48 protein-coding genes (2 of these 48 running past the window's edge) are annotated in these 57,671 nt (G+C 66.5%); 30 read left to right on the forward strand and 18 right to left on the reverse strand.

What is annotated here, in order from left to right:
* Positions 1–70: the final stretch of a response regulator transcription factor gene (locus ACQY78_RS23505; RefSeq protein WP_428679449.1), read on the forward strand. The gene continues 584 nt to the left of window position 1, outside the view; only the last 70 of its 654 coding nucleotides appear in the window; the start codon falls outside the window, past its left edge; it ends in the stop codon at positions 68–70.
* Between the two features lie 73 nt (positions 71–143).
* On the forward strand, positions 144–545 hold the full coding sequence (locus ACQY78_RS23510) for a response regulator transcription factor (RefSeq protein WP_428679451.1): 402 nt from the start codon (positions 144–146) through the stop codon (positions 543–545).
* A 53-nt stretch (positions 546–598) separates the two neighbouring features.
* Here the strand turns inward: ACQY78_RS23510 and ACQY78_RS23515 are convergent, their stop codons facing one another.
* Genes ACQY78_RS23515 through ACQY78_RS23530 form a run of 4 tightly spaced genes read right to left on the reverse strand, consistent with a single transcriptional unit; the run spans position 599 to position 4,074 of the window.
* On the reverse strand, positions 599–1,111 hold the full coding sequence (locus tag ACQY78_RS23515; RefSeq protein ID WP_422016564.1) for a Dps family protein: 513 nt from the start codon (positions 1,109–1,111) through the stop codon (positions 599–601).
* Positions 1,112–1,116: 5 nt separating this feature from the next.
* Positions 1,117–1,263 (reverse strand): hypothetical protein, encoded by a 147-nt coding sequence (locus tag ACQY78_RS23520; protein ID WP_428679454.1) that lies wholly within the window; start codon positions 1,261–1,263, stop codon positions 1,117–1,119.
* Positions 1,264–1,270: 7 nt separating this feature from the next.
* Positions 1,271–2,851: a DHA2 family efflux MFS transporter permease subunit gene (locus ACQY78_RS23525; RefSeq protein ID WP_428679456.1), complete on the reverse strand. Its 1,581-nt coding sequence runs from the start codon at positions 2,849–2,851 to the stop codon at positions 1,271–1,273.
* Positions 2,848–4,074 carry an HlyD family secretion protein gene (locus ACQY78_RS23530; protein WP_428679459.1) on the reverse strand — a complete coding sequence of 409 codons (1,227 nt, stop codon included), beginning with the start codon at positions 4,072–4,074 and terminating at the stop codon, positions 2,848–2,850. Before ACQY78_RS23530 ends, ACQY78_RS23525 begins: the two co-directional genes overlap by 4 nt.
* 176 nt (positions 4,075–4,250) lie before the next feature.
* Here ACQY78_RS23530 and ACQY78_RS23535 point away from each other — a divergent pair, with 176 nt between their 5' ends.
* From ACQY78_RS23535 to ACQY78_RS23590, 12 genes are all read left to right on the forward strand, one after another.
* Positions 4,251–6,545: an FdhF/YdeP family oxidoreductase gene (locus ACQY78_RS23535; protein WP_428679461.1), complete on the forward strand. Its 2,295-nt coding sequence runs from the start codon at positions 4,251–4,253 to the stop codon at positions 6,543–6,545.
* 15 nt (positions 6,546–6,560) lie between these two features.
* Positions 6,561–8,174, forward strand: coding sequence for a Na+/H+ antiporter (locus tag ACQY78_RS23540; protein WP_428679463.1), 1,614 nt, complete (start codon positions 6,561–6,563; stop codon positions 8,172–8,174).
* Between the two features lie 126 nt (positions 8,175–8,300).
* Positions 8,301–9,311: a catalase family peroxidase gene (locus ACQY78_RS23545; protein ID WP_428679465.1), complete on the forward strand. Its 1,011-nt coding sequence runs from the start codon at positions 8,301–8,303 to the stop codon at positions 9,309–9,311.
* Positions 9,308–9,889, forward strand: coding sequence for a cytochrome b (locus ACQY78_RS23550; protein WP_428679467.1), 582 nt, complete (start codon positions 9,308–9,310; stop codon positions 9,887–9,889). Before ACQY78_RS23545 ends, ACQY78_RS23550 begins: the two co-directional genes overlap by 4 nt.
* 277 nt (positions 9,890–10,166) lie before the next feature.
* On the forward strand, positions 10,167–10,610 hold the full coding sequence (locus tag ACQY78_RS23555) for a hypothetical protein (protein WP_428679469.1): 444 nt from the start codon (positions 10,167–10,169) through the stop codon (positions 10,608–10,610).
* Positions 10,610–11,386 (forward strand): ParA family protein, encoded by a 777-nt coding sequence (locus ACQY78_RS23560; RefSeq protein WP_428679472.1) that lies wholly within the window; start codon positions 10,610–10,612, stop codon positions 11,384–11,386. The genes ACQY78_RS23555 and ACQY78_RS23560 overlap by 1 nt, the downstream gene beginning before the upstream one ends.
* The gene (gene bcsA, locus ACQY78_RS23565; protein ID WP_428679474.1) at positions 11,383–13,548 is read left to right on the forward strand and encodes a UDP-forming cellulose synthase catalytic subunit; all 2,166 of its coding nucleotides are present in this window, start codon (positions 11,383–11,385) and stop codon (positions 13,546–13,548) included. The genes ACQY78_RS23560 and bcsA overlap by 4 nt, the downstream gene beginning before the upstream one ends.
* Positions 13,549–13,715: 167 nt before the next feature.
* The gene (locus ACQY78_RS23570) at positions 13,716–16,337 is read left to right on the forward strand and encodes a cellulose biosynthesis cyclic di-GMP-binding regulatory protein BcsB (protein ID WP_428679476.1); all 2,622 of its coding nucleotides are present in this window, start codon (positions 13,716–13,718) and stop codon (positions 16,335–16,337) included.
* Positions 16,324–20,394, forward strand: coding sequence for a cellulose synthase subunit BcsC-related outer membrane protein (locus ACQY78_RS23575; RefSeq protein ID WP_428679479.1), 4,071 nt, complete (start codon positions 16,324–16,326; stop codon positions 20,392–20,394). Before ACQY78_RS23570 ends, ACQY78_RS23575 begins: the two co-directional genes overlap by 14 nt.
* Before the next feature lie 23 nt (positions 20,395–20,417).
* Positions 20,418–20,906: a cellulose biosynthesis protein BcsD gene (gene bcsD / locus ACQY78_RS23580; RefSeq protein ID WP_428679482.1), complete on the forward strand. Its 489-nt coding sequence runs from the start codon at positions 20,418–20,420 to the stop codon at positions 20,904–20,906.
* A gap of 17 nt (positions 20,907–20,923) precedes the next feature.
* The gene (locus ACQY78_RS23585) at positions 20,924–21,970 is read left to right on the forward strand and encodes a glycosyl hydrolase family 8 (RefSeq protein ID WP_428679485.1); all 1,047 of its coding nucleotides are present in this window, start codon (positions 20,924–20,926) and stop codon (positions 21,968–21,970) included.
* Positions 21,971–22,104: 134 nt separating this feature from the next.
* Entirely contained in the window at positions 22,105–23,286 is a 1,182-nt protein-coding gene (locus ACQY78_RS23590) for an EAL domain-containing protein (protein ID WP_428679488.1), read from the forward strand.
* A gap of 44 nt (positions 23,287–23,330) precedes the next feature.
* Here the strand turns inward: ACQY78_RS23590 and ACQY78_RS23595 are convergent, their stop codons facing one another.
* Positions 23,331–24,497, reverse strand: coding sequence for a GGDEF domain-containing protein (locus tag ACQY78_RS23595; RefSeq protein ID WP_428679490.1), 1,167 nt, complete (start codon positions 24,495–24,497; stop codon positions 23,331–23,333).
* Between the two features lie 24 nt (positions 24,498–24,521).
* The gene (locus ACQY78_RS23600; protein WP_428686476.1) at positions 24,522–26,432 is read right to left on the reverse strand and encodes a diguanylate cyclase domain-containing protein; all 1,911 of its coding nucleotides are present in this window, start codon (positions 26,430–26,432) and stop codon (positions 24,522–24,524) included.
* Positions 26,433–26,854: 422 nt separating this feature from the next.
* Here ACQY78_RS23600 and ACQY78_RS23605 point away from each other — a divergent pair, with 422 nt between their 5' ends.
* Positions 26,855–27,193 carry an SET domain-containing protein gene (locus tag ACQY78_RS23605; RefSeq protein ID WP_428679493.1) on the forward strand — a complete coding sequence of 113 codons (339 nt, stop codon included), beginning with the start codon at positions 26,855–26,857 and terminating at the stop codon, positions 27,191–27,193.
* Between the two features lie 9 nt (positions 27,194–27,202).
* Here ACQY78_RS23605 and ACQY78_RS23610 read toward each other — a convergent pair whose 3' ends face one another.
* From ACQY78_RS23610 to ACQY78_RS23625, 4 genes are all read right to left on the reverse strand, one after another.
* Positions 27,203–28,174 carry a Gfo/Idh/MocA family protein gene (locus ACQY78_RS23610; protein ID WP_428679496.1) on the reverse strand — a complete coding sequence of 324 codons (972 nt, stop codon included), beginning with the start codon at positions 28,172–28,174 and terminating at the stop codon, positions 27,203–27,205.
* Positions 28,175–28,562: 388 nt separating this feature from the next.
* Complete coding sequence (locus ACQY78_RS23615; RefSeq protein ID WP_428679498.1) at positions 28,563–29,228, reverse strand: amino acid ABC transporter permease; 666 nt, start codon at positions 29,226–29,228, stop codon at positions 28,563–28,565.
* The gene (locus ACQY78_RS23620) at positions 29,225–29,890 is read right to left on the reverse strand and encodes an amino acid ABC transporter permease (RefSeq protein ID WP_428679501.1); all 666 of its coding nucleotides are present in this window, start codon (positions 29,888–29,890) and stop codon (positions 29,225–29,227) included. Before ACQY78_RS23620 ends, ACQY78_RS23615 begins: the two co-directional genes overlap by 4 nt.
* Positions 29,890–30,708 (reverse strand): transporter substrate-binding domain-containing protein, encoded by an 819-nt coding sequence (locus ACQY78_RS23625; RefSeq protein ID WP_428679504.1) that lies wholly within the window; start codon positions 30,706–30,708, stop codon positions 29,890–29,892. Before ACQY78_RS23625 ends, ACQY78_RS23620 begins: the two co-directional genes overlap by 1 nt.
* 213 nt (positions 30,709–30,921) lie before the next feature.
* Here ACQY78_RS23625 and ACQY78_RS23630 point away from each other — a divergent pair, with 213 nt between their 5' ends.
* Both ACQY78_RS23630 and ACQY78_RS23635 read left to right on the forward strand, forming a co-directional pair.
* A complete protein-coding gene (locus tag ACQY78_RS23630) occupies positions 30,922–31,644 on the forward strand; it encodes a glycoside hydrolase family 25 protein (protein WP_428679507.1) in 723 nt (240 codons plus the stop codon).
* A 106-nt stretch (positions 31,645–31,750) separates the two neighbouring features.
* Entirely contained in the window at positions 31,751–33,343 is a 1,593-nt protein-coding gene (locus tag ACQY78_RS23635) for an ABC transporter substrate-binding protein (protein WP_428679510.1), read from the forward strand.
* Positions 33,344–33,350: 7 nt separating this feature from the next.
* Here ACQY78_RS23635 and ACQY78_RS23640 read toward each other — a convergent pair whose 3' ends face one another.
* The 3 genes from ACQY78_RS23640 to ACQY78_RS23650 all read right to left on the reverse strand — a co-directional run bounded on the left by ACQY78_RS23640 (position 33,351) and on the right by ACQY78_RS23650 (position 36,929).
* Positions 33,351–34,718, reverse strand: coding sequence for an LLM class flavin-dependent oxidoreductase (locus ACQY78_RS23640; RefSeq protein WP_428679512.1), 1,368 nt, complete (start codon positions 34,716–34,718; stop codon positions 33,351–33,353).
* Positions 34,676–36,040, reverse strand: coding sequence for an LLM class flavin-dependent oxidoreductase (locus tag ACQY78_RS23645; protein WP_428679514.1), 1,365 nt, complete (start codon positions 36,038–36,040; stop codon positions 34,676–34,678). The genes ACQY78_RS23640 and ACQY78_RS23645 overlap by 43 nt, the downstream gene beginning before the upstream one ends.
* A gap of 100 nt (positions 36,041–36,140) precedes the next feature.
* Positions 36,141–36,929, reverse strand: coding sequence for a YggS family pyridoxal phosphate-dependent enzyme (locus ACQY78_RS23650; protein ID WP_428679517.1), 789 nt, complete (start codon positions 36,927–36,929; stop codon positions 36,141–36,143).
* Between the two features lie 306 nt (positions 36,930–37,235).
* On the opposite strand from ACQY78_RS23650, the gene ACQY78_RS23655 reads away from it, so the two are divergent.
* Genes ACQY78_RS23655 through ACQY78_RS23670 form a run of 4 tightly spaced genes read left to right on the forward strand, consistent with a single transcriptional unit; the run spans position 37,236 to position 43,350 of the window.
* A complete protein-coding gene (locus tag ACQY78_RS23655; RefSeq protein ID WP_428679520.1) occupies positions 37,236–39,326 on the forward strand; it encodes an adenylate/guanylate cyclase domain-containing protein in 2,091 nt (696 codons plus the stop codon).
* A gap of 55 nt (positions 39,327–39,381) precedes the next feature.
* Positions 39,382–41,622 carry a VTT domain-containing protein gene (locus ACQY78_RS23660; protein ID WP_428679522.1) on the forward strand — a complete coding sequence of 747 codons (2,241 nt, stop codon included), beginning with the start codon at positions 39,382–39,384 and terminating at the stop codon, positions 41,620–41,622.
* Positions 41,619–42,308 (forward strand): endonuclease/exonuclease/phosphatase family protein, encoded by a 690-nt coding sequence (locus ACQY78_RS23665; RefSeq protein ID WP_428679524.1) that lies wholly within the window; start codon positions 41,619–41,621, stop codon positions 42,306–42,308. The genes ACQY78_RS23660 and ACQY78_RS23665 overlap by 4 nt, the downstream gene beginning before the upstream one ends.
* 25 nt (positions 42,309–42,333) lie before the next feature.
* Entirely contained in the window at positions 42,334–43,350 is a 1,017-nt protein-coding gene (locus ACQY78_RS23670) for an ATP-dependent DNA ligase (protein WP_428686478.1), read from the forward strand.
* Between the two features lie 10 nt (positions 43,351–43,360).
* On the opposite strand, the gene ACQY78_RS23675 is transcribed toward ACQY78_RS23670, so the two are convergent.
* Complete coding sequence (locus ACQY78_RS23675; protein ID WP_428679526.1) at positions 43,361–43,627, reverse strand: DUF6496 domain-containing protein; 267 nt, start codon at positions 43,625–43,627, stop codon at positions 43,361–43,363.
* Between the two features lie 315 nt (positions 43,628–43,942).
* Here ACQY78_RS23675 and ACQY78_RS23680 point away from each other — a divergent pair, with 315 nt between their 5' ends.
* Positions 43,943–44,461: a hypothetical protein gene (locus ACQY78_RS23680; protein WP_428679529.1), complete on the forward strand. Its 519-nt coding sequence runs from the start codon at positions 43,943–43,945 to the stop codon at positions 44,459–44,461.
* Positions 44,462–44,472: 11 nt separating this feature from the next.
* On the forward strand, positions 44,473–44,649 hold the full coding sequence (locus ACQY78_RS23685) for a BON domain-containing protein (RefSeq protein WP_428679531.1): 177 nt from the start codon (positions 44,473–44,475) through the stop codon (positions 44,647–44,649).
* Between the two features lie 61 nt (positions 44,650–44,710).
* Here the strand turns inward: ACQY78_RS23685 and ACQY78_RS23690 are convergent, their stop codons facing one another.
* The gene (locus tag ACQY78_RS23690) at positions 44,711–45,481 is read right to left on the reverse strand and encodes a hypothetical protein (protein WP_428679533.1); all 771 of its coding nucleotides are present in this window, start codon (positions 45,479–45,481) and stop codon (positions 44,711–44,713) included.
* A gap of 138 nt (positions 45,482–45,619) precedes the next feature.
* On the opposite strand from ACQY78_RS23690, the gene ACQY78_RS23695 reads away from it, so the two are divergent.
* The 3 genes from ACQY78_RS23695 to ACQY78_RS23705 all read left to right on the forward strand — a co-directional run bounded on the left by ACQY78_RS23695 (position 45,620) and on the right by ACQY78_RS23705 (position 48,246).
* Positions 45,620–46,759, forward strand: a complete 1,140-nt coding sequence (locus ACQY78_RS23695; protein ID WP_428679536.1) for an aromatic ring-hydroxylating oxygenase subunit alpha — start codon at positions 45,620–45,622, stop codon at positions 46,757–46,759.
* A gap of 78 nt (positions 46,760–46,837) precedes the next feature.
* On the forward strand, positions 46,838–47,356 hold the full coding sequence (locus ACQY78_RS23700) for a DUF1993 domain-containing protein (protein ID WP_428679538.1): 519 nt from the start codon (positions 46,838–46,840) through the stop codon (positions 47,354–47,356).
* Positions 47,357–47,442: 86 nt separating this feature from the next.
* Positions 47,443–48,246 carry an SDR family NAD(P)-dependent oxidoreductase gene (locus tag ACQY78_RS23705; protein WP_428679540.1) on the forward strand — a complete coding sequence of 268 codons (804 nt, stop codon included), beginning with the start codon at positions 47,443–47,445 and terminating at the stop codon, positions 48,244–48,246.
* A gap of 263 nt (positions 48,247–48,509) precedes the next feature.
* On the opposite strand, the gene ACQY78_RS23710 is transcribed toward ACQY78_RS23705, so the two are convergent.
* Positions 48,510–49,784: an MFS transporter gene (locus tag ACQY78_RS23710; protein WP_428679543.1), complete on the reverse strand. Its 1,275-nt coding sequence runs from the start codon at positions 49,782–49,784 to the stop codon at positions 48,510–48,512.
* A gap of 198 nt (positions 49,785–49,982) precedes the next feature.
* Here ACQY78_RS23710 and ACQY78_RS23715 point away from each other — a divergent pair, with 198 nt between their 5' ends.
* Positions 49,983–51,428 (forward strand): MFS transporter, encoded by a 1,446-nt coding sequence (locus ACQY78_RS23715; RefSeq protein ID WP_428679545.1) that lies wholly within the window; start codon positions 49,983–49,985, stop codon positions 51,426–51,428.
* Positions 51,429–51,444: 16 nt separating this feature from the next.
* On the opposite strand, the gene ACQY78_RS23720 is transcribed toward ACQY78_RS23715, so the two are convergent.
* Both ACQY78_RS23720 and ACQY78_RS23725 read right to left on the reverse strand, forming a co-directional pair.
* Entirely contained in the window at positions 51,445–52,416 is a 972-nt protein-coding gene (locus ACQY78_RS23720) for a hypothetical protein (RefSeq protein WP_428679547.1), read from the reverse strand.
* Entirely contained in the window at positions 52,395–52,907 is a 513-nt protein-coding gene (locus tag ACQY78_RS23725) for a hypothetical protein (protein ID WP_428679549.1), read from the reverse strand. The genes ACQY78_RS23720 and ACQY78_RS23725 overlap by 22 nt, the downstream gene beginning before the upstream one ends.
* A 224-nt stretch (positions 52,908–53,131) precedes the next feature.
* Here ACQY78_RS23725 and ACQY78_RS23730 point away from each other — a divergent pair, with 224 nt between their 5' ends.
* The 3 genes in view from ACQY78_RS23730 to ACQY78_RS23740 are tightly spaced (at most 59 nt apart) and all read left to right on the forward strand, a layout consistent with a single transcriptional unit that may run on beyond the window.
* Positions 53,132–54,301, forward strand: a complete 1,170-nt coding sequence (locus ACQY78_RS23730) for an efflux RND transporter periplasmic adaptor subunit (protein ID WP_428679551.1) — start codon at positions 53,132–53,134, stop codon at positions 54,299–54,301.
* A 5-nt stretch (positions 54,302–54,306) separates the two neighbouring features.
* The gene (locus ACQY78_RS23735; RefSeq protein WP_428679554.1) at positions 54,307–57,465 is read left to right on the forward strand and encodes an efflux RND transporter permease subunit; all 3,159 of its coding nucleotides are present in this window, start codon (positions 54,307–54,309) and stop codon (positions 57,463–57,465) included.
* A 59-nt stretch (positions 57,466–57,524) separates the two neighbouring features.
* Positions 57,525–57,671 carry the 5' portion of an RNA polymerase sigma factor gene (locus tag ACQY78_RS23740; RefSeq protein WP_428679556.1) on the forward strand. The gene runs 360 nt beyond the window's last position, so 147 of the gene's 507 nt are visible here — the first part of the coding sequence; its start codon is at positions 57,525–57,527; the stop codon falls past the right edge of the window.

The raw sequence follows: 57,671 nt of genomic DNA on the forward strand, positions 1-57,671 counted from the left end.
GGGCGCCGACACGCTCGCCGACCTCGTGCGCATGGCCGAGCATCTGGCCCTGCATGCCGGTCGCGACTAACACGCGCTCTGCAATTTCATAAACGTACGTATGGCTACCGGCGTCGCCGCACCTGCCGCAAGGTGGCGATGCCATGTCGTCCCCGTCAGACCGCTCGAACCCCAACTCGTCCCCGTGCATCGCCGTCGTCGATGACGACGAATCGGTGCGCGAGGGGCTGCGCAACCTGCTGCGCTCGGTGGGTTACGAGGTGCGGGCCTTCTGCTCGGCAGAGGATTTCCTCGAGCGGCCAGAGGGCGAGGCCTTTTCCTGCCTGGTGAGCGACATCCAGATGCCCGGCATGGGCGGCCTCGAACTGCAGAAGCGCATCGTGGCGTCAGGCATGCCGTTGCCGGTCATCCTGATGACCGCCTTTCCGCGCGATCACGTGCAACGGCAGGCCGAGGAGCAGGGCGCGGCGGGCTTCCTCACCAAACCATTCGACGGCAGCCGCATGATCGAGTGCGTCGAGCGCGCCCTGCGGCCGCCCGCGTAAGGCCCCGTCGTCTCGCCCTTGCCGGGCATCGGTCGAGACGACGGGTCTCCCGATCACCCGTGGGCGCGGGCGCTTTCGAACAGGAACCAGGTCCGGCGCTCGGTCTCGTCGATCCAGACCTCGACCAGGCTGGCCGTGGCGACGTCGCCATGCTCGTCGCACAGCGCATGGACCTCGCGCAGGATGGACGTGAGCTGGCGGTTGTCGTCGCGCAGCTCGGCCAGCATCGTGCCCGGCGGGACGAAATCGGCATCGTTGTCGAGCAGGCGCTGCTGCCGGGCGATCTGGCCGATCGAGCGCAGCGTCGTGCCGCCGATCTTGCGGGCGCGCTCGGCGATCGGGTCGGTCATGGCGAAGATCTGGTCGGCCTGTTCGTCGAGCATCAGGTGATGGTCGCGGAAGTGCGGCCCCGACATGTGCCAGTGGAAGTTCTTGGTCTTCAGGTAGAGCGCGAAGCAGTCGGCCAGCAACGCCGTGAGCGATGCCGCCAGATCCTTGACGGCATTCTCGGAGAAGGTGCTGGGCGTCTGCAGGGCGGCGGTCCTGCGATCCTGGACGGTGGTCATTGGCTTTACTCCTTCGTGGGTGGGAACGGGTGGAGGCGATGCACCTGGTGGGTTTCTCCCGGCGTGGCGAAGGCCACGACGACAGTCAGCGTCATCGCGATGCAGACGAGGACGAAAGCGAGGGCGAGATCGACTTTCAGCAGCTTGCGCATGATTGCCTCAGTGCGCCGCTGGCGCGTGGCCGCCGAGCTTGACCTTGCGCAGGGTGAGCGCGAGCGCCGCGGCGGAGAGCGAGATCGCCATGAGTGTCCAGAAGACGTCGATGAAGGCCAGGAACGAGGCCTGCGTCGTGACCTGCTGACCGATCCAGGCGATGGCCTGCTTCTGGGCCTCCAGTGCGGAGCTGCCATGGCTCGCGAAGTAGTCGGTCGTCTGGCGCAGCGTCTGCTGGTAGGCGGCGTTGGACGGGACGGCGTGCTCTACGAGACGGCTCTGATGGAATTGCTCGCGATGGGCCAGCACGTTGGACGACAGGGCGATGCCGAGCGAGCCGCCGATGTTGCGCGCGACGTTGACCAGCGCCGACGCCTGATCGACCTTGTCCGCCGCAATGCCTTCGTAGGAAGCGGCCGTAATGGACAGAAAGATCAGCGGCAGGCCGACACCCAGCAGCATGCGCGAGTGGGCGAGATACCAGAAGCCGACATCGCCATAGATCGAGGTCAGATTGTACATCGAGAGCGCGATGATCGAGCCGCCGGCGACGATCAGGTATTTCGGCTGGATCTTCGTGAGCAGGCGGCCGGTGATGAACATCATCGCCATGGTCACCAGGCCGCCGGGTGACAGGACGAGGCCGGCCCATGTCGCCGTGTAGCCGAGATCCTGCTGAACGAGCTGCGGCAGGAACTGCGTGGTCGCGAGCAGGATCGCACCGGTCGCCAGCATCACCAGGAAGCAGGCGCCGAACTGTCGCGTCGCCACCATGCGGATGTCGACGGCCGGATTGCGGCGCGTCATTTCCCACGGAATCATGAGGAGGAAGGCGAGGGCGCAGACGGAAGCCACGGCGACGATGAAGCCGGAGCCGAACCAGTCGTCCTCCAGGCCGCGGTCGCACACGATCTCGAGCGCGCCCAGGAAGGTGGCGACGAGCGCGAAGCCCACGAGGTCGAAGCCGCCGTCGGTCCGCCGCAGCCGTTGCCGGTCCTCCACCTGGGCCCGCGTCTCGCGCAACAACAGGGCGATCGACACGATCGTCAGCAGGCCTACCGGTCCGTTGATCAGGAAGCACCAGTGCCAAGAGGCGTTGTCGGAAAGCCATCCGCCGAGCGTCGGTCCGACCACGGGGGCCACCACGACGGCGACTCCGAACAGGGCGAAGGCCTGTCCGCGCTTGGCCGGCGGGAACGTATCGACGAGGATCGACTGCGAGACCGGCACCATGCCGCCGCCGGCGATGCCCTGCAGGACGCGGAACAGCAGCAAGGCCTGCAGGTTCCAGGCGAAGGCACAGAGCACGGAGCTCACGGTGAACAGGGCGAGGCAGGCGATGAAGAAGCGCCGCCGGCCGATCCGGCGGACCAGGAAGCTGCTGGCGGTGAGGCTGATGGCGTTGGAGACGAGATAGGTAGTCACCACCCACGAGGCTTCGTCCTCGCTGACGCCGAGGCCGCCCGCGATATAGGGCAGGGCCACGTTGGCGATCGTGGTGTCGAGCACTTCCATGAAGGTGGCGATCGCCACCACCACGGCGATCAGCCACGGATTCGGTGCCCGGGTCGCCGCCACGGTGCTCACAGCCAGCTCCGCAGCCGCTCGTAGAGAGACGGCGACAGGTCGGTTCGCACCGTGGGAACCACCGACATGCCGGGTCCCAGCGCGACGTCGGTCGGCGCCTGGTCGATGACGACCTTGACCGGCACGCGCTGGACGATCTTCACGTAGTTGCCGGTCGCATTTTCGGCCGGCAGCAGCGAGAAGGCGGTGCCCGATCCCGGCTGCACGCTGGCGACGTGGCCGTGGATCTCGCGGCCCGGATAGGCGTCGATCCCGAAGCTCACCGGCTGGCCCGGACGCATCGCGTCGAGCTGCGTCTCCTTGAAGTTCGCAACGACCCAGATCTCGTCGGGGACGAACATCGACAGCGCCGTACCGGCCTGGGCGAACTGGCCGACCGCGGCGCCGAGCTGGACGATCCGCCCCGGCTGGGCCGCCGTCACCGTCGTATAGGACAGGTTGAGTTGCGCTTGATCACGTCGCGCCTGCTCCTGCTGCAAGCTGGCGACGGCCGAGTTGCGTTGCGCCTTGAGCGATACCAGTTGGCGATTTGCGACGGTGACGTTGGCGCGCGCATTCGCGAGCGCGGCTTGCTGCTGGTGGAGCTCCGATATCGCGAGTTCGCCGGTTTGCCGGCTCGACCAGCCCTCCTTGGCCAACTCGCCGTAGCGCTCCGATTGCTGCTGTGCGTAGACGAGGCGGGCCTCGCTGAGCTTCACCTGCGTCTCGCTGGCGGTGATCTGCGCCTGCTGGACCTGGATCTGCGCATCGATATTGGCAATGCCGGCCTGTGCAGCCGCGACGGCCGCCTCCGCCTGGGCAAGCGCAACCCGGTAGTCGCGCTCGTCGATATGGGCGATCACCTCGCCCGTGCCGACATGCTGGTTATCGGTGACCGGAACCGACGTCAGATAGCCCGGCACCTTGGGCGCGACCGCGAACTGTCGCGCGGCGATGAAGGCGTCATCGGTGGTCGCGAAGTGAGCGCCATAGTCGACATAGAGGCCCGCTACCGAGACCGCGGCGATCATGGCCAGCAGGCCGACGCCGCCGAGCAGCGCGCGGCGCCCGGTGAAGCCTCCACGCGGCGCCTTCTTCGAAGGTGCCTCGTCCTTCGTCGCCGGTTCTTCGAGAAGCAGCTTCTCCGGCGGCGGCGCCTCGCCCACGACCGGCGCAGGCGGCGGGGGGCTGCTCTCCGTCGGGCGACGCAGCGGGATCAGGGTGGCGGGGCGGCTGGGCGACATGGCGGGATCTCCTATCGCGGGCCACGCACCAATTGCGGGGCTGATCGAGAGGATAGAGATCGGGGAAAAACGGCCAATTCAGATGGACGTCTGATGCGGGCAAACTTTGGTATAGGCAGTCAGCGACCGCTTTTTCGCCCAAGATCGGCCCACCTCATCGGACCGGGAGCAGGATCATGGCCGCGAACAAGCGCATACGACCCTACAAGCAGCCCGCCGGTGGATGGGGCGCCCTGAAGGCGCTGGGCGAGCATCTCGTCGAGCAGGGCATCGCGATCAAGGGATCGCGGACGCTTCTGCGCATGAACCAGCCCACGGGCTTCGACTGCCCGGGCTGCGCCTGGCCCGATCCCAAGCATACGTCCTCGTTCGAGTTCTGCGAGAATGGCGGCAAGGCGGTGGCCTGGGAATCGACTGCGGAACGCTGCTCGCCAGCGTTCTTCGCCGAGCACACCGTCTCCGAGCTGGAAGGCTGGGGCGACTACGAGCTCGAGATGGCGGGACGGCTCACGCACCCGATGGCCTACGACGCGGCAAGCGATCGCTATCTGCCGGTGAGCTGGGACGAGGCCTTCGCGACCATCGGCCGGCACCTCGCGGCGCTGCCCGATCCGAACATGGCCGAGTTCTATACCTCGGGCCGCACGTCCAACGAGGCGGCGTTCCTCTACCAGCTGTTCGTGCGCGAATTCGGCACCAACAATTTTCCCGACTGCTCGAACATGTGCCACGAGGCCACCAGCGTCGGCCTGCCGTTGTCGATTGGTGTCGGCAAGGGAACGGTCCTGCTGGAGGATTTCGACAAGACCGACTGCATCTTCATCTTCGGTCAGAATCCCGGCACCAACAGTCCGCGCATGATGACCAGCCTGCGCAACGCCTCGCGCCGCGGCGCCACAATCATGTCCTTCAACCCGTTCCGCGAGCGCGCGCTCGAACGCTTCCAGGCGCCGCAGGACCCTGTCGAGATGGTGACGCTGAGCGCGACGCCGATCAGCTCGCGCCTCTACCAGGTGCGGGTCGGCGGCGACGTCGCGGTGATCAAGGGCCTGATGAAGGTCCTGGTCGAGGCTGACGAAGGCGCGCGCGCTACGGGCGGCGCCGCCGTGCTCGACTGGGATTTCATCCGCGAGCACACGGTGGGCATCGACGCGCTGATCGCCGACCTGAAGGCGGCGGACTGGGTCTCGCTCGAGCGCCAGTCCGGCCTCGTCCGCTCGGAGATCGAGGAGGCGGCGCAGGCTTACATGAAGGCCAGGCGCGCCATCGTCGTGTACGGCATGGGCATCACGCAGCATCGTCACGGCGCGCAGGCGGTACAGCAGCTCGCCAACCTCTGCCTGCTGCGCGGCAATCTCGGCCGCGAGGGCGCGGGCATCTGCCCGGTGCGCGGTCATTCGAACGTGCAGGGCGATCGCACGGTCGGCATCACCGAGATCCCGGCGGCCGATTTCCTCGCGCGCCTGGGCAAGCGGTTCGGCTTCACGCCGCCGGCGGCGCCGGGCCACAACGTCGTCACCGCGCTGCAGGCGATGGCGCGCGGCGAGGCTCGGGTCTTCTTCGGCATGGGCGGCAACATCGTGGCGGCGATGCCCGACTGGCAGGTGACGCGCGACGCCTTCCGCCGGCTCGACCTCAGCGTCCACGTCTCGACCAAGCTCAACCGCAGTCACCTGGTGCGCGGCCGTGAAGCCCTGATCCTGCCCTGTCTCGGCCGCACCGAGCTCGACGTCCAGGCGACCGGCCCGCAATCGATCACCGTCGAGGATTCGATGTCGATGGTCCATGCGTCGCTGGGCCTGAACAAGCCCGCCTCGGACGATCTGAAGAGCGAACCCGCCATCGTGGCCGGCATCGCCCGGGCGACGCTCGGGAAGCGCTCGGTCGTGCCGTGGGAGGAGCTGGTCGCCGACTACGACCTGATCCGCGACGCCATCGAGGCCGTGATCCCGATCTTCCAGGACTACAATGCCCGCATCCGCGTGCCCGGCGGCTTCCATCTCGTCTCCACGGCGCGCGAGCGCATCTGGAAGACCAGCTCGGGCAAGGCGAATTTCCTGATCTACGACGGCATCCGCGAAGACCCGTTGCAGAAGGACGATGACGTGCTCTGGCTGACGAGTGTGCGGAGCCACGACCAGTATAATACGACGCTCTACTCGATGTCCGACCGCTATCGCGGCGTCTACGGCCAGCGCGACGTCGTCTTCCTCAGCGCGACCGAGATCGAGAAGCGCGGGTTCGAGCCTGGCGACCGCGTCGACATCGTCGCGGTGAACGAGGACGGCATCGAGCGGCGCGTGAGCGGCTACCAGCTCGTGGCCTACTCGTTTCCGGAGGGGAGCTGTGCTGCCTACTATCCGGAGACCAATCCGCTGGTCGCGCTGGAGGCTCACGATCCGATGAGCTTCACGCCTTCCTACAAGGGCATTCCCGTGCGGCTGGTCCGCGCCGCGGCGAGCAACGCCTGACGGGAGGGCCCGGTCATGGCACCCTTCGAGATCGTCCTGATCCTGCTCTCGGCTGTGGTGGTGAGCGGTGCCTGTGCCCGTATGCTGCCGCTGCCCGTGCCGGTGCCCCTCGTCCAGATCGGGCTCGGTGTGTTCGTTGCCGCCGTTGCCAATCTCGGCGTGCGCCTCGATCCCCAGCTCTTCTTCGTGCTGTTTCTGCCGCCTTTGCTGTTCTTCGACGGATGGCGGCTGCCCAAAGCCAGCCTGCTGCGGGACAAGGGGATGATCCTGGCCCTCGCACTGGGTCTCGTCGTCTTCACCGTGCTTGGCCTCGGACTGCTGATCCATTGGATGATCCCGGCCATGCCATTGGCGGTGGCCTTCGCGCTCGCGGCCGTCATCTCGCCGACCGATCCGGTCGCGGTGAAGGCCATCGCCGCGCGTGTGCCAGTGCCGAAGCGGCTGATGCGCCTCCTGGAAGGCGAGGCTTTGCTCAACGACGCATCCGGTCTGGTCTGCCTGCGCTTCGCGGTCGCCGCTACGCTGACCGGCACGTTTTCACTGACCGATGCCGTCGGCAGCTTCGTCTGGGTGTCGGCCGGCGGATTGGCAGCCGGCTTCGCCGTGACCACCGTGGCCGCGCAGGCGAAGAACTGGGTGTCGCGCCGCTACGGCGAGGATGTCGGTGCGCAGATTCTGATCAGCCTGCTGATCCCCTTCGGTGCCTACTTCCTGGCCGACCTGGTCGGCGCCTCGGGCATCCTGGCCGCCGTCGCGGCGGGCATCACCATGAGCTACGTCGAACAGGGGGGCGGGGCGCTTGCCGAGACCCGCGTCCGGCGCAGCGCCGTGTGGGAGACAATCCAGTTCGGCGCGAGCGGCGTCATCTTCATCCTGCTCGGCGAGCAGCTTCCCCGCATCGCCAGCGGCGCCGCCAGCGTGGTGCGCGAGACGGGCCATGCCGAGACCGGCTGGCTGCTCTTCTACGTCGCGGCGATCGCGTTCGGCGTGGCCGCGCTGCGTTTTGCCTGGGTGTGGGTGCTGGTGCGCGTGGCGCTGTCGCGGGCAGCCAGTTGGCGTCTGGTCGCGGCCCTCACCGTCGCGGGCGTGCGCGGCACAGTCACCTTGGCGGGCGTGCTGTCGCTGCCGTTCGTGCTGGCCGACGGCAGTTTTTTTCCGGCGCGCGACCTGGCGGTGTTCCTGGCGGCGGGCGTGATCATCACCTCCCTGATCGCGGCGACCGTGTTGTTGCCTGGCCTGCTGCGACACCTCGACTTCGCTGCCGAGCCGGGCGAGGAGGCGGCGGAAGATAGCGCGCGTGTCGCGGCCGGAGAGGCGGCGCTGGCGGCCATCGCCCGTGCCCAGGGTGGGCTCGTGACCCGCCCCGGCGACGCGGATCTCGGGGCGGAAGCGGCAACGCGCGCCATGGCACCTTACCGCCAGCGTATCGAAGCGCTCTCGCGGTCGGGCGCCGAGGGCGATCTCGCCCGCCGCATCGAAGAGATCGAGCGCGAGCTGGAACTGATCGGCGCGCGGGCCGAGCGCGAACGCCTGCTCGAGCTTGCCCGCAGTGGCCGCTTGTCGGATGAGGTGGCGCGCAAGCTCGTGCGTGAGGTCGATCTGGTGGAAGCGCGCATCGCGGGCGCCTGATGCTCACGCGTTCTTGACAGGGCGGCAGTCACTGCCGCAGCCATACTCTGCACGCCGACCAGCCAGGAGTTTCCCATTTCACGATCATCCCCCGGACCTTCCCGCAGCCCCCTCGCATCCCTGGCCATGATCGCGCTGATCGTGGCGGGCAGCGCGGGCGCCTTCGCCTACACGGCGGGCTGGTTGTCGCCGGAGCGCCTGACGCCCACCAAACTCGTTGCCGCACTGGCGCCGCCCGTTGGCCCAGCGCTCGGTCACCGGCGCAACCATGCCAAGGGGGTGTGCTTCACCGGCGAATTCCAGTCGAACGGCAATGGCGCCTCCCTGTCGAGGGCGCAGGTCTTCACATCCGGCACCTGGCCGGTGCTCGGCCGTTTCAACCTGGCCACGCCCAATCCCAACGCCGCAGACGCTACGGTGCGGGTCCGTGGCATGGGCCTGCAGATCACGACGCCGAACGGCGATGTCTGGCGCAGCGCGATGATCGACGCGCCGGTCTTCGCCGTGTCGACGCCGGAGGTTTTCTACGAACTGCTCCAGACGGCGCCGAAGGGTGGGGAGGCGATGAAGGCGTTCATCGGCCGGCATCCGGAGTTCCTGACCTTCGCCGGCTGGGCCGGGACGGCGCCCTGGACCTCGAGCTATGCGGAGGACCCGTTCAACAGCCTCAATTCGTTCCTGTTCACCGACGTCGGCGGTACGTCGCGCGCGGTCCGCTGGTCGCTGCGGCCGGCGGCGACGCCGGTGCCGATCGCGCCCGATGAACTCGCCAAGAAGGGGCCGAACTATCTCGAACGGGAGATCGCGAGCCGGGTCGCCACCGCGCCGCAACGCTGGACGATGGTCGTGACCGTCGCCGAGTCCGGTGACGATACGGCCGATCCCAGCAAGGCCTGGCCGGCCGGCCGGCGCACGGTCGAGGTCGGCACGCTGGTGGTGAAGCGCGTCGAGGCGGAGCCCGACGGCCCGTGCCGCGACATCAACTTCGATCCGACGGTCCTGCCACGCGGCATGAGCGTTTCAGACGACCCGTTCCCCGCCGCCCGATCCTCGGCCTATGCGCGGTCGTATGACCTGCGCACCTCCGAGGCGAAGGACTATCCCCGCACGACCGCCACCGGGAGCGCCAAGCCATGAGCCGCCCGATGACCGTCGTGGCGAACCACACTCGCTTCTCCGGCGCCCAGCGCCTCCTGCACTGGACGATGGCGGCCGGCATCGTGGCGATGCTGTTCATCGGCGTCGGCATGCTCTCGACCGTCGCGCCGTCCTACGTGCCGCTGGTCGCCACCCACAAGACCCTGGGTATCGCGCTGTTCGCGCTGGTGCTCGTGCGCCTCGTCCTGCGCCTGGTTCTGGGTGCGCCGCCGCTGCCGGCCAGCCTGCCGCCCCTGATGCGGCTCGGCGCGGTCCTCTCGCACTGGGGCCTCTACGGGCTGATGATCGTCCTGCCGCTGCTGGGCTGGGCGATGCTGTCCGCGGCCGATTATCCGGTCGTGCTGTTCGGCAACTTCCGGCTGCCGCCGATCCTGCCACAAAGCGACTTGCTGCATACGCTGTTGTGGGCCGCGCACCGTTGGCTGGCCTTCGCCTTCTTCGGGCTGATCCTCCTCCATGTCGCGGCGGCTTTGTTCCATGCCCTGGTCCGCCGCGACGGTGTCTTTGAGGCCATGTCGCCGCTGCCGGTCCGGACGTCCGATCAATCGGACGGGTGACTCCGGTCCAGATCCTTTTTCGTTTGTTTGGAATCGCACGCTGGCATTTGTGCGACTCCGCATTGGGAGGTGTGACTGAATGTTGAGAGGCTTTTTTCGCCTCACACATCAACTGTTCGCACTTTCTATAGCCGTTACAGAAGCTTGGTGTTTTTTGCTAATTTAATGTGTGAAAACTACGTGCTTATGCAATATTCCGAATAGCTTATATTGAGTATGTCTGAGGTGACGCACTACGACTGATAGTGTATCTGAATCGCTCGGTGGAGTTACAGACATGCCGATCAAGAACAATGACGATGTTGCCCATCTTCTCGACGCAATGGGCCGGACCGGATCGACCTATCGGGAATTCGAAACGTCATCGGATCAGATGTCGGCCCCCCTCATTGACGCGATCTTCGGCAAGGAGCCGCCGCTGCCCGTCCGGGAGGACGCGCCCCTTGCGCTGGGGGCCACCTCCGGCAACGACCTGCTGGCCGACGTCTTCGATCGGTCGCCGGCCCTAGCGCAGGGCAGACCGGCCGATACGGGCATGCGGCATCCAGAATCCCCGCGGCAGTCCCCGCTTGCTGGCATCCGTACGCCCGTGGCGGGACCGGGTGCGGCGATGAGAACCCTGAACGATATTCGCCGCATCATTACCCAGCCTGTCGAGCAGTCGGCGGCGGCGCCATCGATTGGCAGTCTCAACGGACTCTTCGACCGACTGGCGCGTTGATGTCCGTCGTCTGTTTTTGCTCGCCCAAGGGCGGTGTCGGAAAGACCTCTCTCAGCATCAATGTTGCCGGCGTCCTGGCGCGCTCCGGCTTGCGCGTGCTCGTCGTCGACCTCGACGTCCAGAATTCGCTCCGCCTGCATGCCGGTATCCAGCTCGCCGACGACCGCGGCTGGGCACACTGCCTCGTCTACGGGCGCTCGATCCGCGAGGGTGTGCTGCCGGGCGGCGGCAATCTTCTCGTCCTGCCGTTCGGGCAGGTCACCGGCGCCCAGCTTCATGCCGTGTCCGATCATCTGGCGCGCAACGAGAACTGGCTCGCCAGTACCCTCGCGCCGTTCGTCGAGCGCGGCTTCGTGGTGGTCATCGATACGCCGCCGGGTCCGTCGGTCTTCCTCGACCAGACACGGCCGATCTCCACGCTCGATATCGTGGTTCTGCAGGCCGACGCCACATCCGTGTCCTTGCTGTCGACGGTGGAATCGCAGAGTTTCCTGGGCCCTGTGCCCGAGGGCAACCAACGCCAGGTACGGTACGTGTTCAATCTCGTCGACATGCGTCGCAAGCTGACGCGCGATGTCACCGCGCTGCTGCGGCGCCGGCTGGGCCAGGCGATGCTCGGCACCGTGAACTACGACGACAGTTTCGGCGAAGCCGTGGCGCATCAGCAGCTCGTGATCGATCGAGCGCCGACGAGCAAGGCGGCGGCCGACGTGCGGGGCCTGGCCGCTTCGGTGCAGGGACTGCTACTCGACGGCATGGACCCCGGGCGGCGATGACTTCGATCAGTACCGAAGAGCTCAATCCCAACCGGCGGGTCTCGATCCTCACGAGACTTTTCTACCTGTTCATTGCGATCGTCGCCCTCGGGCCGGCCGCCTTCGTCATCATCACACCCTTCGATCTGCAGACGCAGGCGATTTTCGCCGTCTTCACGGCCGCCATCTTCCTGCTGGTGAACCGCTTCAAGAATCGCACCGCGACCCTGATCATCGTCGTGTTGTCGGCTCTCGTGTCGACCCGTTACCTGTGGTGGCGCACGACCGAGACGCTGGGCTTCGTCGATCCGTTCGACATGATGTTCGGCTACGGGCTCTATGCCGCCGAGGTCTATGCCTGGATCGTGCTGATGATCGGCTACTTCCAGGTGATGTGGCCGCTCGAACGGCAGCCGGTGCCTTTGCCGGCCGATGTCCAGGAATGGCCGACGGTCGACGTCTATATCCCGACCTACAACGAAACCCTCGATGTCGTTAAGCCGACCGTGCTGGCGGCGATGGTGATGGATTACCCCGCCGACAAGTTCAAGGTGTACATCCTGGACGACGGACGACGGCCGGAATTCAAGCGTTTCGCCGAGGAGGCGGGGTGCGGCTACCTGATCCGGCCGACCAACGAGCACGCCAAGGCGGGCAACATCAACCACGCCCTGACCATCACCAAGGGCAAGCTGATCGCCATCTTCGATTGCGACCACATCCCGACGCGGGCGTTCCTGCAGATGACCGTCGGATGGTTCCTGCGCGACCGCAAGATGGGCATGCTGCAGACGCCGCATCATTTCTATTCGCCCGATCCGTTCGAGCGCAATCTCGGGACTTACGGAAGGGTGCCGAACGAAGGCCAGCTCTTCTACGGACTGATCCAGCCGGGCAACGATTTCTGGAATGCGACCTTCTTCTGCGGCTCGTGCGCGGTGCTGAGTCGCGAGGCGCTCGACGAGGTGGGCGGCATCGCCGTCGAGACGGTCACCGAAGACGCCCACACCTCGCTGCGCATGCATCGCAAGGGCTGGAACACCGCCTACCTGCGCTGGCCGCTGGCGTCCGGCCTGGCGACCGAGCGGCTGTCGATCCATATCGGCCAGCGTATGCGCTGGGCGCGCGGAATGATCCAGATCTTCCGGACCGACAATCCGCTGCTGGGGCGGGGGCTGAGCTTCGGGCAGCGCATCTGTTACCTAAATGCGATGATGTACTTCCTGTTCCCGGTGCCGCGCCTGGTGTTCCTGACGGCGCCGGTGGCTTATCTGATCACGTCGCAGAACATCATCGTGGCGAGCGCGTTGATGGTTCTGGCCTATGCCGGGCCGCACTTGTTCCACACGCTGAGCACGCAGTCGCGACTGGACGGACGCTACCGCTATTCCTTCTGGGGCGAGATCTACGACAACGTGCTGTTGTTCCACATCATCGGACCGACGCTGCTGGCGCTGATCAATCCCAAGGCCGGCAGCTTCAACGTCACGAGCAAGGGCGGCATCCTTGAGAAGGAGCTCTACGACACGCCCATCATGCGACCGTTGATGATCCTGGCGGTGGTGCTGATGGCGGCCATCGGGGTCGGGTTCTACCGCCTTCTCTTCACCGAGCTGTTCCCGGGCGACGCGCCGGTGCTCTGGATGAATCTCTTCTGGTGTTTCTACAGCGCCTTCACCGTGTTCGCCGCGCTCGCGGTCGGGCGCGAGAGACGACAGGTACGAGCCCAGCCGCGCGTGCGCGTCCGGCAGCCGATCGCGCTCTACTTCGACGGAAGGCGCTCGCTGATGGGACGGACCGAGGATCTCTCCCTCGGCGGCGGCCTGCTCCGGATGGACGACGTCGCGACCGACGTGAAGGTGAACGAAGAGGTCGTCGTCAACTTCGAGCAGATCGAGGACATTTCCGCCGTGCCGGCCCGCGTCGTCGCCGTCAACGGCCGTGAAGTCCGTCTCGAGTTCATGCCGACGAACCTGGAAGAAGAGCGGACGATCGTCAGTGCCGTGTTCGGACGCGCCGATGCCTGGCTCAACTGGGACGACCGTCCCCCCGATACTGTCGGCAAGTCGCTGATCGATCTCTCGGGCGCCATTCGCGGCCTCGCCGGCATGGCTTCCCGGAACATCCGCCGGCCCCGGCCCTCGACACAGCAACCGCTGCCGGCGCCGTCGAGGCCGACGTGAGGTTTATAAGAGTCCGTCGCGCAGCGGTGGCCTTTGTTTTCGCTCTGATTGCTCCTGCGGCCGCACAACAGGACACCGGCTCGCAGCCGAAGCCGTTCTTCCCGCCGGAGGTGAATCCGCCGTCTCTCCAGCAGGGGCCCTCCACGCAACTCCCGCCGAGGTTCGAGTTGCCGTCCACCCTGCCGTCCGTTCCATCGGGCGTGGCGATCATTCCGTCGCCCGATGCGCAGGGCCAGCGGCAGCAGACTCCGTTGCCGACCACCACGCCGATGCCCCCGGCGAACGTGGCGACGCCCATCGTGCCGCCGACGATATCGCCGAACCCCAATCCTCCCGTGCCGGCCGGCTCCCAGCGCTCGACGGCTCCCCAGGTGCTTCCGCCGGCCGCTCCGCAGTCGCTTCCCCCGGCCGCGCCGGCGACGCCGCCGCAGGCGACGGCCCCTGTTCCCACGCAGGGACCTGTCCCATTGCCGGCTCCCGTGCCCGCGGCGCCCGCTCCGGCGGCTCCGGCCGTCACGACAACGCCTGTGACTCCGCCAGGGCCCAACCGGCCCGACATATTGCCGATCCCCTCACAGATCCCGACGGCGAACTATCCGATGTTCACCGGAATGGTGGAGGGTCGCAGCCAGCTCATCCGTCTGCGCGATCTGCGGAGCAAGGCCCTTCATCTCGAGGGAGCCTCGGCCGAAACCGGGATTGCCTTCACGACCCGCCAGGACGATGCCTTCGTCGCCGCCCGCATCAGCCTCGTGTTCAGCTATTCGAATGCCGTCGCCCGCGATGACGGTGTGCTCCAGGTGTTTCTCAACAACGAGCCGATCGGCTCGGTCACGCTGGGAAAGTCGAGCGGACCGAAAGCGCGCGCCGATTTCACCTTCACGCCCGCCCTGTTGTCGACCGACAACCGCCTGCAGTTTCGCTTCGCGCTCAAGGGGCAGGGCGCGAAAGCCTGCACGCTCGATCGAGACAAGGCGATCTGGGTGAATATCGAGCCGGCGACGTTCATCTATCTCAGCACGACGCGGTTGCCGATTGCCGATGACCTGGCGTCGCTGCCACGCCCGTTTGCCGATCCCAAGGATCCGTTGCCGCTCAACCTGCCCTTCGTGCTGCCGGCGGGTCCCGAGCCCGGCGTCCTGCAGGCGGCCGGTATGGTGGCAGGCTATTTCGGGCTGATCGCCGGCAACAAGGGCGCGTCCTTCCCGGTGCAGTACACGGGCCTGCCGGCCAGCAACGCCGTGGTCCTGGTTGCGGGCGACCACTATCCGCCGGGCGTCGCCGCCATTCCGGGCGAGGGACCGCGGGTCGCGGTGGTCGCCAACCCTTCGCAGGTCGACAGCAAGCTCCTGCTGGTCATCGGCGACGATGCCGAGGAGTTGCGGGCTGCCGCGGGCACCCTGGCGACCTCCGCGTCGCGATTGAGCGGCGGCTGGTCGGCTGCCAGCGAGCCGTTGCCACCGCCGCGGCAGGCCTATGACGCACCGAAATGGATTCCGACCAATCGGCCGGTGCGGCTCGGCGAGCTTCCCGACGGAGGGGTCATCAACGGCCGCCGGCTTCTCGATTCCCCCAAAGTGTCCTTCCGCACCGCGCCCGACCTGTTCTTCGGCGCCCTGTCGGGCGGCAAGATGTACGTCCACATCCGCCGTGCCGACGACAGCTGGGTCGATCCCGGCAATTCGCGCGTCTTCATCGACCTCAACCAGCGCACCGTCGGCGAGATTCCGCTGGAGCCCAAGCTGAAGGTGTTGTCGCGCCTGAAGGAATGGATGTTCCCGGGCGACGCCGGGGATCGGGTGAGCCAGGTGCTGCTGCCGGGCTTCCAGCTGCACAGCCAGAACCAGCTCGATTTCCTGTTCGAGCTGCGGGCGAAGGCGGATGCCGATTGCGAAATGCTCGACTGGAGCGACCGCACCGGTATCGATCCAGACTCGACGATCGATCTGAGCCGAGTGGCCCATTTCGCCGCTTTCCCAAACCTCGCGCTGTTCGCCAATGCCGGCTTCCCGTTCACCCGCTATGCCGACCTCTCGACCACGGCGTTCGTGATGCCGGAAACCTCGTCATCGGAAGAGGTACAGTCGCTCCTGAACCTGCTGGCGATGATGGCCGATGCCACGGGCGTTCCCCCGACCCGTTTCGAGGTGGTCGAGCCCGCGAAGGTCGAGACGATGGCCGACCGGGACCTCATCGTCATCGGGCTCAACTCGAACCAGCCTCTGCTCAAGCAGTGGGAGTCCCACAACTCGGTCCACATCACGTCGGCCAGCGTCACGGCGGTGCCCGGCCTCAGCTTCCTGCGGCGCCAGTTCCAGCCGACCGATCCCCGCGCGCCGTACTATCGCGGCGCCGCCCCGGAACTCGCGAAGGCCAATCTCGGCAAGCCCTTCGCCTACCTGTCCAGTTTCTGGTCGCCGCTGAATGGCGACCGGCTCGTGGTCATGGTCGGCGGCACCCAGCCGGCCTCCCTCGTCGATATGAGCAGCCATCTCAACGATCCCGAGGTGGCGGCAAACATTCAGGGCGATTTCTATTATCTGACAGGTGCTAAGGGCGAGTTCTACACGTCAGGTGTCAGGAGATTTGTCGGTGGATTGCCGATCTGGTGGCGAATTCAATGGCTTGCCGGGTCATTTGAACTTGCTGCATTCATTTGCCTGGTTTGTGTTATATTGATTTTTGCAGTCGCTATTGAACGATTCTCGGCACACAGGGCTAACCGGCTTCTCTCCCGGACGTTCGCGGACGGAAGTCGATTGAGTTTGGGGTCTCATGAGAAGGTCTGAGCGTTCGCAGCGTAGCGGGGGAATTGCCAGCGTTCTTGCCAGCGCGGTCGTTGCCCTGTCGGCTTCGGCCGAGGCCCTTGCAGCGCCGCCGACGACGTCGGAATCGTCCTCCTCGTCGATCTACGGCCTGCTGTTCGAGCAGGCGTCGATGTGGCGGGAGCGCAATCGCCCCGACCTCGCCGCCCAATCGCTGCGCAAGATACTGGAAAGCCAGCCCGACAATACCGAGGCCCTGTTTCAGCTCGGCTCGATCGAGCTGCAGAATCAGCGCTTCGAACAGGTGCGCGCCACGATCGCGCGCCTGCGCCAGATCGATCCGAACGACGCGCGTGCCGCGGAACTCGAACGCGCGATGGCGCTGGGCCAGACCGACGAGGTGGCCCTGGCCGAGGCCCGCCGGCTCGCCGCGGCCGGCGCCTACGATCGCGCGGTCTCACTCTATCAACGGGCCTTTCGCGGCGGCCCGCCGCCCTTCGACCTTGCCGTCGAGTATTACGAAACGCTCGCGGGAACGGGGGCGGGCTGGGATGAGGCGCGGCTCCGGCTCAAGGCTTTGGCGGAGCGCAGCTATGCGACCCCGCGCATCAAGTTCGCCTATGCCCGGATCCTCACCTACAACGAGCAGACACGCCGCGAAGGCATTGTCCTGCTGGCCGAACTGGCCAGCGACCCTGCTGTCGGGCAGGCCTCGTTCGAGGCGATGCGCCAGGCCATGCTGTGGCTCACGCTCGGGCCTCAGGACAAGCCGTTCTTCGAATCCTATCTCCAGCGCTTCCCCGGGGACACGCTCGTGCGCGACAAGCTCACGGACGCGCAGCGGCCCGTCCGGCAGGATCCGGTGGGTGCTGCCCTTGCCGAAGCCTACCGGCTTTCCGACCAGGGCCTGAACGACCTGGCCGTTGCGCGCTTCGAAGGCGTCCTGCAGGCCGATCCCAGCAATGCGGACGCGGTTGCAGGCATCGGCATCGTGCGCTTGCGCCAGGAGCGCTTCGCGGACGCGCGCGACCAGCTCGACAAGGCCATCAAGATGGCGCCCAGCCGGGCGGCGGACTGGGCTCAGGCCCTCGAATCGGCAAACTTCTGGCTGTCCTACCGCGAGGCCGCGGCGTTGCGGGATCGTGGCGACTTCAGCCAGGCCGAGAAGATCGCCCGGCCCCTGGCCGACCGTACCGGTGCGCCCAAGGAACGTGGCATCGCGCAGGCCCTGATGGGCGATCTCCTGCGTCGCCAGGGCAAGCAGCGCGAGGCCGAAGGCTACTATCGCGATGCCCTCAGCCGCGATCCGGGCAACAAGGAAGCGCAGGCGGGTCTCTACCAAGTGCTCACGGCCCAGGGACGTGACACGCGCAGCGATCCGCTGCTCGCCAATCTCGATCCGTCGGTCCGAACCCGCATCCAGTCGGACGGGGCGCAGGAGGCGGCGCAGCGCCTGCGCGTGCAGGCGAGCGGCCTCGAACGTTCGCAGCCCGAGCGGGCCGAGCAGCTCTATCGCGAAGCCATGCGCATGGATCCGTCCAGCCCTTGGATCCGCTACGACCTCGCGAAGTTCCTCGCCAAGAGGGGCAAGGTCGCCGAAGCGCAGCCGTTGATCGACGAGCTGGTCGCCAGCGGGCGTCCCGAAAGCCTCTACGCGGCGGCGGTCTACTATTCCGAGCAGTCGCGTACCGGTGAGGCCGTCGCTCTGCTCGACCGGATCCCGGTCAACCAGCGGTCGGCGCGCATGAACACCCTGCGCAACGACCTGCGCAATGCCGGCGACACCGACCAGCTGATCGCCGCGGCGAAGGCGGGCGATGCCGGCGCGCGGGCCACTCTGGCGTCACGCGCCAACGCGCCGAACGCGACGCCGTCGCAGCAGGCCAATGCGGCTCTGGCGCTAGCCAAGGTCGGCGATCGCGCGCAGGCCATGGCGGTGGTCCGCCGCCTCTCGGCCCGCAACGACCTCAGCGCCGATACGCTGCGCACCATGTTCTACGCGGCGTCGGAGGCGGGTCAGGACGCCGAGGCCAGTACGCTGCTGGCGCGCATATCCAAGAACACCGGCGGCCGCGACGTCGCCAACCTCCAGGAATCGCTCGCCATTCAGCAGTCCGACCGGCTGCGCGCGCAGAAGAACGTGACGGCCGCCTACGACGTGCTGCTGCCCTATGTCTCCGGGCCGTCGCCCAGCGTTGGCGTGCGGCTGGCACTGGCGCGGGTCTACAAGGATTCGAACTTCGGCGAACAGGCGATCCAGGTCCTCGACGGCATCATGGTGTCGTCGCCGGCCGATGCCGATACGCTGCAGCAGGCGGTGAACATCGCCATCGATCTCAGGCGTTACGAACGGGCCGACGTCTGGCTCGCCGAGGCGCTGCGGCTGCAGCCGCAGAACCCGCGCCTCTTTATGGTCCAGGCGCGCCTGTTGCGGGCACAGGGCGACAATACCGGCGCCAAGCGGGCGCTCGAAACGGCGCAGCAGCTCAACCGCGGCCTGGGGCAGACCGAGCTCGTGCCGGCGCCGTCACCTGCGCCGGGTCGCGAAGCGCCCGTTCAACGCGCCGCTGTCGACTCGCGGGAGGGTGCGAACGCGCCCGTGGCGTCGCTTCGACCCGATGGCAACGGCGACGATGCCCAGTTCATGGCCGAGTTCGAACGGCGCGTCGCCGCGAAGAAGGCTTCGCTCACCAGCACCCACGGCGCGCCCGGTCGGGCCGACGTTATGTCGCTGGACCGGCCGTCGCAGGCGACGCCGGCCGTGCTGACCGCCCAGGCGGGACCGGCGCAAGCCCCGCCGCCCGTTTACGTGGCGCAGAATCCGCTGGTGCCGCTGCGCCGTCCGGGCGGCGAGAGCAGTGCGAGCCCCTCGGTGACCGCGATGACGCCGCCGCCCTTGCCGGGAACGCCGGGTGCGCCCTCGGGGTCGATGAGCGACAACGATCCGCTCAGCCGCGAGATCGAGCGCGAGCTCACGACCCTGAAGAAGTCCACGGCGATCATCGTGGATGGCGGCATCGGCTTCCGCGGCCGGTCGGGTGAATCGGGTCTCGGCCGCATCAACGAGATCAACGTGCCGATCAAGGCGCGCATTCCCATCGGCAACGCTGCCCTCGTGCCGACGATTATGCCCGTGACGATCAACGCCGGCACGATCGGGGGCGATCCCGCGACCCTGCAGCGCTATGGCGCGAATGCGATCGCCGGACTGGCGGGTGGCCTGCAGCCGAACAATGTGCAGTCCACGGGCATCGCCTTCGGCATGGGCCTCGAATGGGGGCGTCTCACCTTCGACGTCGGCAGCACGCCGCTCGGCTTCCCGCTCACCACCATCGTGGGTGGCATCGCCTGGAATCAGCCCCTGGGCGAAAATATGAACATAAAGCTCGAGGCGTCGCGCCGGTCGGTGACCGACTCCGTGTTGTCCTACGCGGGCGTCACCGATCCGATCACCGGACTGACCTGGGGCGGGGTGACACGCAATGGCGGCGAAGCGATCATAAGCTACGACGATACAACGCTGGGTATCTATTCTAAGTTTGCCTACGGCTACTACATGGGCACGAACGTCGCGGACAATCAGTCCTATGAGTTCACGGCAGGCGCCTATTTCCGGCCCATCAAGGACGAGACCCAGGAACTCAAGGTCGGCATCTCGGCAACCTACCTGAGCTACAACCAGAATCTCAGCTACTTCACCTATGGCCAGGGCGGTTATTTCAGCCCGCAGAGCTTCTACAGCCTGACGTTTCCCGTCGACTGGTCGGAGACTGCAGGCAAGTTCAAGTACAGTGCGGGGGCCACGCTCGGCGTGCAGAGCATCCAGCAGAGTTCGTCGCTGTTCTTCCCGACAAACTACTACTTCCAGAACGCCGCGAACATCCTGGCCACGACCGGAGCAGCGGCGTTCGCGCCGCTCTTCCCGGCGCAGAGCAATACGGGCATTGCCTTTGGCCTGCGTCTCGGTTTCGAATATGCAGCGACCGAGCGGACTTCGATTGGCGCCAAGGCCAATTTCGACAACGCTTATCAGTACGACCAGGGCACAATTCTGCTATTCCTCAGAAGCTCCTTCAACTGAACCTGCCCACCAACGGACCTTCGATGACTGTCCGCGCCGCAAGCAATTCCTTCGATGCGATGACCCTAGCCGTCGCCGCGCGGCATTCATGCCCGCCGCAATGGCGGATCTTCATGGAGGCGCTGGCGACTTCCCTCTCGCAGGTCGCCGGAGACGAGCAGGCGCTGCGTGTCCTGGCCGGAGTCGGCTCGGCCATCGCCAGGGAACAATCCATTCCGGCGTCCAATTCCCTCGCCGAACTCAAGGCGGCGATGAACGCAGGGTTGCAAACCCTCGACTGGGGGCAGGTCGATATCTACGAGGCCGAGAAGGCGCTCGAGTTCGTCGTCATCGGCTATCCCTGCTTCGAGGGCGTCGAGGCGCAGACCGCCTTCGCCGCCATTCTGGAAGCGCTTCTGGAAGGCTGGCTGACCCAGCAGGCGGCGCGACCGGGCCTCGCGATGCGCCTGGCCGAACGCGGCGGCGGCTCCTATCCGCCGCTGGTCTTCCGCTACGAACGGACCGGGCCTTAGCGGTGGACCAGGGTGGGGTGCCCGCCGGGTCGCGCCGACGACTCCTGAAAGCGGGCATCGGCCTCGCGGGACTTTCGCTCTGGTCGCCCTCCGCCCTGGCGGATCAGAATTGGCAGACCTTCAAGCGTCGATTCGTCGTCGACGACAGGCGTGTCATCGACAGCGGCAACAACAACGTCAGCCATTCCGAGAGCCAGGGTTGGGGGCTTCTCTTCGCGCAGAGCTACGACGACAAGGAGACCTTCGCGAAGATCTGGGAGTGGACGTCGAAGTCGCTGCAACGGGGAGACGGCCTCTTCTCTTGGCGCTGGTCGCCAAACACGGCCGATCCGGTGCCTGACAAGAACAATGCGGCCGACGGGGACATCTTGATCGCCTGGGCGCTCGCGCGGGCTGCCGCAAAATGGAACGAGCCGCGCTGGCTGGCACCGTCCAGGCGTATCCAGTCCGCCATCCTCGACCGGCTGGCGGTCGATTTCCAGGGGCGACTGATCCTGCTGCCGGGAGCCCAGGGATTTGCCCGTGGCAACCGGTATGTGGTCAACCTTTCCTACTATGTCTGGCCGGCGATCCACGACTTTGCCGAGCGGGCAGGGGATCAGGGCCGCTGGCGCCGCCTCGAAGCCGACGGACTCTGGCTGCTCGACAATGCCGCCTTCGGCGATTACCGGCTTCCGCCGGACTGGCTGCTGTTTGGGCCGCAAGCCTTCAGGGTCGCCGACGACTGGAAGCCGTACTTCGGTTTCGACGCCATACGCGTCCCGCTCTACCTGGCGTGGCACAACCAGGCGTCCCGGCTCGGCCGCTTCGTGACGGCCTGGAAGACACCGAGGTTCGGGGGACGTCCGCCGGCCTGGATCAACCTGGACGACGGGTCGGTGGCGCCCTATCCGTCCAGCGGCGGCTACGCTGCCGTGGCAGCGGTCACGGAGTTCATGGCCGACGGGGGCAAGAATGCGGCCCCGGTTGCCGAGATTACCGGCGATGACGACTACTATTCGGCGAGCCTGAAGCTGCTGTCGAACCTCGCAGGCCAGGAAGGGCCTCATGCGAAGCGGACCTAGGCGGCGGCGGAGGCGCGATTTTCATGACTCGACGTCCGCAATGGATCATGACAGAGCCAAGACGGTCCGATACTTTGACGGAGTGGCCTTGAGTATCGCTAGGCTAATATGATCGGGCCGATGTGATGCCGCAGATGTTCCGCGCCCTGGTGGTAAGCGGTGATGACGATTTCAGGTCGGAATTGGCCGAATGGTCGATTGGTCTCGATTTTACCGTCCGGAGCATCCGTTCAGCCGATGAGTTGCCGGGTTTCCTTCAGGGGCGTCATTTCGATTGGCTGTTCCTCGATGTCGAGATCGGGCACACGCAATGCCTGCAGATCATAGAGACGCTCAGCGCCCGGTTGCGGCCGAGAACTGTCCTGGTCGGCGCAATCGATGAGGAAGCCCGCAAGAGCATCCGGCGGAATGCCGGTCTCGCGGGCATGGATGTCGTCGGCATTCTGGCGAAGCCTCTTTCTCTGTCTTCCCTGGCTCCCCAGCTGATCGCGCTTCAGGGTGCTGGGAAGCACAGTCCCAATGCCGACCTCGCCGCGCGCGGCCTCGATGCGATCCCCAGCGGCGAGATCGAATTGCACTATCAGCCGATCGTTTCGATGTCGGACAGGGTGGTCCGCCGTACCGAAGCCTTGGTGCGCTGGCAGCATCCGGAGTACGGCCTCATGCCTCCGGACGAATTCATCAGCCTGGCCGAGCGTTCGGGCGCCATCGTCCCCCTGACATGGGACGTGCTGGCGAGGGCCATCGATCAGCATGTGGCGTGGACCAAGGAAGGCCTGCAGCTTTCGGTGTCGGTCAACATGTCGACACTGGTTCTCACGTCGCCGGAGATCGCCGCAAACATACTCTCGCTGCTGAAGGAAAAGGGTGCCGCTCCACGCAGCCTCATCCTCGAGATCACGGAAACGGAACGGGCGCCCGATCCCGCCATAGCCCGAGGGCTGCTGGCGCGGTTGCGCGAGGCGGGCGTCGGGATATCGATGGACGACTATGGCGTCGGCTATTCCGATTTCGGAAGACTGCGATACTACCCGTTCACCGACCTGAAGATGGACCGCAGCCTGGTGGCGAGGCTGCCCGGCGAGCAGGAGAGCAAGGACATCGTTTCGGCGCTGGTTTCGCTGACGGTCGGCGAAGGCATCGGCCTGACGGGCGAAGGCGTAGAGACGCAGGCGCAGTGGGATGCGCTGGAAGCGCTCGGCTGCAATTTTGCCCAGGGATTCCTGATCGCGCGGCCGATGCCCGCCGATCAGGTGCCCGACTGGATCGCCCGAATGGCGGAGGCCGGCCGGTATTGGCCCACCAAGGCCGGTTGAAGGGTGTTGCGCCGTCCGGCGAAACGGCCTGACCGCTTGCTGCCCTAGCGTACGGCGCTCGAGGTTGCGTCGTCCGCGCTGCGCACCTGGTTACGGCCCAAGGCCTTGGCGCGGTAGAGCGCGACGTCCGCCCTGTGCATCGCTGCTCCCAGATCCCCGTCCAGCTGCGCCACGCCGATGCTGGTGGTGATGCGAAGGACCCGGCCGTCGACGCCGATCGAGAGCTCGGTCACCGCCGCGCGCAATCGCTCTGCAACCTGTAGGGCTTCCGCCTCATCGGTGTCGCGAAGCACCGCGCAGAATTCCTCTCCTCCATAACGGGCGATCAGATCTGTCGGGCGAAGCTGCTGGCGCGCCAGCACGGCGAAGGCGATCAGCGCCTGGTCGCCACCGGCATGGCCGAAAGTCCTGTTGACCTCTGAAAAATGATCGAGGTCGATCATCAGCACACAGGCACGCCCACCCGGGCGTGCGCCCTGAGCGAGGAGAAACCGGCGATTGGGCAGGTTTGTCAGCTGGTCGGTGCTGGCCAGCTTCTCGTAATGATGCCTCAGGCGTTCGTTGGCCATCATCAGGAAGCCGAGCGTCATCGCGACGACGCAGATCGTGTTGACGAGGAGCGATATGCCCAGCGTCGGATCGTAGAAGGGCGTGGTCTCTCCGACCGGCGGATCCTCGACCAGGGAGAAGATCGTGCGAACGACCATGGCTAGCGCCATCAGCAGAAGGGCAAGTGCCGTCGGGATGCGGCTCTTCAGCGGCTCCCCGATCCTCCCTCGGAAAACCTCACGGCCGGCGAGCAGGGACAGGATGGCGAGCACCAGCGAACAGATTGCGACCCGCACATTGACGTCGGTCCCGGCCGCGAGAGCTACGCCGTAGATAACGACGAAGACGGCCGTGGGAACCACGGCATGGCGGACGCCCCGTTCACCGCTGTTGAACCGCCGCACACTCATCCAGACGCTGGCGTAACCGGCGACGACCAGCGAGTTGGCCATGAGGACCAGCAGGAGCGGAGAGCTGGTGGTGCGCAGGCTGAGTTCGAGGGAGCCCAGAGATCCTAGCAACAGCGCCGCGCTCCAGCCGCGCAGCCCAAGGATATCGCGCTGGTGAATCCACGAGAAAAAACAGATTCCCGCCATCACCAGGCCGACTAGGAAATTCAGCAGATAGAGGGTCAGGATGTCGACCGACATCGACAATTTCACGCTGCCTCGTTGTGCACGTGTGAGCTAGGCGCTTTCCGCGCCACGCCAGGCGACGACCTGGCCCGACATGACGAAGCGGTCCCGGCCGGCATGCTTGGCGGCATAGAGTGCGCGGTCTGCGGTTGCGACCAGCATTGCATGGTTGTTCGCAGTCTCCGCATTCGGCCAGCTCGTGGCGCCGCCGGCGCTCAACGTAACCCGCTTGCTGGGCAGGTTCTGGGCATGCGGTATGTCCAGCGCGTTCAAGGACTCATGAAGCCGTGCGGCGACGCTGGCGCAGCCAAGCTCGTCCGTGTTCGGCAGCAGCAACACGAATTCTTCGCCGCCGTAGCGGGCCGCGAGATCGGCTGGACGCCGGGCTTCGGCCGCGATCAGCTTGCCAACCGCCCGGAGGCAGGCGTCCCCGGCCTGATGGCCATACTGGTCATTGTATTTCTTGAAATTGTCGACATCCACCATCAACAGGGAAAGCGGATTTCCCTCGCGCTCGGCACGCCGCCACTCCTGCTGCAGCTTCTCATCGAAGTGGCGGCGGTTGGCCAGACCGGTCAGGCCGTCCTGGCGTGCCAGGATAGCCAGCTTTTCCTCGAAGTCCTTCTGCTCCGTCACGTCCCGCGAGATCGCCACCACGCCATCGACTTTGTGAGTGTCCGGATCGTGGGTCGCGCGCAAGGCCGTCTCCAGCCAGATCTCGCCACCCTCCCGATGCCGGGTCCGGTAGACGAACCTCGTTTCCTCGATCTCACCGCGCTTGATGGACTGGACGGTCTCGCGCACGAGCGGAAGGTCCTCGGGGTTGATCCCTGTCAGCGCGGGCGTGCCTCTCAATTGCTCGGCGCTCCAGCCCAGAATTCGATTACACGCAGGCGACACGTAACGGATGCGCTCGTCAAAATCGATGCGCATCACCATGTCGCTCGACTTCTCGGCGAGAAGGCGGAAGTCCGCCTCCTTGGCGGACAGCGCTCCCGCCATGCGCTGACGTTCCAGCAACTGGCGCACCAGGTACACGCCCGTGCTGGCGATCAGCGCCATCAGCACAAGGCCGAGCGGGATACGGAAGGTTGCATCTCGACGCCAGGCCGCCAGCACATCGTCCTTTGTCTGGGTGGCGAGTACGAGAATCGGAAGCTTTTCACTCAGCCTGTAGAAGCCCAGGCGCCATCTCTCATCAAATGGCGACCTGAAATAATAGACGCTGGCCGGAGAACGCGAATTCATGTCCTTGATGAGGGGCGTTCCTGATGTGTCGCGACCGACGGTGCCTTCATTGTCGACGCTTCTTGCGAGCACGAATCCGTCCCTCTTGAGCAGCGTGATGACGCCCGTCGAACCGATCTCGAAGTGCCTGTAGAAGTCTGCGAAGTAGGACGCATCGATGGTGGCCAGGACGACGCCGGCAAATGAACCGTCGGGATGATCGAAGCGTCGCGAGAGGGGGATGACCCATTGTCCGCCGGAGCGGCTTTTGACCGGGTTGCCGATCAGCAGGGCCCGGTTGGACGATGCCTGGTGCCGCTTGAAATATTCGCGGTCGCTGTTGTTGAAGGAGGCCATGTCGACGGACTCCGAAGTCGCCAGCCAGCGGCCATTCTGGTCATAGACGAAGAGGCCGCGAACCCGGCCCATCGTTCCCTTGCGGAGATTTATTTCATTCTGAAGCCTTGTGATGGCAGCAGGATCTGTGCCCTCCGCCTCCAGGCGATGCACCAGCCCTACGACGAGGCTGTCGGCCAGTTCGAACGAGTCCTCGGCATGCTGCACCAGCGACTGGGCCAGGTTGGCGAGATCCACCTCGGCACTCTTGAGCGCGTCCCGGCGCACTTCCACCTCGCGCGCAATGCTGAAGGCCAGCATCGCCACGCAGGTGAAGACAACGAAGCCCGCAGCAAGGTAGGCGAGTTGACGATAGCTGCCGTGGCGAAGACGGAGCATCATCTCACAGAGCCTCAGCCACACATGCTGCGGCAGGCGGCTTCGGATGCCGTCGCACGACATGTGCAATAGGCTCCATCGCAATTTCCCACCCCAACGTTACCCCACCCAAGACAAGCATTGGTAAGCACGGCCAGAAAGGCATCCAACATTGCATTCGCAAGGCAATTTCCCACTTTGCCTGCGAGGCAGCTGACAACCTAGTTACTGCGTTCGTCCGCGCGCATGAAGTCCTATCCGCCTGCTCGGTCGACGAAAGGGCGTTGCGCGCCGCAAAGATATTGCACGTTACATGTTATAAATCAATGCAAGCCCGCTTCGCGTACCTTGGAAACGTTCGGCCAGCACGCTGTACATGCGCCTGTGGTCGCATCAGCGTCACAGCAGGACAGAGCGACGAGAGAGGCACTGTGAAAGTAGTGGTGAAGAAGTCGAAGATTCACGGCATGGGCCTGTTCGCCGCGCAGGAGATCCCGTGGGGAACGAAGATCATCGAGTACAAGGGCGAGCGGATTCCCGACAAGGTCGCGTTCGCGCGCATCGCCGAAGGTGCCGACTACATCTTCGAGCTGGGAGACAATCAGAGTATCGACGGCGCCTCCCGGGGCAACGAGGCGCGCTTTGCCAACCACCGCCGCCGCAACCCCAACTGTTTCATCCTGCGTGACAAGGGCCGGATCTGGATCGTCGCGGGCATCGAGGGTGTCGCGACGGGCGAGGAGATCACCTTCGACTACGGATCGACCTTCTATCCGCGGTAGCGCGGCCGGCTACCCCGCGAGGATGCCCTCGACGATCTCCTGAACGTTCAGCGCTTCCTCGAGCGTGGCGAGATGATGGGCCTCGCCGCGCGCCAGCCTGGCCACGCCCTCGAGCTGGCGCTTCAGGGCCAGCGGCCGCGCCCGTTCGTTGGGCATGGCATCCGGTGCGGGCTGCCAGGAGCCGTCGGGCAGGCGGCGCTCCGCGATCGACCAGTCGCAGAGACGCACCGCGCCACGGTCGCCCTCCAGTGTCCAGACATTGTGATCGTCCTTCGTCATCGCGCCGACCGCGCCCGAGAGCGTCACGGGCAGGTCGCCGGCGCGCAGAGTGGCCGCGATGTGCCGTTCGGACTTGCCCGCCTCCGGAAAAGAGGCCTGTCCGCTCAATCCGTGCAACGGCCCGACGAGACGCCGCGCGAGGAAGAGGAAGTGCGAGACCACCTCGCGCGTGAAGCCGCCCTGCTGTGGCCTGTCCAGCCACGCCACGGCATCGGCCTGCCAGGGCCGCGGCCAGATCCTGAAGCCCACCTCGATGTCGATGCGCCGCGGCGTGCCGATCTCGCCCTTGCCGAGCCAGTCGCGCAGCGCGGCCACCGCAAACGACGAGGCGAAGGGAAAGTTCACGGCGCCCCGGTTGCCCGCTTCGGCCACGAAGGCCCGTGCATCGGTGACGTCGACCGACAGCGGCTTCTCGCCGAAGAAGTTCTTACCGGCGGCAAGGGCCGCACGCGCGTGACCGAGATGCGAGGCCGGCGGCGAGGCCACATAGACGCATTCGCTGGCCGCAGTCACCGCCGCCGCATCAGGCAGGCGCGGCACGTCGGGGAAGGTCCGCTCCATGCGCCGCATCGCGTCGGGCGAGGGATCCCAGATGCCGCATGCGCGGATCAGGGCGGGATCCTGCTGAAGGATCGCATTGAGCAACCGCTCGCCCATGATTCCGGCGCCGATGATGCCGATCGCTACGCTCTTGTTCGTCATTCCGTTCATTCGCTCCGTCGATGTCGCGACAAGCGTCGCACGAATCATCTCGGGGCGGCAGGCGCGCACACGCCAATAATCGGAAAGATTCGGCTATCGAGCCCGATCTATAGGCACCGCTACCACCCCCCTCGTGCGCGGTCGCCGCGTTCGCCTGCCGGAGCCGACCCGCTCCGAGCCGATTCGCGTCGACCTCACCGAGATTCCCAAAGCCCCGCTTGGCGATGAGGTCGTTCTTTTCGGGAGACGAGGAGATCACTCGCAAGGTCTCAGTTGGCAACGGGACATCGATATCTCGGCTTTATATTCGCCGGTCGGCAAGTCCATCCGTCGCGTCTATGTGAGTTTTAAGGCTTGCTGATCGATTCGCCACGCCGACGAGCCGGCTTCAGATCAAGAGTCGTTCCTGCGCGGTGGAGAAGCGTCTCTCGAGGTGGCGGCTTAGGGTCGATAACGGCGCACAGAGTGAGAAGTAGATCGCCGCCGCGACACCGTACATGAGGAGCGGCTGGAACGTCGCGTTGGTGAGGTTGATACCGGTGCGGCTGAGCTCCGTGAAGCCGATGATTGAGGTCAGTGACGTGCCTTTGATGATCTGCACCAGAAAGCCCACTGTGGGCGCCATTGCCGTGCGGATCGCCTGGGGGAGAATGATGAACACCATCTGCGCTCGGAAGCCGAGGGCCAAGGCGGTGCCCGCTTCCCATTGGCCCGCGGGAACGGACTCGACACTGCCTTTCCAAGTCTCGCCGAGGAACGCGGCAGAAAATAAGCTCATGGCGACAGCCGCCGCCACGAATGCAGGCAACTCAATGCCCAGGATCGGCAGGCCAAAGTAGATCAGAAAGAGCTGGATGAGCAGGGGTGTGCCCTGGAATATCTCGACGAAAAGCCGGGCGCCACGTGCGATCGCGGTACGCTTGCTGAGGCGTGCCAGCATGACCACGAGGCCGAGCAGGCTACCGCCGACGACAGCCGCCATCGAGAGGACGATTGTGTAGTAGGTACCGACCAACATTGCACCGAAGATGTCGGTTGCGCTGAGATCGGTCACGGCCGGTAAACCCAGCGTCGGCCGATCTCGGCCAGCAGGCTGCGGAAGCTCAAGGCGAGCACTAGATAGATGGCACCCAAAACGAGATAGACCTCGAAGCTACGGAAATGCCGCGACTGGATGAGCCCGCCCATTGAGGTCAACTCATCGGCGCCGATCTGCGAGGCCACGGAGGTGCCCAGCATGATCAGCACGATCTGGCTGCTTAGCGCCGGATAGACGCGCTGCAGGGCGGGCACGATCATTACGAGCCAGAACACTTTCAGCCGCGACAGGCCGAGGCTCAGTCCGGCCTCGATCTGCCCGCGCGGTGTCGCGGTAAGGCCGGCCCGCAGGATGTCACCGCAATAGGCGCCCATGTTGATCGAGAGTGCGATCGTAGCGCCCGAGGTGGGCGAGAGCCGCAGGCCCATCGAGGAAAGGCCGAAATAGATGAAGAAGAGCTGCACCAGCAGCGGCGTGTTGCGAAAGGCCTCGATATAGCCGACGCAGATCGCTCGCAGCAGCTTGACCCGCGAGATGCCGCCATAACCGGCCGCCAGACTTAGGACAAATCCGCATACCGTTGTGACTGCGGTCAGTTCGACGGTCACCAGCAGTCCCAGCGCGATTTCCTCGTATCCCTTTATGACCGGTGAAAAGTCGAACTTGTAGCCAGCCATTAGAGCGGAGCCAGGGGCACACCGAACCATTTCTTGGACAGGGCATCGAGTTCGCCGCTCTGGCGCAGCTCCATCACCAGCTCGTTCATGCGCTTCACCGTGCGTTCTTCGCCCTTCCGGACGCCGATGCCGATGGGCAGGCCGGGGAAGACGATCTTCATCTCGGGTTTCGCGGCAGGGCTCTTCTCGCCGATCATCTCCGGCACGTTTGCGCCCACGGCCATGAGGTCGGCCTGGCCGCTCATGAAGGCGGTCGCCAGGATGTTCGTGTCGTCGAAGCGCACAATCTTGGTGCCCGGCGGCGCCATCTTGTCGAGCGTCACTTCCGACGGTGTACCGCGCTGCACGGCGATGGTCTTGCCGGCCAGGTCCTCTGCCCTGCTCACGGCGATCTTTTTCGGTCCGTAGATGCCGAATGTGAAGCTGCCGTAAGGAATGCTGAAGTCGATCGCTTGCTTGCGTTCCTCGGTGATGCTGAGCGAGCCGATGACGACGTCGACCTTGTCGGTGGTGAGGAACGGGATACGGGTCGGCGCCACGGCTGGGACCTGCACCAGACGGACGCCGAGCTTCCTGGCGATCAGCTCGGCTACGTCGGTGTCGTAGCCCAGAATCTTCTGGTCCTTGTTCATAAGGCCGTAGGGCGGGAAATCAGGACTCGCCGCGACGCGGATGACCTTGGTCTGAAGGATGGTGTCGATCGCCTCGGCTTGGGCCGTTGCGAGCGGTAAGGCAAAGGCGCAGAGCACGGCCGGCAAGGCGGCGAGTGTTCTGATACGGCGAAGGAGGCCGAGCGACTGCATGGACTTGTCGTGCATGTTGGCCCTGGAATGTTTGACGCGGTGCTCGGTACAATGAACGGGGAGCCTCGGACGCGAAAATGCTCAAAGTGCGCCACAATGTGTTGCGGACTTCGCAACAGGCGCGGAACGCCTTACTGTCGCGCGATGATCTCCCGCCGAACCATCCTCTCCGGCTTGGCCGTCACGACGGCCGCCGCGTGTACTCCCCAACAGCCCGTTTCGACGGCCATGCCCTATCCGATCGCCCCGCCGCCGCCGGACCGGGCGACGTTGGGTCTGGATGCGGTGATCGATCTCAGCCGCAGCGTCACGGTCACGGATTTCCGTGCGGTGCGCCGGAGCGGCATGCTCGGCGTCGTCCACAAGGCGACCGAAGGCGGCGACTATCTCGACACGGCCTATGCCGGCCGGCGACCGCAGGCCGAGGCGGCGGGCCTGCTGTGGGGCGCCTATCATTTCGGCACCGGCCAGACCTCGGGCGCGCGGCAGGCTGCTTACTTCCTCTCCATCGCGCGGCCGGGCCCGCGCACCCTGCTGGCGCTCGATCTCGAAGCCAACGAGAACAATCCGCGCAACTCGATGCGGCTCGACCAGGCCGAGGAGTTCGTGCAGGCCGTGGCCACAGCCACCGGCCGGCTGCCGGTCGTCTACGTGCATCCGACCTGGGCCAACGGCGATCCGCTGCCAAACTCCAACCTGAGCCTGGGCGCGCGCATCACGCCGGACTCGATCGTCGCGCGCTGCGGCCTGTGGATCGCCGACTATCACGACTCGCCCGAAATTCCCTTCGCCTGGGAGCAGGCGGGCTGGCGACTCTGGCAATATGCCGGCGACGAGAGCGTGGGCAAGCCGGCCTACGGCCAGACCAACATCGTGAACGGCGTCAGCCACTGCGACCGCAACCTGTTCAACGGTGACGCGAGCGAGCTGCAGCGCTTCTGGGGTGCGTGATCGCTTCTCGATGCGCGGGTGATCTTGAAGCTGTGACCTAGCACGCGTTTTGCGTCATCCTTCCCGACGGCGCGGGTCGCCCGGAGGGTTTGGTATGCTGTCAAACGTGAAGCGCAGGGTCCTCGGTCATCTGGTCGGCGGAGCGGCGGCGGCGCTGCTGGCCGCTCTCCCCGTCACGGCATCGGCGCAGAAGCCGCCTTCCATCCTGAAGGTCGTGATGCATTCCGACCTCAAGGTGATCGATCCCATCTGGGTGTCGGCGCAGATCGGGCGCACGCATGCCTATCTCGTCTACGACACGCTGTTCTCGCTCGATGCCGACCTGAAGCCGCAGCCGCAGATGGTCGACAGCTACACGGTCAGTCCGGACGGGCTGGTCTATACCTTCAAGCTGCGCGACGGCCTCTCGTGGCACGACGGTGCGCCGGTGAAGGCCGAGGACTGCATCCAGTCGGTCAAGCGCTGGGCCGAGCGCGACGGCGTCGGACAGCGCCTGATGCAGCACACGCAATCCTTCGACGTCGTCGACGACAAGACGTTCAAGCTCACGCTGAAGAACCCCTACGGCTTCGTCATCGCCTCGCTCGCCAAGCCCGGCAGCACCGTGCCCTTCATGATGCCCAAGCGCGTCGCCGACACGCCGGGCACGCAGCAGATCAAGGAGGCTACCGGTTCGGGCCCGTGGATCTTCAAGACCGACGAGTGGAAGCCCGGCGAGAAGGTCGTCTACGTCAAGAACCCCAACTACAAGCCGCGCGCCGAGCCCGCCTCGGGCCTGGCCGGCGGCAAGGTCGCGAAGTTCGACCGCATCGAATGGCTGGCGATGCCCGACATCCAGACGGCGGCGAACGCGCTGATGACCGGCGAGATCGACGCCATCGAGGCGCTGCCGCTCGACCTGGCGCCCATGGTCGAGAAGAACAAGTCGATCGCCTTCATGCGCGGCAAGTATCCGGGCCAGTACACGCTCCGCCTGAACTGGCTGCATCCGCCGCTCAACAATCCGAAGATCCGCGAGGCGATCGGCTATGCGATCGACCAGCGCCCCTATCTCGAGGCCCAGATCGGCAACGAGAAGTTCTTCCAGCTCTGCAAGGCCTACTTCATCTGCAGCACGCCGCTGGCCAGCACCACGGCGATGGACGGCCGCCTCGAAGGCAATGTCGCCAAGGCGCGCGAGCTCCTGAAGGAGGCGGGCTACGACGGCACGCCGCTCGTGGTCATGCACACGACCGACCTGCCGGCGCTCATGAACCTGGCGCCGGTGGCGAAATCGCAGCTCGAGCGCGCCGGCTTCAAGGTCGACATGCAGTCGATGGACTGGCAGACGACCGTGGCCCGCACCAACAAGCGCGACGCGCCGGACAAGGGCGGCTGGAGCGTCTTCCTCACGAGCTGGGGGGCGCTGGATTCATCCGATCCGATCGTGTCGCAGAACCTCAACGCCTCCTGCGAGAAGGCAACGCCCGGCTGGCCGTGCGACACGCGGATCGAGGAATTGCGCGACCAGTTCGCCCTGGAAAGCGACGCCGCCAAGAAGAAGGCGATTGCCGACGAGATCCAGACCCGCGCCGTGACGCTCGGCACGCACTATCCGCTGGGCGAGTGGTACGGCCAGTTCGCCTACCGCACGAGCACCAAGGACTGGCTGCCGCCGATGACGGCCATGCTGTTCTGGAACGCGGAGAAGACGCAGTAGCCGAGGTTCAGTGCAAGAAAGGGTCTGCCGGAATCGGCAGCCCCATGTTCTCGCGCAAGGTCGTGCCCCTGTAGTCCGGCGGACGCAGGCCGCGGCGCTGGAGTTCCGGCACGACCAGCTCGACGAAGTCGCGCAGGCTGCGCGGCTGGACGGGCATGGAGAGCATGAACCCGTCGCACGCCTTGCCGGTGTACCAATCCTCCATCATGTCGGCGATCTCGACTGGATCGCCCTTCACCATGTTGCCGCCCATCGACGGCAGGACGCGCTCGTAGGTGCCGCGCACGCTCAAGCCCTCGCGCGCCGCCATCTCCAGCACCGAGCGGCCGATCGCGGTGCCGCCGACACTCTCGCCCGGGCTCGCCGGCATCGGCCCGTCGAGCGGGGCGTCGGTCAGGTCGAAGCCCACCAGCTTCGACAGGTAGCTGACGGCCAGCGACGGCGCGATCAGGGACTGAAGCTCTTCATAGAGGGCATCGGCCTCGGCGCGGGTGCGGCCGACGAACACGCTGAGCGCGGGCAGAATCTTGAGCGCATCCGGTGGACGGCCGTACTTCGGCATCCGGCCCTTGATGTCGGCATATTCCTTCTGCGCCTGCGCCTTGCTGCTGGCCGTGCCGAACAGGCCCTCGCCGCCATAGGCCGCCAGCTCCTTGCCGGCCTCCGACTGGCCGGCCATGAAGACCACCGGCTGGCCCTGCGGCGTGCGGGCGACGTTGAGCGGTCCCTTGACCGCGAAATGAGTGCCGCGGTGTTGGGTCAGGCGCACCCGCGCCGGATCGAGATACTGTCCCGTCGCCTTGTCCTGCGGGAAGGCATCCGTCGCCCAGGAATCCCAGAGGGCGCGCACCACATCGAGGCTCTCGTGCGCCCGCTCGTAGCGCTCGACACGCCCCATGTGCTCGTCGCGGCCGAAATTCTTCGCATCCTCGACATATTGAGTCGTGACGAGGTTCCAGCCGGCCCGGCCGCCGCTCAGATGATCCAGCGAGGCGAACTTGCGGGCGATGCTGAACGGCTCTTCGTAGGTCGTCGTCGCCGTGGCGACCAGACCGATTTTGCTCGTGTGCTGCGCCAGGGCGGCAAACAACGTCACCGGCTCGAACACCGCCGGGCGATCGGACGGGCTGTTGGCCGCGAACAGGGCCGGCTTGTCCATCTGCCGCACGCCATTGCCATCGGCCAGGAACATCATGTCGAGCTGGCCGCGTTCGGCGATCCGCGCCATCTCGACCATGCACTGGAGCTGCATGGTGGTCGTCGGGAAGGAATCGCGATGACGCCAGCCGCCGAGATGGCCGCCCAGGGCGCCGCCGGTGAAGCCCAGCACCATCATGCGGCGCCGCGCTCCGCCTTGTCCGGTGCCGCGTGCCACTGGCTGGGCGCCTCGGGCAGGCCGAGATGGCCGCGCAGGGTGGTGGTCTCGTACTCCTTGCGGAAGATGCCGCGGCGCTGCAATTCGGGCACGACCAGGTCGACGAAGTCGCTGAGGCCGCTTGGCTGGACCGGTGCCATGATGGTGAAGCCGTCGCCGGCCTTGCTCCGCCACCAATCCTCCATTTCGTCGGCGACCTGCGTCGGGCTGCCCTTGAACACTGGGCCGCCCAGCGCTGGCAGCGTGCGCTGGTAGGTTTCGCGGAGGGTGAGGTCGTCGCGTCGCGCCATGTCGATGATGTATCGACGCAGGCTGCTGCCACCCAGCGTCTCCTCGGCGAGATCGTCGAACGGCAGCGGGCCGTCGAGCGGCAGGTTTTCGAGATCGTGCACCAGCATCTTGGAGAGATAGTGCACACCCAGCGCCGGCGAGATCAACGATTGCAGTTCCAGGTACAGGTCCTCCGCTTCGGCGGCGGTGCGGCCGGTGAAGACGCTGACTCCCGGCAGGATCTTCAGCATGTCGGGCGAGCGGCCGTAGCGCGCCATGCGGCCCTTGATGTCGGCATAGGCGTCGATGCAATCCTGCTTGGTGGTGCCGGCGCCGAACAGGGCGTCGGCATAGCGCGCCGCCAGCTCCATGCCGGGAGCGGACTGGCCGGCCATGAACACGATGGGCCGGCCCTGCGGCGTGCGCGAAATGTTCAAGGGGCCCTTCACCGTGAAGTGCGGCCCGCTATGGTCGATGGGCCGCACCCGCGTCGGGTCGAGATACTGGCCGCTTTCCTTGTCCTGCGGGAAGGCGTCGTCGGCCCAGCTGTCCCACAGGGCCGCGACGACCTCGTAGAATTCCTGCGCCCGCGCATAGCGGTCCTCGCGGCCCATATGTTCGCTGCGGCCGAAGTTCAGTGCGTCGCCGGCATTGGAGGCGGTGACCAGGTTCCAGCCTGCGCGGCCCTTGCTGATATGGTCCATCGAGGCGAAGCGGCGGGCGACCATCCAGGGTTCGTCGTAGGTGCTGGTCGCGGTGGCGACGACGCCGACATGTTTGGTGACCATCGAGACGGCCGAGAGCAGCGTCGTCGGCTCGAAGAAGGAAGGCCGCGCCGAGGGATGATTGGCGGCGAACAGGGCCGGGCGGTCCATGTCGCGCACGCCATTGCCGTCGGCCAGGAACACGCAGTCGAACTTACCGCGCTCGGCGATCTGCGACATCTCGATGAAGGCCTCGAGATTCATCACCGGTTTGTCGAAAGCCTTCTTGTGGCGCCAGCCACCGAGATGGCCGCCGACGAGATTGGGAATGCAGGCGAGATGCATCATGGCATCGGCTCCTCGTTCGGACATCGGCGGCGGCTGGCCAGTGTGGCAAGATCGTTTGCCTCGCCGGATGCCGTCGCAAGAAGCGGGCCGTAGAGGGCGCCTAGGGCTTCGTGGCAACCGGCCAATAGTGGCCGTCGGGAGTCGAGCGCTTGCCGAAGATCGCCTCGCCGACGCGCACGACGTCGGCGCCCTGGACGATCGCCTCCTCGAAATCGTTCGACATGCCCATCGACAGTTCCCGGATAGCCGGATCATGCCGCATGACCGTATCGCGCAGTTCGCGCAGGCGCTCGAAGCAGGGACGCACCTTGTCGAGGTCGGTGCTGAACACCGCGAGCGTCATCAGCCCGCGTGGCTTCAGACGCGGAAAGCGCCGGAGCTCGTCGAGATACGGGAGCAGCTCGCCGGGCTGCAGGCCGTATTTGCTCTCTTCGGCCGACGTGTTCACCTGGACATAGACGTCGAGGGAGCGATCCTCCCTGTCGAGGCGGGCGTCGAGCGTCTCGGCCAGCCGCACGCTGTCGAGTGCATGGAATTCCCGCGCGAAGCGGGTCAGGTATTTGACCTTGTTGGTCTGGAGGTGGCCCACGATGCACCAGTCGATGGCGAGGTCCGAAAGCTCGGCCCGCTTGGCCACGGCCTCCTGGATCTTGTTTTCGCCGAAGTCTCGGATGCCGGCCGCGTAGGCGAAGCGCAGGACATTCGCCGGCACCGTCTTGGTGATCGGCAGCAGGCGCACAGACTCGCGCGGCCGTCCGGCACGCGCGCAGGCCTGCACGATCCGCTCCTCCACGGAGGCGAGGTTGCGGCTGAACATGGCGAGGGGATCGGGGCCGAAGCGCTTGACGTCTTCGGGTGTCAGGCTTGCAGGTTGGGAAGAAGCGTTCATGGGTATCCGGCCGGAGTGTCCGGCAGAGATACCCTAGTCGAGTTTGCGCGTCGCTATGAACACGCCGATGCCGACGGCGATCGACACGGTCGTCACCACGATGACGACCGGCCACAACAGGCCACCCAGGAATTCCAACATGGGAGCCGAACGGGCGACGCGCCGCAGCGTTCCGAGAGTATTCGGTAATCGGGGGGCGACACCTACAGGCCGGATTGCTTCACTAGGACTGTCGAATGCTGCGGAGACAGCCCCACCTTCAGCCTGTATCTGCTGGTCATGACTTCCTCCCCGAAACGCAGGGGCGTGCCTTTCAGCATCAGCCTCGTGACGCTGATGCTCGTCGTGGTCGGTCTGTTGTCCGCGGCACTGCTGCTCCTCGGCTGGCAGACGACCAGTACGCTCGAGGAAGCCAACATCGATCTCCGGATGGCGGCGCTCGACGAATCGGTGACCGGCTGGCTCAGCAGCAACATCCGCTCGACGGTCGACGTCCAGCAGGCCCTGGCCGTGACGCCGGCCTTCTCGCGGCGGGCGGGCCCGTCGGAGAACGCGGCGAACGGCGTGGAGGCGCGCCGGCAGCTCGCCATCCTGCTCGACCATCATCCGGTCATGGCCGCCGCTTACGCGGGCTATGCGGATGGCAGCTTCGACTATGTCGGCCGGATCGCCGAGCTTCCCGAAGCGCTCCAGCGGGAGCTGAACGTGCCGCGCAGCGCGGTGCTGTTCGTGCGCTCGCTGGCGGGCGGCGAGGGCGCGCGCCCCGAGCAGTGGTTCTTCCTGGCGGCCGACGGCTCGGCGCTCTCGGAAGCCATCCGCTCCCTCGATTTCGATCCCCGCAATCGTCCCTGGTACAAGGAGGCGAACGCGACGACCCGGTCGATCATCACCGAGCCCTACGCCTTCGCCGTCTCGGGCACTCAGGGCGTTTCGGTCGCGACGCAGATCGGCCGGCACGAGGGGGCGATCGCCTTCGACTTCACCCTCGACGCGCTGTCGCAGGTCACGGCCGGGCACAAACCGGCGCGCGGTGCCATCGTCATGGTGGCCACGGACGCGGGCAACATCCTGGCCGATTCGTCGAACTGTTCGGCGCGCGATGCCGCCTGCGTGCCTGCCGACCCGGCCATGCGCGAGCTGTTGCGTCGCGAGCTGGCCGACGTCTCGCACCACAGCGATCGCCGCCTCGACATACGGCTTCGGGTCGGCGGCATGGACTGGGAAATGCTGGTCGATCCGATGCCGGCGGTGTTCAACGAGCGCTTCTACGTGGGCGCCGCCGTACCGATTGCCGAGATCACCGCGGAATCCCGCCGGCTGCTCCTGGTCTCGGGGGCGACGGCTGCCGTCTGCATCCTGCTGGCGGTCCTGGCGGTCCTTGCCGGGGCCGTGTTCATGTCCCGCGCGATCGGCCGCATCGCCCTGAAGACCGACAGCATCCGCGACCTCGATTTCACCGATCGCACGCCGATCGTCAGCCGGATCCGCGAGGTCCAGCAGCTCTCCGACGCTGTGGAACGCATGCGCGACGGGCTGGAGATCTTCGGGCGCTATGTCGCGAAGAACCTCGTCCGCCAGATCATGCGCTCGCCGGAGACGGCGGGCGTCGGCGGCGCGCAGCGCCAGGTGACGGTGATGTTCTCCGACATCGAGAGCTTCTCGCGCATCAGCGAGGGCCTGTCGCCCCAGGTCCTGACCGGCCGCCTGTCGCGCTACTTCGATGCGCTGACGGCGCCGATATCCGCGGGACACGGCACGATCGACAAGTTCATCGGCGACAGCATCATGGCCTTCTGGAATGCCCCCGAGCCCGACGAGCGTCATGTCGAGAACGCCTGCCGCGCGGCCCTGGGGGCCGCAACGGCGAGCCAGGATCTGGTCGAGAAATGGCAGCGGCGGGACCGGCCGGTCTTCCGCACCCGCTTCGGCCTGCACACCGGCCTCGCGGTCATCGGCAATGTCGGCGCCCGCGACCGCATCAACTACACGCTGGTCGGCACGATCGTGAACCAGGCCTCGCGGATCGAGGGGCTGAACAAAGTCTACGGTACGGAGGTCCTGGCGAGTGGCGAGGTGGTGGCGCTGACGCGCGAGCTCTTCACCTGGCGCTTCATCGAACGGGTGATCCCGGCCGGCACCGACGACCCGATCGATCTCTTCGAGCTGGTGGCCGAGGGGCAGGGCGGGGCGGACCATCCGTTCCTCGCGGTGTGGCAGCGCGCCCAGGCGGCCTACGCCACCGGTGCGTTCCGCGAAGCGTCGGCCCTGTTCGACGAAGCCACGCGCCTGCGGCCTGGCGACGGACCGGCCGGGGTCCTGCTCGGGCGCTGCAGGCAATGGCTCGATACGCCGCCGCCCTCGCCGTGGAACGCCACCTGGCGCTTCGAGACGAAGTAGCAGAGCGGCAAAGCGAAACCGGGATCATTGGAGGCCGACCGGCGTTATAGGCGCCATGTCGCCCCTTTTTCAGCCCGGACGCACCGCGTGGAAGGTCGAGCACGCCGAGAGGGCGGCCGTCCTGATCGATGGCGCGGCCTTTTTCGCGGCCGTTCGCCAAGCCTTCCTGCAGGCCAGGCGCACCATCTTCATCGTCGGCTGGGATATCGACAGCCGCACCGAACTGGTCGGCGACCGGCCGCCCGAGGATGGGCTGCCGACCAACTTCGCGGACTTTCTCACCGAGTTGCTGGCGCGCCGGCCGGAGCTCCGGATCCACCTGCTGCTGTGGGATTATTCCCTGGTTTACGCGCACGAGCGCGAGCCCTTGCCGCAGCTCTTCCTCAACTGGCAGATGCCGCCGCAGGTCATTTTCTGCCTCGATTCGACGGTGCCGTTCGGCTCCTCGCAGCACCAGAAGCTGGTGGTCGTGGACGATGCTCTGGCCTTCTCGGGCGGCCTCGACCTGACCATCCGGCGCTGGGACACCAGCCGCCACGATCCCGACGATGCCCGCCGCGTCGATCCGGGCGGTGAGCCCTATCGGCCGTTCCACGACGTCCAGATGATGGTCGACGGCCCGGCGGCGCGGGCGCTGGCGCTGCTGGCGCGGGCGCGCTGGTGCCATGCCAATGGTGGCGAGCCGGAGGTCGAGCCTGAAGGCGATCCCTGGCCTCGAACCTGCGAGCCCGACTTCACCGATGTCGAGATCGCGATCGCTCGGACCCAGCCGCGCTACCACCTCGAGGAGGAAGTGCGGGAGGCCGAGGCGCTGTTCGTCGAGAGCATCGCCCGCGCCGAGCGCACGATCTACATCGAGAACCAGTTCATGACCTCGGGTGTGGTGGCGTCCGCGCTGGCACGCCGGCTGCGCGAGCGGCCGGACCTGGAGGTCTTGATGGTGGCGCCGCGAAGTCATGATTCCTTCATCGAGCGGCGCACCATGCGCAACGGCCGCATCCGCTTCTGGCGCACCGTGAAGACGGCCGGCGGCGACCGGGTGCGGCTGCTCTATCCGTCGATCGAGAAGCAGGGCGAGAAGGACGGCGATTCCACCTACACGATGATCCATTCCAAGATCATGGTCATCGACGACTGGTTCCTGAGGGTGGGCTCGGCCAATCTCAACAACCGCTCGATGGGCGCCGATACCGAGTGCGACCTCGCCATCGTGGCGGCGTCGGATCGCGAGCGCGCCGCCATCGTGCGCCTGCGCGACCGTCTTCTCGGCGAGCATTGCGGCGTGTCGGCGGAAGAAGTCGCGGGCGCCCTCGCGCAGCAGCGATCGCTCGTCCGCGTGGCCGATTCGCTTTGCGGCAAGGGTCACTGTCTCAGTCCCATCGATGACGGCCAGCCCGACCGCACCCTGTTCGCGCGGCTGGCCGAGCGGGTTGCCGATCCGGCGCGGCCGCTGCGGTTGGGGCGTCTGGCCGGCCGTCTGCTGCCGCGTCTGCTGTTCCACGGCAGCCGGACCATCGGTCGCCGGCTGGCCAAGCGCGAGGATCGACGCGCCGCCGCCAGCAGGAAAGAGGTCGAGACGGCGCGAAGGCCGGCAAACAGCGACGAGAGCGAGGAAGGCATCCTGGGCAGCGCGGGGCTCGTCGTGGCCGGCGCGATTGCATTGATCGTCGTGCTCACGCTGGCCTGGCAGTTCACCGGGCTGAAGGAACTCGCGCAGCCCGACCATATCCGTGAATTGCTGGAGGGAGCCCAGGGCGAACCGTGGGCGCTGGCCGTCGTGCTCGCACTGTTCCTGCTGGGCGGCGCAGTGGCGTTTCCCGTCACCATCCTGATCCTGGCGACGGCGGCGGTGTTCGGCCCGTGGTGGGGCATGCTCTACGCCAGCGCGGGCGTGGCAGCCAGTGCGGGGGTCATGTTCGCGATCGGCGCCCGTTTCGGCCAGGGCGTGCCAAGACGCCTGCTCGGCAAGCGCTGGGACAGGCTGCGCGACCGGCTGCAACGGCGCGGCCTGCTGGCCATGGTCGCATTGCGCGTGGTGCCGGTGGCGCCGTTCTCGCTGATCAATCTCGCGGCCGGCGCCGGATCGATCCGCGTCGTCGATTTCGCGCTCGGTACCTTGATCGGCATGGGACCGGGGCTGATCGCCATCGCGCTGATGGGCGACCGCATCGTCAAGGTGTTCGCCGATCCCAGCGCCAGCCAGATTGCCGTGCTGGCGCTCTGTGTCGCGGGCTGGATCGGCCTCTCCTTCGGCGCGCAGGCGATCGTGTCACGGCTCGGGGAACGGACGTCTTGAACTCCATCCGGTTGATGACCTGGAACATCCACGGCGCGCTCGGGTGCAACCCGCGCTTCGACCTCGATCGCGTGATCGAGCTGGTGAAGAGCCATGCGCCCGACATCGTGGCGCTGCAGGAGATCGACTCGCGGCGCGTCCGCGAGGCCCAGGCCGGCAATCCCTTCGATGTGCTGCAGGAGGCCCTGGGCACTCATGGGATCGGCGCCAAGACGGTGGTGACGGCGGACGGCGAGTATGGCCAGGCGCTGATCAGCCGGTGGCCGCTGGAAAACACCCAGATCCTCGATCTCTCCTATCCCGAACGCGAACCGCGTCGCGCGATCTGCTGCGACGTCGCCACACCGTTCGGACCGCTGCGTGTGATCGCCACGCATCTCGGCCTCGCGCTCCGCGAGCGGCGTAGCCAGACGATGGCGCTCCTGAAGATGCTGGGCCGGCTCGACCGCCCGACCGTCGCGCTGGGCGATTTCAACGACTGGCTGTGGGCAGGCTCGGTGCGGCGCGGCCTCGCGCGCGCCCTGCCGGGCTTCAGCCGCCATCGCACCTTTCCCGCGCGACTGCCGATCTTCCAGCTCGACCGCATCTATCTGTCGCCGGCCTCGGCCCTGATCGGCAGCAGCACCGACCACCGGGCGCGGGAGCTGTCGGATCACCTGCCGGTGATCGCCGACATCGAGGTCTGACGTGGCGCGCACGGGCACCGTGGCGATGGAGGCCCGGCAGGTCGACAGCCTGCCCGAAGGCAAAGGCTGGCAGTACGAACCGAAATGGGACGGGTTCCGCTGTCTCGCTGTCAGAGCCGGCGACAAGGTCGAGCTGCTCGGGCGCTCGGGCAAGAGCCTGTCGCGCTACTTTCCCGAAATGGTCGCGGCGCTGGCGCGGGTGAAGCGCGAGCGCTTCGTGCTCGACGGCGAGCTGGTCATTCCTGTGGGCAAGAGCCTGTCCTTCGAGGCGTTGCAGATGCGGCTGCATCCGGCGGCCAGCCGCATCAAGCGTCTCGCCGAAGAGACGCCGTCGCAGCTGATCGCCTTCGATCTTCTAGAGGACGAGAAGGGACGCGACCTGCACGCCGAACCGCTCTCCGAGCGGCGCGCGGCGCTGGAGCGTTTCTTCGCTGCGCTCGGCGAGGTCGAAGACCTGCGGCTGTCGCCCAAGACGACGCGCCTTGCCGACGCCCGCAAGTGGCTGAGCCGCGCGGGCAGCGGGACGCTGGACGGCGTCGTCGCAAAACGTCTCGACGAATCCTACAAGGCGGGCGAGCGCGCCATGCTCAAGATCAAGAACCTGCGCAGCGCCGACTGCGTCGTCGGCGGCTTCCGTTATGCGACGGCACGGAAGGCAGGCCGCAAGGAAGTCGGCTCGCTGCTGCTTGGCCTCTACAACGAGGCCGGCCTGCTCGATCACGTCGGCTTCACCTCCGCGCTCGGCGGTCTCGACCGCGAGGCGCTGACGGCGAAACTCGAGAGGTTGAAGGGCGGCGGTTTCACCGGCGATGCGCCGGGCGGTCCCAGCCGCTGGTCGACGGAACGTACCGCTCAATGGGTGCCCGTGAAGTCCAGGCTGGTCGTCGAGGTGCAGTACGATCACGTGACCGGCCACCGCTTCCGCCACGGCACCGGCTTCCTGCGCTGGCGCCCCGACAAGGCGCCGCGCGACTGTTCGTTCGATCAACTCGTACAGGAGGCCCGCCCGTCGCGGGTGATGCGTCTGCTCAAGCGGGCTTGAGCGGCGCCCGTCAGACCTTCTTCTTGCCCTTCGCCGCCGTCTTGCGCTTCGTGCCAGCCTTCCTCTTGGCTGCAGTCTTCTTCTTCGCGGCCGTCTTCTTCTTCGCCGGCACCTTCTTGCCCTTGGCGCGTGCCTCGGAGAGGCCGATGGCGATGGCCTGCTTGCGGCTCTTCACCGTGCCGCCCTTGCCGCCAGGTCCGCTTTTCAGCGTGCCCTTCTTGCGGCGCTCCATCGCGCTCTCGACCTCTTTGCTGGCGCTGCGGGAATATCTCGCCATGGTTCCTCCTTATCCATCGTTCAGCGGCTAACGCTATGCCCGCGTTTTGGCTGCAGGCTCCCGTCAGCGAGAAGGCACAGGAAAGCCCGCGACCCCTTTGCACATGTTGCGATGGACGAAGGGTGCGGGCTTTCCGCAGGAGATGCCAGGGACGAAGCGTTCGACCATCGCCAACGAAACGTGTGGCTCTCCTGCCCTTCATCAATGCGCGGGCGCCCCGATCGGTTGCCGCTGCCGGCAACTCGTTTCAAGCCGGTGCATTTCTTCGGTGCCGGCGACGAAGAGAGCGGGCCGGTCCCACCCACGGAGGAGTCAATGGCACGCCACGACGACGACTATCGCTTCCGCAACCATCCCTCTCGCGACGAAGAGAGCCGCCACGGCGGCCATGAAGGCGAGCGCGGCGACATCTATCATTATGCACCGGCCGGCCGCCGCGGAAACGAGCACGGCTCGTCGTACGGCCGCGGCAACTACGAACAGGATGACATGTCCTCCGCAGGTGTGGCCGGCGGAGCGCGCGGCTACGGCTACGCCCAAGGTCCCGGGCATGGCGGCGACCGCTACACCGGCCGGGGCGGCTCGCTCGGCGGCATGAGCGACGAGATGGGCGGCCGCCATTCCCAGGGAATGGGACGCTACGACCAGGATCAGGGCCGAAGCGGCGGGTTCGGTGGTCGCCCCGGCGGTGCTGGGCGCTACGGCAGCGAACATGCCGGCATGGGCGGAGGCTTCGGTATCGGCGCCTCGGGCCAGGAACATCACCGTGCAAGGGACCGAAGGGCTACACGCGCTCCGACGACCGGATTCTTGAAGACGTCTGCGACTGCCTGACCGAGGATCCGATGCTCGATGCCGGCGAGATCGAGGTCCAGGTCAAGAATGGCGAGGTAACCTTGTCCGGTACCGTGACCGATCGTCTGGCCAAGCGTCACGCGGAGGACATGATCGAGCGCGTGACCGGCGTGAGGGACGTCCAGAACGACATCAAGGTGAAGGGGCGCGATGCGGCCAAGCGTTGAACAGCAGGCGGCTGCTTCGGCAGGAGCGCCACGTCGAGGCGTGAGCGCCGGGGATCGGCCGTCAGGGGCGGCCGATCTCCGATAGCGCGCGCTGCAGGGGCTCGCCGGAGATCTGCAGCCAGCTGTGATGCATGGGATCGCCGAGCTGCAGGATCAGGAAGATCGCGCCGGTCACCGCGAGCGAGGAGAGGAAGAGACTGGCGACCACCGTGAGGTTGGGCGGGGCGAACACGCCGAAGCTCAGGAATACCAGGAACAGCCAGAAGATCAGCACGAACAGGAACGGGGTGGGCACCGTCGTGCCGGGATTCTCCCACAACAGCCAGCGCTCGGCATAGATCTGGTTGGTGAGTGTGAGCGCCTGATTGGCCAGCGCCGTGTGCCGTCGGTCGGGTAGGTCGAGCGACATGATGGAGTCGGCCAGCCTGTCGAGAAGGTCGGCGCTGACCCGGGCATCCATGCGCGGGGGCGGGTTGGCGGGGAACAGTTCCTCGCTCTTGTGGCCGGCATAGGCGCGCAGGCTGGCGCGTGCCTCGCTCGCCTCCGGCCCGTAGGAGCGCAGCAGATGGTCGAGCTGGACGATGTCGGCACCAAGCTTGGTCACGATGCCGGCATTGACGGAGTAGGCCCCGTTGGCCGCCGACAGCATGAGGGCCAGGACCAGCGAGGTCAGCGACGCCACGATCGCCGCCGCCAGCTTGACCACGGCGCCCGATTCCTTGGTCAGGTGATGCTCGGGCAGGGCGCGCGCGACATAGAGCCCGATCAGCCCGCCCCCGAACATGGCGATCAGCGCGAACACGCAGGTGATCAGGTACGAGCGATCCAGCATCCCACCTGATAGCAGGTTCGCAGGCCCGGCGCCCGTTCGGCGTTGAATGCCTATCCGGTCTCGCTGGGCGGGCCAGGTTTGTTGCCTCTTCGAAGGTGCGGGCCATAGTATCGCCCGCCCGATTGCAGAGGACGAAGAATGGCCACCCTGCTGAACGAAACCGACCTGATCGATCGCATCCTGGCGCACATCGACGGCAAGACGACGGACAAGGGCAGCGTGGTCTGGCGCGAGCCGGTTGAGAACTATCATTCGCCCGAGCGCTTCGCGGCCGAGATCGCGGTGCTGCGCCGTGTGCCGATGGCCTTCTGTCCGTCGGCGGCCTTGCCGGAACCGGGCTCCTACATCGCGCGCACGACGGTCGGCACGCCGCTCCTGGTGGTGCGGGGCACCGACGGCGTGGTGCGCGGCTTCCGCAACGCCTGCCGCCATCGCGGCATGAAGCTGGAGGAAGGCGAGGGCTGCAAGCGCGCCTTCGCCTGCCCCTATCACGCCTGGACCTACGGGCTCGACGGCTCGCTGCGCCACATTCCGGGCGAGGACGGTTTTCCCGGCCTCGACAAGGAAGCGCACGGGCTGGTGCCGGTGGCTTCGGTGCAGGAGAGGAACGGCATCGTCTTCGTGACGCAGGACGAACCGCTGTCGGACGGACCGCTCGGCGACCTGCCGGAAGTGCTGACCGACGACTACGTGCTGTTCAACAAGATCGAGTTCGACGACAAGGCGAACTGGAAGGTGCTGGGCGAGACCTCGATGGAGGGCTACCACATCAAGGCGCTGCACAATCAGTCGTTCTTCCCCTACGGCTACGACAACCTCAACGTCGTCGAGCTGCACGGCCGCAATTCGCGCATCGTCTTCCCGTTCCGACGCATCGAGAAACTGCGCAACATCCCGCGCGAGGAATGGAGCACGCAGGGCCGCATCACCGACGTTCACCAGCTCTTCCCCAACACCCATGTCAGCGTGCTGTCGAGTCACGCCATCCTGATCATCCTCGAGCCTGTGTCGCCGTCGGAGACGCATTGGGTCGTCTACCAGCTCGCGCCCCGCATCAAGAACGGCAAGCCGCTCGACATCGAGCAGGCGCGCAAGGACGCCAACTTCGTACAGGAAAGCGGCATCCTCGAAGACCGCCACGCCGCCCGCGAGATCCAGGCCGGCCTGGCGTCGGGTGCCAACACCCATTTTACCTTCGGCCATTACGAACAGGCGATCGGCCACTTCCACCGGCACCTCGCGGAACATGTCGAGATGCTGAAGGCGGGACGCAGCTAGAGCGCCCCTGCGCTGGCGGCCGTCGATGGAATCGCGTAGGGCCTGCGCGCACATCCACCTGTTCACTCCGAGGTTCGCATGATCCACACGCTCGTCGTCTCCCAGTTCAGCAAGATGCTGGGCAATCTGCAGGTCATCCTGAACGAGGCCGAGAAGTATGCCGGCGAAAAGAAGTTCGATGTCGCCGTTCTGCTGCAGGCGCGTCTGGCGCCCGATCAGTTCAACCTGATCAAGCAGATCCAGACGGCCTGCGATACCGCCAAGCTCGGCGCCGCGCGTCTGGCGGGCACCGAGAAGGACGCTCCCGTCAATGCCGATACCGAAGCGACGCTGGGTGAGATCAAGGCGCGCATCGAAAGCACCGTCGCCTATCTGCAGGGCTTCACGGCGCAGTCCTTCGCCGGGGCGGCCGAGCGCCGCATCACCCAGCCGCGCTGGAACGGCAAGTCGCTCTCGGGCGAGGAATTCCTCGTCCAGCACGTCATTCCGAATTTCTACTTTCACGTCACGACGACCTACGCGATCCTCCGCCACAACGGCGTTCCGGTCGGCAAGCGAAACTACCTGGGCGACATGCCCTATCGCGAACCGGCGTAATGCGCCGCGGACAATGAACGGAGCAACCGTTCCGCACGCGATGATGTAGACGGCGATGGCGGCACCGGTTTTTCAAGGGAAGAGATATGACAAAGCGGGTTGAAGGAAAAATCGCCGTCGTCGTCGGCGCGGGACAGACTCCGGGCGAAACGATCGGCAACGGAACCGCCATTGCCGGCCTGCTGGCGCGCGAGGGCGCGTCGGTCCTCTGCGTCGACAGGAGCGGCGAGCGCGCGGAGAAGACGGCCAAGGACATCTCGTCCACCGGGGCCGTCGTTTCGTCGATGGAGGCGGACATCACGGTGGCCGACGATTGCGCCCGCATCGTCAAGCTCGCCATGACGCGCTACGGCCGCATCGACATCCTGATCAACAATGTCGGCATTGGCGGCGGCGGCGACGCGCCGGCCCACCGCATCGAGGAGCGGGTGCTCGACCGCATCCTCGACGTGAATCTGAAGGGCATGTGGCACACGATCAAGGCGGCGATCCCGGTGATGCGGGCGCAGAAGTCCGGCTCGATCGTCAACATCTCCTCGCTGGCCGCCACCAGCGGCGCGACGCAGATGGCCTATGAGATTTCCAAGGCGGCCGTGAACCGGCTCACGACCCATGTGGCGCAGTCCAACGCGCGCCACGGCATCCGCGCCAACGCCATCATGATGGGCTTCATGGACACGCCGATGGCTATCACCGGCATCGCCCAGGCGACCGGCCGCCCGACGGAGGAGGTCCGCGCCGAGCGCAATGCCATGGTGCCGCTGCGGGGCAAGATGGGCACCGGCCACGACACCGCCTACGCCGCGCTGTTCCTCGCCTCCGACGAGGCGCAGTTCATCACCGGCGAGATCCTGCGCGTCGACGGCGGCATGGGGCTCGGTCTGGCCTAGCGACGTTTCGACGTAGATTGGCTTCCCCATTCAAATGGGGAAGTGCCCCGTCATACGGGGCGATGGGGTCACGGGCTGAGCGAAGCTCAGCCCGAGAAGCGGCAGGACATTGCCTCGGCAATGTCCGCAAGCGCTGAAGGAAGGACGTCCGCGGGAAGCCTCTGGCCCCTCTGTCGTCTGGCGGCTTGGTTACAAGCCGCGCGACGACGACATCTCCCCATTTGAATGGGGAGAAAGGTGATTCGACGTCGCCTTGAAAGACTCTAGCCCTTCAGTGCCGCCTGCCGGGCGCGCAGCTCGTCGCTGGGGCGGATGTCGCGGGAGCGGCTGTAGACCGTCACGGCGAGCAGGAGCACCACGACCATGAAGCCGAACAGGGTGCGATAGGCCTCCTCGGAGCGGGAGCCGTCGGGCAGGGGCGTGAAGGCGCCGACGATGACGCCCGACAGGGTCTGCATGCAGGCGACGCCCAGCATGACGCTGGTGTTCATGGTGGCAATGCCGCGGCCGATCAGCCGGTCGGGGAAGATGCCGCGGCCATGGGTCATCACCATGGTGCTGGAGGCGCTCAGGAAGCCGATGCCGGTGATCGCGCTCACCGCGACCCAGAGCGGCGCCTTCGCCCAGAGAGCGAGCGTCCCCAGGATCGCGGCGATCAGCAGGGTGCCGGCGATGGCGATGCGCTTGCGCGTGTCGAACACGCGGTCGAGCGGGCTGATGGTCAGCATGCCGATCTGGTAGGCGATCACCGCGACCAGCAGCACGTTGCCGGACTCGACGCGCGTCAGCCCGTGGACCTCGCGCAGGAACGGGCCGCCCCACAGGCCCTGTACGGTGAAGGTGCAGGCATAGTTGCAGAAATTGAGCGCGATGATGAACTTGAGCTGCGGGTTCTTCAGCACCTCGCCCAGCCCCTGGATCATTTCCGACGCGGTCTCCGGCGTGCGCGCGAGGAAGGGATGGCCGGGCGGCGCGTCGCGCACGATCACCCAGACGCCGAGCGCCGCCAGCGCGGTGAAGGCCACCATGATCGCGAACACGCCGCGCCAGCCGATCAACTCGGTGCCCCAGGCGAGCGGCGTGGTCGCGAGCAGGTTGCCCAGCAGGCCGACCGACAGCACCACGCCGGCCAGGGTCGCGAACCGGTCGGGCGGGAACCAGCGCGAGATCACCACCATGCTGCCGATCAGCATGACGCCGAAGCCCGCGCCCATCAGCGCCCGGCCCGCGAGCAGCTGCGGCCAGGCCGGCGCCACGGTGAACAGCGCCGCGCCGATCACCGCGACCGCCAGCATGCCGGTCACGGTGCGGCGCGGTCCGTAGCGGTCGAACAGGAAGCCACAGGGGATCTGCATGGCCGAGAAGCCGAAGAAGAAGGCGCCGGTCAGCGCGCCCAGCGCTTCCGGCCCGATGCCGAGGTCGCGCATCAGGTCGAGCCCGATCGTGACGTTGGCCGCGCGGAAGAAGTGGCTGGCGACATAGGCGGTCGCCAGGGTCGCCACGATGATGACGGCCTGCCGCCGAATCCCGGGCGACATCACGAAGCGTTTCCTCTTTCCATTCCCGCTTTCTCATCCGGCCGGGCCGGTGGCGCGTTGGTTCGTTGACGTAAGTGCTATCGATAGAGCAGGGGCATCGCAATCGCCCCGCGCCTCATCATTCCGCCCGCCGGATGCGGTTGCGGCTATGCGACTGCTTCCGCCGAGCCATGTACCGCGGCTACACACGCAGCGATCATGGCCTCCCTTGAACCGCCGCCGCTGCGCTCCCTCGAACGACTGTCGATCCATCCGTGGCTGGTCGTCGGCGTCACCTGCGCGGGCGCGTTCATCGGGCAGCTCGATGCCAGCATCGTGCAGCTCGCCCTTCCGCGACTGGCGAGCGGGTTCGACGTGCCGGTCGACGCGGTGCGCTGGGTGGCCATCGCCTACCTCCTGGCCTTTGCCGCAAGCCTCGCCGTATCGGGCCGGATCTCGGAAATGATGGGGCGCAAGCTGCCTTATCTGGTGGGGTTCGCGCTGTTCACCGTGGCCTCGCTGCTCTGCGGTTGGGCCGAGACGCTGGACCAGCTGGTGGCGCTGCGGGCGCTGCAGGGGGTGGGTGGCGGGCTCCTGGGCGCCAACAGCATGACGATCCTGGTGACCGCGGTGCCCCAGGACAAGCGCCCGCACGCCATCGGCTGGTTCACCACGGCGCAGGCGGTCGGAGTCAGCACCGGTCCGATCGTCGGCGGCTTCCTGCTCGAGCTGCTGGGCTGGCGCTGGATCTTCTGGGCGGCGGTGCCATTCGGCCTGCTGGCCTTCGTGCTGGGATGGCTGGTCCTTCCACGCTCACGCGACGAGGACGTGAAGCGGGACGAGACCTTCGACCTCGCGGGTGCGGCCCTGCTGGTGCCGGCAGTCGGGTTGGGCGTGCTCGCGCTCACGCAGGTGTCCGTCTGGCCGCTCGCTTCGCCGTCGATGCTGGCCTGCGTCGCCGCCTCGATCCTGTTCCTCGTGCTGTTCCTGCAGCGTGAGAGGAAGACGCGCTGGCCAGTGGTCGATATCGAGCTGTTCCGCTCGCGCGACTTCTCGGCGGGCTTCATCGGCGTGGTGATGGGCTATGCGCTGCTCTATGGCATGCTGTTCCTGATGTCCTTCGCCTTCGTGAAGGGGCTCGACAACAGGGCGCATGTGGCAGGGCTGAAGCTCGCCACCATCCCGATTCTGCTGGGGCTGGTGGCGCCGCTCGGCGCGCGGCTTGGCCAGCGCTTCACGGCCCGGTGGGTCGGCGCCACGGGCATGACGATGTGCCTGGCGGCGATCCTCGCGCTCGTCGCGATTGCCTTCGGGCCCGACCAGCTGGTGGTGCGCCTCGCAGCGCTCGCTTTGTTCGGCGCCGGCCTCGGCCTGTTCCTGGCGCCCAACAGCCATGCCACCATCGATGCCGCACCCAAGGGCCATGCCTCGTCGGCCGGTGGGCTGGTCAATCTTGGCCGGGTGCTGGGAAGCTGCATCGGCGTCTCGGCCGCTTCCTCGATGCTGTCGTGGCGTCTTGGCCTCTCCGGCCATGACGAGCGGATGGGGCCGGCCTTCGTCGAGGCCGTGGCCGGCAGCCTTCTGGTGCTGGCAGCCTTCGCCCTCGTGGCGATCGTGGCGATCGTGGCGTCGATAGTGTCCCGGTCAAGGGCCCCGGCATCGTAACCCGGCCGTTGGCTCCTCAAGGCACGTCGAGCAGACACGCCGTCGCCACGGCGACGGGATCGCGTCGGGCGTTGTAGATGCTCAAGGCCAGCGCGGCGCCATCCTTGCGATGGCCCTCGATGCTCAGCACATCGTCGCGCTGCAGCATGCGGGTGAAGGTCGCGTCGAGACTTCCGCGCGAGATCCAGGCATCGTCGCCGAAAATGTCCTGCGCGAAGCGGGAAAGGTAGGCGAAAGACATCATCGCCGCCGGGATCGCGACGCGCACGCCCATCGCCTGCGCCAGCCGATCGTGCGTGTGATAGTTCTCGGCCGGCAGGCTGAACAGGCGCGACTTCTCCAGCGACATTTCCATGCGGCGGGGCGGAAGCTCGCTCGGGGATGTCGGTACCGGCGGTGGAAAAGGCACCGCCGCGCGCTGCACCTCCTCGCTGCGGATGGCGCAGGTGTGATCGAAGACGGCGAGCGCCGCGTCGTCGGCATCGAAGAACGACGCGCGCATGACGATGAAGTCGCGCCCGCGCCGGTGGTATTTCTCGGTCACAGCCACGTCGGCCCGGATCCGGCGGCCGAGGCGGAACGGCCGCCGGAAGCGTGCCGACGACTTGCCGTGCAGGAACGGCGTGCCGACCAGATGGTCATGGCGCTGCCGGAACAGCTCGAAGTGCCCGATCTCCCCCGGCGCGCGCAGGTAGAAGCCCGATGGAAACCACATGTAGGTCGACAGGAACAGCGGATGCACGAGCGCCTCAGCCGGATCACCTACCAGCCAGCCGCTTTCATCCTCGACGGCATAGGCGAACTTGCGCACCTGCTCGATCGCCGGGCTGAAGAAGGTTGAGCCCAGCGGCAGGGGAAGGGACAGTTCGTCGAAGGTCGGGCCGGCATCGTCTGTCATGTGGCCCACGAACACGTAGCGGTTCGCGCAGTCCGATGCAAAGCCGATAAGCTCGTGCTGCCGCGCTACTATTTTGGCTTCGGCTTGCACGCCGCCAATTCCCTGCGGCGTTCGGCGTCCTCGAATTCGTGCCGGCTTGCGGGCGTCCGATTGCACCAGTTCACATGCTGAACCAGGTTGGAACTCCACCGCATCCCTTCGAAGACGCACTCCGACTGCAGCGACTGGGCGAGCTCGACCTGCGATCGTGACCTGGCCGCGTACTCGTTGCAGTTCTTGATCGGAGCCGTCCCGAAATCGCCCCGGCAGGTGCCCAGGGCCTTGCGGCGTTCGTCGTCTTCACGGCCACGGTCACGTGGCGATGCAGCCTTGCACCATGCCATATGGTCGGCCGGGTCCAAGCTCCAGCGCGAGCCCGGAAAGTTGCAGCCGGACGCCATCTGAACCTGGCTCGTCGCCTTTGCCACGTAGTCGGGGCAGCTTTCGATGGAGAGCGGGCCGAAGGAGCCTTGGGCAAGGACCGGCGTAACCGCCGACAGCGAGAGGGACGCGGCGCAAACCGCCAAAACCCTGTAGTTCATGTCATTCCTCCACCGTCGCGCCTGTAACGCCGCCCCGTCGGTCGCGTTCCTTCGCGTTGATGGTTTGGAGTCAGTGTCCCCGGCGCTTCGTCGAGCAATGGCCATCTACTTCGTTGCAAAAGGTTATTGAATAAGTCATGCAGCCTGTCGGGCGTGGACGTATGGTTTGTGACGCTCAGAAGCCCCGTTCAGCGTCGGCTTCGACAAGGACCTGGAGTTGAGACATGAGATACGGGGCGCGCGGTTTTGGGCAGCTTTCCCTTGCTCTCGGTCGACGCCTTGTCGGATGGCTTCCCGGTCTTCTTCTCGGCCTCTCCTGCGTCCTTCCGGCCGCGGCCCAGACGAAATCCGCCGAGAATGCGCCGCCGGTCGTGCTGGTGCGGCCGGTCGAGGTGCGGACGCTGGCGCCGCAGTCGGAATATGTCGGCCGCCTCGCGGTGTTCGACAAGGTCGAGCTGCGGGCGCGGGTGAAGGGCGTGCTGGGCAAGCGGGAGTACGCCGACGGCACCAAGGTCGCCGAAGGCCAGCTCCTGTTCACCATCGATCCGACGCCCTACCGCATCGCCGTGAACCAGAAGCGGGCATTGCGCGATGGGGCGCAGGCGGCCCTGATCAATGCCGACGCGCAGCTCAAGCGGGCCGCCGAGCTGCTGCGCACCAACAACGTCTCGCAGGTCTCCTACGACCAGCGGCTGGCCGAGCAGCTGCAGGCCAAGGCCACGCTCGACGACGCCCAGGCGCAGCTCGACGATGCCGAGCTGCAGCTTTCCTACACGCAGATCACGGCGCCGATCGCCGGCCTGATCGGCCGCTCCAGCGTCTCGCCGGGAAATCTCGTCGGCCCGGAATCGGGCGTCCTCGCCACCATCGTGAACGAGCGGCAGATCCGCGCCCTGTTCTCGGTCCCGCAGGCGGACCTGCTGAACGTGCGCCGCGACCTGCGCGCGGGCGAGCCGCTCGCCGTGCGGCTGCGACTCGCCGACGGCAAACTGTACTCCGAGAAGGGCAAGGTCGATTTCATCGACGTCGCGGTCGATCCCACAACCGACGGCCAGATGGCGCGCGCGGTTTTCGACAATGCCGACGAGCTGCTGACCGACGGCCAGACAGTGCGGGTCATCGTCGAGGGCAATGAACCCGCCAAGGTGATGGTGGTGCCGCAGGCCGCCATGGCGATCGACCAGACCGGCCGCTACGTCTACGTCGTCGACGGCAAGGGTGTCGTCGAGCAGCGCCGCATCACCGTCGACTTCGTGCGCGACGGCATGATCGCGGTGACGAGCGGCCTCAAGGAGGGCGACCGGGTCATCGTGCAGGGCCAGCAGCGGGTGCGCGCGGGCATGGTGGTCGAGGCGCAGCCGGCGCCGGCGCCCGCCGGCCAGCCGAAGCGCTGATTCCCATGGGCATCGCCTCCGTCTTCATCCGCCGCCCGCGGCTCGCCTTCGTCGTCTCCGCGATCATGGTGATCGCGGGCCTGCTGGCGCTGGGCAGCCTGCCGATCGCGCAGTTCCCCAACATCGTGCCGCCGGAAGTCACGGTCACGACCAGCTATCCGGGCGCCTCGGCCCAGGTGGTCGAGGAGAGCGTGGCGCAGATCATCGAGCGCAACGTCAACGGCGTCGAGAACATGATCTCGATGAGGTCGACCTCGGGCAGCGACGGCAGCTACGCCCTCAGCGTCTATTTCAAGGTGGGTTCCAACCCGCAGGACCATACGGTCAACGTCAACAGCCGCATCAGCCGGGCCATGCCGCAGCTCCCCGACGAGGTGCAGCGCAACGGCGTGCTGGTGAAGAAGCAGTCCTCGGCGCTGCTGCAGGTGGTCGCCGTCTATTCGCCCAGGGGCACGCGCGACGCGCTGTTCCTGTCGAACTTCGCCACCATCAACGTGCTCGACGCCATGCAGCGCGTGCCGGGCGTCGGCTCGGCCGGCCTGTTCGGCGGCCTCGACTATGCCATGCGCGTGTGGCTCGACCTCGACCGCATGTCGAGCCTCGGCGTCACCTCGCAGGACGTGGTGAAGGCGATCGAGGCCAAGAACATGCAGGCCGCCGTGGGCCGCGTCGGCGCCGCGCCGCTGCTCGACGGCGTCGATTTCCAGCTCAACATCACGGCCAAGGGCCGGCTCACCTCGCCGGAGGAGTTCGGCAACATCACAGTGCGCGCCAACCCGGACGGCGCATTGCTGCGCATCCGCGACATCGGCCGGGTCGAGCTCGGCTCGGCCAATGCCGACGTCACCACGCGCTACAACGGCAAGCCGGCGGCCGGCATCAACATCTACCAGCTCGCGGGCGCCAATGCGCTGGCCACCGCCGAGGGCGTGCGCCAGGTGCTGAAGGACCTCGAGGACCGGCTGCCCGAGGACGTCGCCTTCGAGGTCATGTACGACACGACGGTGTTCGTCGAGGCCACGATCAAGAGCGTCGTGAAGACCCTGATCGAGGCCTTCGTACTGGTGGCCATTGTCGTCTTCCTGTTCCTCGGCAGCGTCCGCGCGACGCTGATCCCCATCATCGCCGTGCCGGTGGCGCTGATCGGCACCTTTGCGGTGATGCAGATGATGGGCTTCTCGCTCAACACCGTGTCGCTGCTGGCGCTGGTGCTGGCCATCGGCATCGTGGTCGACGACGCCATCGTCGTGGTCGAGGCGGTCGAGCATACGCTCGAGAGGGAGCCGCATCTCACGCCGGCCGAAGCCACCGAGAAAGCGATGTCCGAGGTCACCGGACCGATCATCGCCATCACCCTGGTGCTGCTCTCGGTGTTCATCCCGACGGCCTTCATGCCGGGCATCGCCGGCAAGCTCTACCAGCAGTTCGCGCTCACCATCTCGGTCGCCATGGTGATCTCGGCGATCAACGCGCTGTCGCTTTCTCCTGCGCTCTGCGCCCTGCTGCTCACCCGTCGCGGCGCGCCGCGCGGCCTGATGGCCCGCATCCAGCGAGGCATCGACGCCACGCGCAACGGCTACCTGCGGGTGGCGGCGCCACTGATCCGGCGCAGCGTGCTGGCGGTCGGCCTGGTCGCCCTGTTTGCGCTGGCCACCGGGGGGCTGCTGCGGATCGTGCCCACCGGCTTCCTGCCCGAGGAGGACCAGTCCTCCTTCATGGCCGAGATCCAGTTGCCCGACGCCGCCTCGACCAGCCGCACGCTGGAGGCGGTGACCGAGGTCGAGGCCATGCTGACGGGCCAGCCGTGGCTGCAGAACTTCTTTACCGTCAGCGGCAACAGCCTGATCGACGGGCTGAACCTGCCCAACCGCGCCATGATGATCGTGTCGCTGAAGCCCTATGGCGAGCGGCCCGGCCACGATCTGTCGGCCTTTGCGGTGCTGGAGCGGCTCAACAAGGCCTTCCAGCGGGTGGCCGTGGCCAACATCTACGCTTTCAACCCGCCGCCGATCGCGGGGCTGGGCAACTCCTCCGGCTTCGAGTTCGAGGTCCAGAGCCTCACCGGCGCGCCGCCGGAGGAGCTCGTGGCGGTGGCGCGCGGCGTCATCAACGCCGCCCAGGCCGCGCCCGAGCTGGCCGGCGTCTTCACCACCTACAGCGCCTCGACTCCGCAGATCCGGCTCGAACTCGACCGCGACCGCGCCGAGACACTGGGCGTCGCCATTCCCGACATCTTCGCCGCCCTGCAGACAGCGATGGGCAGCCGCAACGTCAACAACTTCAACATGTTCGGCCGCACCTGGACGGTCCGCGTGCAGGCCGATGCCGCCGACCGCCGCACCGTCGAGGACGTGAACCGGGTGCGCGTGCGCTCATCGAATGGCACGCTGGTGCCGCTGCAGGCGATGGCGACGCTCGAACTCACCACCGCGCCCGCCACCATCAACCGCTACAACAACCTGCGCTCGGTCACGCTGAACGGCGCGCCGGCCGCGGGCTATTCCTCGGGCGAGGCGATCGCGGCAATGGAGCGGGTGGCGCGCGCCAGCCTGCCGCCGGGCTACGGCTTCCAGTGGGCGGGCACGGCGCAGCAGGAGAAGGAGGCGGGCAGTCAGACCGGCTTCGTCCTCGCGCTCGCGGTGCTGTTCGCCTACCTGTTCCTGGTCGGCCTCTACGAGAGCCTGGCGCTGCCGGTGGCGGCGCTGCTGTCGGTGATCGTCGGCCTGTTCGGCGCGCTGGCCGCGCTGTGGCTGACCGGCCTCGCCAACAACATCTACGCCCAGATCGGCATCGTGGTGCTGATCGCGCTGGCGGCCAAGAACGCCATCCTGGTGATCGAGGTCGCCATGCACGAGCGCGCGGGCGGCAGCGACCCGGTGACGGCCGCCACCTCGGCCGCCGGCCAGCGTTTCCGCGCCGTGATGATGACCTCCTTCGCCTTCATCCTGGGCCTGGTGCCGCTGGTGATCGCCTCGGGGGCGGGCGCGGCGACCCAGCGCGCGGTCGGCACCGCCGTGTTCGGCGGCATGCTGGCCGCCTCCTGCCTCGGCATCTTCGTGATCCCGGGCCTCTACGTCGCCTTCGAGAAGATGCGGCGCACCGTGCCCGAGATGCTGCGGAATCCCTTTCGCGGTTCGAAGCGTCCGGAGAAGCACCAGAGCTGACGCCTCCGTCCTGCCGGCAGCGGATTGAAAATGATTCGCATTGGCCTTAGAGGAGCAGGGTGGCGGACAAGGACATCCGGGCCCTGTTCCTGGCCCATCGGCGGGAATTGCAGGCCTATCTCACAGGCAAGGTGCGCGACCGCGAGACAGCCGCGGAGCTGACGCAGGAGGCGTTCCTGCGTTTCGCCGAGCAGGGCAGCCCAGGT

It is taken from the genome of Reyranella sp., from assembly GCF_965279625.1.
GTDB lineage: Bacteria > Pseudomonadota > Alphaproteobacteria > Reyranellales > Reyranellaceae > Reyranella.

Bases quoted from the DNA above. Each gene is read 5' to 3' on its own strand.
- ACQY78_RS23510 (WP_428679451.1), top strand. From the start codon at position 144: ATGTCGTCCCCGTCAGACCGCTCGAACCCCAACTCGTCCCCGTGCATC.
- ACQY78_RS23515 (WP_422016564.1), bottom strand. From the start codon at position 1,111: ATGACCACCGTCCAGGATCGCAGGACCGCCGCCCTGCAGACGCCCAGC.
- ACQY78_RS23520 (WP_428679454.1), bottom strand. From the start codon at position 1,263: ATGCGCAAGCTGCTGAAAGTCGATCTCGCCCTCGCTTTCGTCCTCGTC.
- ACQY78_RS23530 (WP_428679459.1), bottom strand. From the start codon at position 4,074: ATGTCGCCCAGCCGCCCCGCCACCCTGATCCCGCTGCGTCGCCCGACG.
- ACQY78_RS23535 (WP_428679461.1), top strand. From the start codon at position 4,251: ATGGCCGCGAACAAGCGCATACGACCCTACAAGCAGCCCGCCGGTGGA.
- ACQY78_RS23540 (WP_428679463.1), top strand. From the start codon at position 6,561: ATGGCACCCTTCGAGATCGTCCTGATCCTGCTCTCGGCTGTGGTGGTG.
- ACQY78_RS23545 (WP_428679465.1), top strand. From the start codon at position 8,301: ATGATCGCGCTGATCGTGGCGGGCAGCGCGGGCGCCTTCGCCTACACG.
- ACQY78_RS23550 (WP_428679467.1), top strand. From the start codon at position 9,308: ATGAGCCGCCCGATGACCGTCGTGGCGAACCACACTCGCTTCTCCGGC.
- ACQY78_RS23555 (WP_428679469.1), top strand. From the start codon at position 10,167: ATGCCGATCAAGAACAATGACGATGTTGCCCATCTTCTCGACGCAATG.
- ACQY78_RS23560 (WP_428679472.1), top strand. From the start codon at position 10,610: ATGTCCGTCGTCTGTTTTTGCTCGCCCAAGGGCGGTGTCGGAAAGACC.
- bcsA (WP_428679474.1), top strand. From the start codon at position 11,383: ATGACTTCGATCAGTACCGAAGAGCTCAATCCCAACCGGCGGGTCTCG.
- ACQY78_RS23575 (WP_428679479.1), top strand. From the start codon at position 16,324: ATGAGAAGGTCTGAGCGTTCGCAGCGTAGCGGGGGAATTGCCAGCGTT.
- bcsD (WP_428679482.1), top strand. From the start codon at position 20,418: ATGACTGTCCGCGCCGCAAGCAATTCCTTCGATGCGATGACCCTAGCC.
- ACQY78_RS23590 (WP_428679488.1), top strand. From the start codon at position 22,105: ATGTTCCGCGCCCTGGTGGTAAGCGGTGATGACGATTTCAGGTCGGAA.
- ACQY78_RS23600 (WP_428686476.1), bottom strand. From the start codon at position 26,432: ATGCTCCGTCTTCGCCACGGCAGCTATCGTCAACTCGCCTACCTTGCT.
- ACQY78_RS23610 (WP_428679496.1), bottom strand. From the start codon at position 28,174: ATGACGAACAAGAGCGTAGCGATCGGCATCATCGGCGCCGGAATCATG.
- ACQY78_RS23620 (WP_428679501.1), bottom strand. From the start codon at position 29,890: ATGGCTGGCTACAAGTTCGACTTTTCACCGGTCATAAAGGGATACGAG.
- ACQY78_RS23625 (WP_428679504.1), bottom strand. From the start codon at position 30,708: ATGCACGACAAGTCCATGCAGTCGCTCGGCCTCCTTCGCCGTATCAGA.
- ACQY78_RS23630 (WP_428679507.1), top strand. From the start codon at position 30,922: ATGCCCTATCCGATCGCCCCGCCGCCGCCGGACCGGGCGACGTTGGGT.
- ACQY78_RS23645 (WP_428679514.1), bottom strand. From the start codon at position 36,040: ATGATGCATCTCGCCTGCATTCCCAATCTCGTCGGCGGCCATCTCGGT.
- ACQY78_RS23650 (WP_428679517.1), bottom strand. From the start codon at position 36,929: ATGAACGCTTCTTCCCAACCTGCAAGCCTGACACCCGAAGACGTCAAG.
- ACQY78_RS23660 (WP_428679522.1), top strand. From the start codon at position 39,382: ATGTCGCCCCTTTTTCAGCCCGGACGCACCGCGTGGAAGGTCGAGCAC.
- ACQY78_RS23670 (WP_428686478.1), top strand. From the start codon at position 42,334: ATGGAGGCCCGGCAGGTCGACAGCCTGCCCGAAGGCAAAGGCTGGCAG.
- ACQY78_RS23675 (WP_428679526.1), bottom strand. From the start codon at position 43,627: ATGGCGAGATATTCCCGCAGCGCCAGCAAAGAGGTCGAGAGCGCGATG.
- ACQY78_RS23680 (WP_428679529.1), top strand. From the start codon at position 43,943: ATGGCACGCCACGACGACGACTATCGCTTCCGCAACCATCCCTCTCGC.
- ACQY78_RS23685 (WP_428679531.1), top strand. From the start codon at position 44,473: ATGCTCGATGCCGGCGAGATCGAGGTCCAGGTCAAGAATGGCGAGGTA.
- ACQY78_RS23690 (WP_428679533.1), bottom strand. From the start codon at position 45,481: ATGCTGGATCGCTCGTACCTGATCACCTGCGTGTTCGCGCTGATCGCC.
- ACQY78_RS23695 (WP_428679536.1), top strand. From the start codon at position 45,620: ATGGCCACCCTGCTGAACGAAACCGACCTGATCGATCGCATCCTGGCG.
- ACQY78_RS23700 (WP_428679538.1), top strand. From the start codon at position 46,838: ATGATCCACACGCTCGTCGTCTCCCAGTTCAGCAAGATGCTGGGCAAT.
- ACQY78_RS23705 (WP_428679540.1), top strand. From the start codon at position 47,443: ATGACAAAGCGGGTTGAAGGAAAAATCGCCGTCGTCGTCGGCGCGGGA.
- ACQY78_RS23710 (WP_428679543.1), bottom strand. From the start codon at position 49,784: ATGTCGCCCGGGATTCGGCGGCAGGCCGTCATCATCGTGGCGACCCTG.
- ACQY78_RS23715 (WP_428679545.1), top strand. From the start codon at position 49,983: ATGGCCTCCCTTGAACCGCCGCCGCTGCGCTCCCTCGAACGACTGTCG.
- ACQY78_RS23725 (WP_428679549.1), bottom strand. From the start codon at position 52,907: ATGAACTACAGGGTTTTGGCGGTTTGCGCCGCGTCCCTCTCGCTGTCG.
- ACQY78_RS23730 (WP_428679551.1), top strand. From the start codon at position 53,132: ATGAGATACGGGGCGCGCGGTTTTGGGCAGCTTTCCCTTGCTCTCGGT.
- ACQY78_RS23735 (WP_428679554.1), top strand. From the start codon at position 54,307: ATGGGCATCGCCTCCGTCTTCATCCGCCGCCCGCGGCTCGCCTTCGTC.